At 57.3% G+C, this 57,671-nt stretch carries 53 protein-coding genes (2 of these 53 cut by a window edge); 32 read left to right on the top strand and 21 right to left on the bottom strand.

Annotated features, from left to right (window positions below; genetic code table 11):
• The 3 genes in view from SP99_RS16550 to SP99_RS16540 are tightly spaced (at most 59 nt apart) and all read left to right on the top strand, a layout consistent with a single transcriptional unit that may run on beyond the window.
• Positions 1–170, top strand: partial view of a peptide MFS transporter gene (locus SP99_RS16550; protein WP_047959226.1) — the end only. It extends 1,375 nt beyond the left edge of the window; the window shows 170 of its 1,545 coding nt (coding positions 1,376–1,545); the start codon falls outside the window, past its left edge; its stop codon occupies positions 168–170.
• Positions 171–229: 59 nt separating this feature from the next.
• Positions 230–1,264: a Gfo/Idh/MocA family oxidoreductase gene (locus SP99_RS16545; protein WP_047959225.1), complete on the top strand. Its 1,035-nt coding sequence runs from the start codon at positions 230–232 to the stop codon at positions 1,262–1,264.
• 50 nt (positions 1,265–1,314) lie between these two features.
• Positions 1,315–1,536: a zinc ribbon domain-containing protein gene (locus tag SP99_RS16540; RefSeq protein ID WP_025757697.1), complete on the top strand. Its 222-nt coding sequence runs from the start codon at positions 1,315–1,317 to the stop codon at positions 1,534–1,536.
• On the opposite strand, the gene SP99_RS16535 is transcribed toward SP99_RS16540, so the two are convergent.
• The 3 genes from SP99_RS16535 to xseA all read right to left on the bottom strand — a co-directional run bounded on the left by SP99_RS16535 (position 1,533) and on the right by xseA (position 4,349).
• Positions 1,533–1,883, bottom strand: a complete 351-nt coding sequence (locus tag SP99_RS16535; protein ID WP_025757698.1) for a protealysin inhibitor emfourin — start codon at positions 1,881–1,883, stop codon at positions 1,533–1,535. The genes SP99_RS16540 and SP99_RS16535 overlap by 4 nt on opposite strands.
• Positions 1,884–2,903 carry a M4 family metallopeptidase gene (locus SP99_RS16530; RefSeq protein ID WP_025757699.1) on the bottom strand — a complete coding sequence of 340 codons (1,020 nt, stop codon included), beginning with the start codon at positions 2,901–2,903 and terminating at the stop codon, positions 1,884–1,886. It lies immediately after the preceding gene.
• Positions 2,904–2,975: 72 nt separating this feature from the next.
• Positions 2,976–4,349, bottom strand: coding sequence for an exodeoxyribonuclease VII large subunit (xseA, locus tag SP99_RS16525; RefSeq protein WP_045284582.1), 1,374 nt, complete (start codon positions 4,347–4,349; stop codon positions 2,976–2,978).
• A gap of 159 nt (positions 4,350–4,508) precedes the next feature.
• Here xseA and guaB point away from each other — a divergent pair, with 159 nt between their 5' ends.
• From guaB to repC, 6 genes are all read left to right on the top strand, one after another.
• Positions 4,509–5,975: an IMP dehydrogenase gene (gene guaB, locus SP99_RS16520; RefSeq protein ID WP_047959224.1), complete on the top strand. Its 1,467-nt coding sequence runs from the start codon at positions 4,509–4,511 to the stop codon at positions 5,973–5,975.
• Positions 5,976–6,042: 67 nt separating this feature from the next.
• Positions 6,043–7,620, top strand: a complete 1,578-nt coding sequence (guaA, locus tag SP99_RS16515) for a glutamine-hydrolyzing GMP synthase (RefSeq protein ID WP_023294284.1) — start codon at positions 6,043–6,045, stop codon at positions 7,618–7,620.
• Between the two features lie 329 nt (positions 7,621–7,949).
• Complete coding sequence (locus tag SP99_RS16510) at positions 7,950–9,158, top strand: tyrosine-type recombinase/integrase (protein ID WP_047959223.1); 1,209 nt, start codon at positions 7,950–7,952, stop codon at positions 9,156–9,158.
• 284 nt (positions 9,159–9,442) lie between these two features.
• Entirely contained in the window at positions 9,443–9,673 is a 231-nt protein-coding gene (locus SP99_RS16505) for a helix-turn-helix transcriptional regulator (protein WP_010370213.1), read from the top strand.
• 3 nt (positions 9,674–9,676) lie between these two features.
• Positions 9,677–10,543, top strand: a complete 867-nt coding sequence (locus SP99_RS16500; protein WP_017123059.1) for a helicase RepA family protein — start codon at positions 9,677–9,679, stop codon at positions 10,541–10,543.
• Entirely contained in the window at positions 10,530–11,429 is a 900-nt protein-coding gene (gene repC / locus SP99_RS16495) for a replication protein C, IncQ-type (RefSeq protein WP_041930863.1), read from the top strand. Before SP99_RS16500 ends, repC begins: the two co-directional genes overlap by 14 nt.
• A 387-nt stretch (positions 11,430–11,816) precedes the next feature.
• Here the strand turns inward: repC and SP99_RS16490 are convergent, their stop codons facing one another.
• The 6 genes from SP99_RS16490 to SP99_RS16465 form a co-directional block, all read right to left on the bottom strand.
• A complete protein-coding gene (locus SP99_RS16490) occupies positions 11,817–12,137 on the bottom strand; it encodes a hypothetical protein (RefSeq protein ID WP_010370221.1) in 321 nt (106 codons plus the stop codon).
• A gap of 5 nt (positions 12,138–12,142) precedes the next feature.
• Positions 12,143–13,723 carry a P-type conjugative transfer protein TrbL gene (gene trbL / locus SP99_RS16485; protein WP_010370224.1) on the bottom strand — a complete coding sequence of 527 codons (1,581 nt, stop codon included), beginning with the start codon at positions 13,721–13,723 and terminating at the stop codon, positions 12,143–12,145.
• A gap of 2 nt (positions 13,724–13,725) precedes the next feature.
• Positions 13,726–13,914, bottom strand: coding sequence for a hypothetical protein (locus SP99_RS16480; RefSeq protein ID WP_047959222.1), 189 nt, complete (start codon positions 13,912–13,914; stop codon positions 13,726–13,728).
• A 2-nt stretch (positions 13,915–13,916) separates the two neighbouring features.
• Positions 13,917–14,711, bottom strand: coding sequence for a P-type conjugative transfer protein TrbJ (trbJ, locus tag SP99_RS16475; protein ID WP_047959221.1), 795 nt, complete (start codon positions 14,709–14,711; stop codon positions 13,917–13,919).
• Between the two features lie 270 nt (positions 14,712–14,981).
• Complete coding sequence (locus SP99_RS25105; RefSeq protein WP_010370232.1) at positions 14,982–15,206, bottom strand: hypothetical protein; 225 nt, start codon at positions 15,204–15,206, stop codon at positions 14,982–14,984.
• Complete coding sequence (locus tag SP99_RS16465) at positions 15,203–15,418, bottom strand: TraC family protein (RefSeq protein ID WP_010370235.1); 216 nt, start codon at positions 15,416–15,418, stop codon at positions 15,203–15,205. The genes SP99_RS25105 and SP99_RS16465 overlap by 4 nt, the downstream gene beginning before the upstream one ends.
• 556 nt (positions 15,419–15,974) lie before the next feature.
• On the opposite strand from SP99_RS16465, the gene SP99_RS16460 reads away from it, so the two are divergent.
• The 5 genes from SP99_RS16460 to SP99_RS23215 all read left to right on the top strand — a co-directional run bounded on the left by SP99_RS16460 (position 15,975) and on the right by SP99_RS23215 (position 21,951).
• On the top strand, positions 15,975–16,340 hold the full coding sequence (locus tag SP99_RS16460) for a plasmid mobilization protein (protein ID WP_025998503.1): 366 nt from the start codon (positions 15,975–15,977) through the stop codon (positions 16,338–16,340).
• A gap of 98 nt (positions 16,341–16,438) precedes the next feature.
• On the top strand, positions 16,439–17,434 hold the full coding sequence (locus SP99_RS16455; RefSeq protein WP_014594306.1) for a PIN domain-containing protein: 996 nt from the start codon (positions 16,439–16,441) through the stop codon (positions 17,432–17,434).
• 149 nt (positions 17,435–17,583) lie between these two features.
• Complete coding sequence (locus SP99_RS16450; RefSeq protein ID WP_014594305.1) at positions 17,584–20,238, top strand: TrlF family AAA-like ATPase; 2,655 nt, start codon at positions 17,584–17,586, stop codon at positions 20,236–20,238.
• Between the two features lie 36 nt (positions 20,239–20,274).
• Positions 20,275–20,457, top strand: a complete 183-nt coding sequence (locus SP99_RS16445; RefSeq protein WP_047959220.1) for a hypothetical protein — start codon at positions 20,275–20,277, stop codon at positions 20,455–20,457.
• 222 nt (positions 20,458–20,679) lie between these two features.
• Complete coding sequence (locus SP99_RS23215; protein ID WP_156167803.1) at positions 20,680–21,951, top strand: DUF5677 domain-containing protein; 1,272 nt, start codon at positions 20,680–20,682, stop codon at positions 21,949–21,951.
• Positions 21,952–22,082: 131 nt separating this feature from the next.
• On the opposite strand, the gene SP99_RS16435 is transcribed toward SP99_RS23215, so the two are convergent.
• On the bottom strand, positions 22,083–22,910 hold the full coding sequence (locus tag SP99_RS16435; protein ID WP_047959219.1) for a MurR/RpiR family transcriptional regulator: 828 nt from the start codon (positions 22,908–22,910) through the stop codon (positions 22,083–22,085).
• 291 nt (positions 22,911–23,201) lie between these two features.
• Here SP99_RS16435 and SP99_RS16430 point away from each other — a divergent pair, with 291 nt between their 5' ends.
• From SP99_RS16430 to iolB, 10 genes are all read left to right on the top strand, one after another.
• Positions 23,202–24,707, top strand: a complete 1,506-nt coding sequence (locus SP99_RS16430) for a CoA-acylating methylmalonate-semialdehyde dehydrogenase (RefSeq protein WP_047959218.1) — start codon at positions 23,202–23,204, stop codon at positions 24,705–24,707.
• 11 nt (positions 24,708–24,718) lie between these two features.
• On the top strand, positions 24,719–26,644 hold the full coding sequence (iolD, locus tag SP99_RS16425) for a 3D-(3,5/4)-trihydroxycyclohexane-1,2-dione acylhydrolase (decyclizing) (protein WP_047959217.1): 1,926 nt from the start codon (positions 24,719–24,721) through the stop codon (positions 26,642–26,644).
• A 300-nt stretch (positions 26,645–26,944) separates the two neighbouring features.
• On the top strand, positions 26,945–27,931 hold the full coding sequence (gene iolG / locus SP99_RS16420) for an inositol 2-dehydrogenase (protein ID WP_045284575.1): 987 nt from the start codon (positions 26,945–26,947) through the stop codon (positions 27,929–27,931).
• A 31-nt stretch (positions 27,932–27,962) separates the two neighbouring features.
• Positions 27,963–28,892, top strand: a complete 930-nt coding sequence (locus SP99_RS16415) for a sugar ABC transporter substrate-binding protein (RefSeq protein WP_025758918.1) — start codon at positions 27,963–27,965, stop codon at positions 28,890–28,892.
• A 48-nt stretch (positions 28,893–28,940) separates the two neighbouring features.
• Positions 28,941–30,488 carry a sugar ABC transporter ATP-binding protein gene (locus SP99_RS16410; RefSeq protein ID WP_047959216.1) on the top strand — a complete coding sequence of 516 codons (1,548 nt, stop codon included), beginning with the start codon at positions 28,941–28,943 and terminating at the stop codon, positions 30,486–30,488.
• 11 nt (positions 30,489–30,499) lie between these two features.
• Positions 30,500–31,528 carry an ABC transporter permease gene (locus tag SP99_RS16405; RefSeq protein WP_025758920.1) on the top strand — a complete coding sequence of 343 codons (1,029 nt, stop codon included), beginning with the start codon at positions 30,500–30,502 and terminating at the stop codon, positions 31,526–31,528.
• Positions 31,529–31,536: 8 nt separating this feature from the next.
• Positions 31,537–32,670 carry a Gfo/Idh/MocA family protein gene (locus SP99_RS16400; protein ID WP_047959215.1) on the top strand — a complete coding sequence of 378 codons (1,134 nt, stop codon included), beginning with the start codon at positions 31,537–31,539 and terminating at the stop codon, positions 32,668–32,670.
• A 12-nt stretch (positions 32,671–32,682) separates the two neighbouring features.
• The gene (locus SP99_RS16395; RefSeq protein ID WP_047959214.1) at positions 32,683–34,587 is read left to right on the top strand and encodes a bifunctional 5-dehydro-2-deoxygluconokinase/5-dehydro-2-deoxyphosphogluconate aldolase; all 1,905 of its coding nucleotides are present in this window, start codon (positions 32,683–32,685) and stop codon (positions 34,585–34,587) included.
• An 11-nt stretch (positions 34,588–34,598) separates the two neighbouring features.
• Positions 34,599–35,489, top strand: a complete 891-nt coding sequence (iolE, locus tag SP99_RS16390) for a myo-inosose-2 dehydratase (RefSeq protein WP_047959213.1) — start codon at positions 34,599–34,601, stop codon at positions 35,487–35,489.
• Between the two features lie 9 nt (positions 35,490–35,498).
• Positions 35,499–36,323: a 5-deoxy-glucuronate isomerase gene (gene iolB / locus SP99_RS16385; protein WP_047959212.1), complete on the top strand. Its 825-nt coding sequence runs from the start codon at positions 35,499–35,501 to the stop codon at positions 36,321–36,323.
• On the opposite strand, the gene SP99_RS16380 is transcribed toward iolB, so the two are convergent.
• The gene (locus SP99_RS16380) at positions 36,289–37,503 is read right to left on the bottom strand and encodes an MFS transporter (RefSeq protein ID WP_442855341.1); all 1,215 of its coding nucleotides are present in this window, start codon (positions 37,501–37,503) and stop codon (positions 36,289–36,291) included. The two genes, iolB and SP99_RS16380, sit on opposite strands and share 35 nt — an antisense overlap.
• A 116-nt stretch (positions 37,504–37,619) precedes the next feature.
• Here SP99_RS16380 and SP99_RS16375 point away from each other — a divergent pair, with 116 nt between their 5' ends.
• The gene (locus tag SP99_RS16375) at positions 37,620–38,063 is read left to right on the top strand and encodes a winged helix-turn-helix transcriptional regulator (RefSeq protein ID WP_047959210.1); all 444 of its coding nucleotides are present in this window, start codon (positions 37,620–37,622) and stop codon (positions 38,061–38,063) included.
• A gap of 13 nt (positions 38,064–38,076) precedes the next feature.
• Here SP99_RS16375 and SP99_RS16370 read toward each other — a convergent pair whose 3' ends face one another.
• The 3 genes from SP99_RS16370 to SP99_RS16360 are packed head-to-tail and all read right to left on the bottom strand — an operon-like array spanning position 38,077 to position 40,575.
• Positions 38,077–38,820 carry an alpha/beta fold hydrolase gene (locus SP99_RS16370; RefSeq protein WP_047959209.1) on the bottom strand — a complete coding sequence of 248 codons (744 nt, stop codon included), beginning with the start codon at positions 38,818–38,820 and terminating at the stop codon, positions 38,077–38,079.
• A gap of 11 nt (positions 38,821–38,831) precedes the next feature.
• Positions 38,832–39,296, bottom strand: a complete 465-nt coding sequence (locus SP99_RS16365) for a DUF6130 family protein (RefSeq protein WP_047959208.1) — start codon at positions 39,294–39,296, stop codon at positions 38,832–38,834.
• A 49-nt stretch (positions 39,297–39,345) separates the two neighbouring features.
• A complete protein-coding gene (locus SP99_RS16360; protein ID WP_047959207.1) occupies positions 39,346–40,575 on the bottom strand; it encodes an MFS transporter in 1,230 nt (409 codons plus the stop codon).
• Positions 40,576–40,671: 96 nt separating this feature from the next.
• On the opposite strand from SP99_RS16360, the gene SP99_RS16355 reads away from it, so the two are divergent.
• The gene (locus SP99_RS16355; protein WP_047959206.1) at positions 40,672–41,562 is read left to right on the top strand and encodes a LysR family transcriptional regulator; all 891 of its coding nucleotides are present in this window, start codon (positions 40,672–40,674) and stop codon (positions 41,560–41,562) included.
• On the opposite strand, the gene SP99_RS16350 is transcribed toward SP99_RS16355, so the two are convergent.
• A complete protein-coding gene (locus SP99_RS16350) occupies positions 41,559–41,747 on the bottom strand; it encodes a YfgG family protein (protein ID WP_053060162.1) in 189 nt (62 codons plus the stop codon). The genes SP99_RS16355 and SP99_RS16350 overlap by 4 nt on opposite strands.
• Before the next feature lie 352 nt (positions 41,748–42,099).
• Between SP99_RS16350 and SP99_RS16345 the strand changes: the two genes are divergently transcribed.
• Positions 42,100–44,340 (top strand): EAL domain-containing protein, encoded by a 2,241-nt coding sequence (locus tag SP99_RS16345; protein ID WP_047959205.1) that lies wholly within the window; start codon positions 42,100–42,102, stop codon positions 44,338–44,340.
• A 4-nt stretch (positions 44,341–44,344) separates the two neighbouring features.
• Here the strand turns inward: SP99_RS16345 and ppx are convergent, their stop codons facing one another.
• The 4 genes from ppx to purM form a co-directional block, all read right to left on the bottom strand.
• Positions 44,345–45,883: an exopolyphosphatase gene (gene ppx / locus SP99_RS16340; protein ID WP_025758933.1), complete on the bottom strand. Its 1,539-nt coding sequence runs from the start codon at positions 45,881–45,883 to the stop codon at positions 44,345–44,347.
• A gap of 3 nt (positions 45,884–45,886) precedes the next feature.
• The gene (ppk1, locus tag SP99_RS16335; RefSeq protein ID WP_025758934.1) at positions 45,887–47,947 is read right to left on the bottom strand and encodes a polyphosphate kinase 1; all 2,061 of its coding nucleotides are present in this window, start codon (positions 47,945–47,947) and stop codon (positions 45,887–45,889) included.
• A 183-nt stretch (positions 47,948–48,130) separates the two neighbouring features.
• Positions 48,131–48,772 carry a phosphoribosylglycinamide formyltransferase gene (purN, locus tag SP99_RS16330; RefSeq protein ID WP_032675307.1) on the bottom strand — a complete coding sequence of 214 codons (642 nt, stop codon included), beginning with the start codon at positions 48,770–48,772 and terminating at the stop codon, positions 48,131–48,133.
• Complete coding sequence (purM, locus tag SP99_RS16325; RefSeq protein ID WP_047959204.1) at positions 48,769–49,806, bottom strand: phosphoribosylformylglycinamidine cyclo-ligase; 1,038 nt, start codon at positions 49,804–49,806, stop codon at positions 48,769–48,771. The genes purN and purM overlap by 4 nt, the downstream gene beginning before the upstream one ends.
• A gap of 246 nt (positions 49,807–50,052) precedes the next feature.
• Here purM and bglK point away from each other — a divergent pair, with 246 nt between their 5' ends.
• The 5 genes from bglK to SP99_RS16300 all read left to right on the top strand — a co-directional run bounded on the left by bglK (position 50,053) and on the right by SP99_RS16300 (position 55,537).
• On the top strand, positions 50,053–50,946 hold the full coding sequence (gene bglK, locus SP99_RS16320) for a beta-glucoside kinase BglK (RefSeq protein WP_047959203.1): 894 nt from the start codon (positions 50,053–50,055) through the stop codon (positions 50,944–50,946).
• A 10-nt stretch (positions 50,947–50,956) separates the two neighbouring features.
• Positions 50,957–52,387: a 6-phospho-beta-glucosidase gene (locus SP99_RS16315; protein WP_047959202.1), complete on the top strand. Its 1,431-nt coding sequence runs from the start codon at positions 50,957–50,959 to the stop codon at positions 52,385–52,387.
• 226 nt (positions 52,388–52,613) lie between these two features.
• Positions 52,614–53,240 (top strand): uracil phosphoribosyltransferase, encoded by a 627-nt coding sequence (upp, locus tag SP99_RS16310; protein WP_003860560.1) that lies wholly within the window; start codon positions 52,614–52,616, stop codon positions 53,238–53,240.
• An 86-nt stretch (positions 53,241–53,326) separates the two neighbouring features.
• On the top strand, positions 53,327–54,616 hold the full coding sequence (gene uraA / locus SP99_RS16305; protein ID WP_013098238.1) for a uracil permease: 1,290 nt from the start codon (positions 53,327–53,329) through the stop codon (positions 54,614–54,616).
• A 219-nt stretch (positions 54,617–54,835) separates the two neighbouring features.
• Entirely contained in the window at positions 54,836–55,537 is a 702-nt protein-coding gene (locus tag SP99_RS16300) for a DnaA inactivator Hda (RefSeq protein ID WP_216821201.1), read from the top strand.
• 133 nt (positions 55,538–55,670) lie between these two features.
• On the opposite strand, the gene SP99_RS16295 is transcribed toward SP99_RS16300, so the two are convergent.
• Positions 55,671–57,092: a leucyl aminopeptidase family protein gene (locus SP99_RS16295; RefSeq protein WP_047959201.1), complete on the bottom strand. Its 1,422-nt coding sequence runs from the start codon at positions 57,090–57,092 to the stop codon at positions 55,671–55,673.
• Positions 57,092–57,671, bottom strand: the 3' portion of a protein-coding gene (locus tag SP99_RS16290) for a glycosylasparaginase (RefSeq protein WP_047959200.1). The gene runs 377 nt beyond the window's last position; 580 of the gene's 957 nt are visible here — the last part of the coding sequence; the start codon falls outside the window, past its right edge; the stop codon is at positions 57,092–57,094. The genes SP99_RS16295 and SP99_RS16290 overlap by 1 nt, the downstream gene beginning before the upstream one ends.

Below are 57,671 nucleotides of genomic sequence, written 5' to 3'. Positions count from 1 at the left end.
GCCTGATTGGCGGCCACGTGAAGGCCGACCAGCTGGATATGCTGCCGGACCTGTTCGCGCGCTGCTCCATCGCGCTGCTGATTTGTGCCGCGGTACTGATCGTCCTCATTGTTCCGGTGCGCCGCATGCTGGAAAATGCGCAGACTAAACCGGCTGCTAGCGCCTCATAACACCTCAGCGTGCCGGGGCAGGCGTTACGCCCCGGCACGCTATTCCCTGAGGTGAAACTATGCAGTTAGGATTTGTTGGTCTTGGCGCGGTCGTGGAAACCGCATATCTCCCCGCGTTGCGTCACCTTTTTGGTCACCCGGTTTGCTGTTTTGGGTTTGATGTTCTCCCCACAAAGCACCCTGAAGGCGTCACGCGCTGCTCCTCGCTTGCGGAGCTTCTTGCCGCACCGCTTGATATTCTGTTTATCACCACCGCGTCGCTACACCACCTTGAGGTGCTGGAGCAGGCCATTGCCTCGCCCGTTGCGCGGATTGTGGTTGAAAAACCGATTGTCGCCACGCTTTCACAAATCGAAAAGCTCAACGCGCTGCTGGCACGCCCCGGCGTGGCGCCCCGCGTGCTGGCGCTCGACCACTGGATGGCGCGCCTCGAAACGGTGAAACGGTCGCTGGTAAGCAGCGTCTCTGACATCGTCAAAATCGACGGCTTTTTAGAGGAGCCGAGCGGGTGTAACGCCGCAGGCGAACCCATCGCGCTTAACTTTGCCACCGGCGAGCCGGATACCCGCACGTTTCGCCACCCTGACGGCGTGATCCTGGATATTGGTACACATGTGCTGGCGATGCTGCGAGAAACCGTGCGCTATCTGGGCGGCAATGACGATATGAAACTGCGGGTCGTCACGGCTAAAGATCGCCTGGGTCGCGCTATCACAAAAGGAGACCTGACCACGGCGGAAGGCGAGGCGCATCTTCAGGGGCGTATCAGCGGCGTGCCGGTGGATATCTGGCTTAACAAATATGCGGGACCGGCGGGCGGGAAAAAGGGGATACGCCTCTGCCTGCGCGACGGGCGCATTATCAGTCATGACCGGCGCGGCAGTGAAGATGTGCTGGAGGTGATCGATGGCGAGACGCGTCAATGCTGGACAATTCCCGGCACGATCTACGAACACTGCCTTGCAGAACAGATCCTGGGCACCAGAAGCCTGTTTGAGCGGGATCCGCACGAGGTGAGCCGCACGACGCGCCGCAGGATAGCGGAAGTGCAACTGCTGCTGGCATTACAGCAACAGCTGCGTGGCCCGCACTGACCGCGACGTGGTAAAATCACCTCAGACCTCAACGCTTTGAAGGAGTCACCATGACGATTACCTGCCCGGATTGCCAGGCACCGCTTGAGCCGCAGAATGGGGTAGCGCACTGCGCGAGCTGTGATAAGGATATTGCGCTCGAAGCCCGCTGCCCGGAGTGCCATCAGCCACTCCAGGTCTTAAAAGCCTGCGGGGCGGTGGACTATTTCTGCCAGAACGGCCACGGTCTTATCTCTAAAAAACGCGTGGAGTTTGTTCGGGCCGAAGGTTAATCACACACGCAGCCTTCGCCTTTCTTCCACAGCTCGACCAGCGACTCGGGCGCTTCCTGCTCCGGCACCAGCACGATGATATCGGTGTAGTGCGCCTGATTTTGACCGGTCCAGATAATCTGGATGCGGAAATAGCGCTGGTCACCGCTGCCGGGTGACGAGGCCTGTCCCGGCGGCTGGCCGCGCGGAAAGGCCTGCTCAAGGATGCTCACCAGACGCTGGCGCTGGGCCTCGTTGAGGGACGAAAGCGCGATGGTACGCTGGCCGCTTAGCTTAGGAATAAAAGCGACGCCGCCTTCCCGGGCCAGCTCAACCACGGCGTCATCCGTCAGTTCCGGAACCTGCATTTACAGCACTCCCACCTGTTCCCAGGCTTGTTTTATGGCCGCCCCAACATCGCTACCGGAGCGTTTCTCTCCGTGCGCTATCGTCAGTTTTGCGAAGGCCTCAAAATCCGCATCCTGCGCCAGATTACGATCGCAAACTGTGTCGTACCAGGCATAACCCGCTTTTTCCCAGGCGTAGCCGCCGATCGCCGTCGCGGCCAGGTAAAACGCCCGGTTGGGGATGCCGGAGTTCAGGTGCACGCCGCCGTTATCCTCACGCGTTTTGATGAAATCTTTCATGTGAGCGGGCTGCGGGTCTTTGCCGAGCAGTGGATCGTCGTAGGCGGTGCCCGGTTCAGACATCGAGCGCAGCCCTTTGCCGTTGATACCTTTTGCCAGCAGTCCTTCGCCAATCAGCCAGTCTGCTTTATCGGCGGTTTGCTTCAGATGGTACTGTTTAACCAGCGAACCAAACACGTCTGACAGCGACTCGTTCAGCGCACCCGACTGTTCAAAATAGATAAGCCCGGCTTCGGTCTCGGTGACGCCGTGGCTCAGCTCGTGCGCTACCACGTCAATGGCGATGGTAAAGCGGTTAAAGATTTCCCCGTCCCCATCGCCAAAGACCATCTGCTGGCCGTTCCAGAAGGCGTTCTGATATTCCCGGCCGTAATGCACGGTGCCGGTTAAAATAAGCCCTTTATTATCGAGCGAATCACGCTGATATTCTTTCCAGAAGAAATCATGGGTGATACCCAGATAATCGTAGGCTTCATCGACAGCCACATCGCCGTTCGACGGCTGACCTTCATAACGCACCTGCGTACCCGGTAGCTCCTGGGTCTGCTTCGCATCGTAGATATCACGCTCAAGCTGTCCGGCTTTGCTCACGTGCGGTGCGGCAGGTTTGCCGGGCATGTGCGCCATCAGCGTCTGGACATGGGTCAGGGTCTGGCGGGCACAGCGCTGCTGCGGCTCGGAACCGCTTTCGATAATGCGACGAAGAATATAGGGAGGAATGACACTGTAAAGATGGGACATGCTGCTCTCCTTAGTTCTGGCAAGGCCGAATAAAAGGGAATAGCAGCAGTATAGTTTCTAACCGGCGAAGAATTATCCGGTTTTTCGCTGACGCGGCTTTTTCGCCGGTTTAATTGATTTCACTTCGCTTTCGACCCAGCCGTCCGACAGGCGGGTGGTCAGCACATCGCCGGCGCTCACCTGTTTGGTTTGCTTGAGCACTTTGCCGTCCGTCGCCGTCGTCACGCTGTAGCCGCGCGCCAGCGTGGAGAGGGGGCTGACCGCTTCAAGATGGGTCACCGCATTGCCGAAACGTTCGCGGGTGGTGCTCAGACGCGCGCGAACAGTCTCCGCCAGACGATACTCCAGCTGTTGAATCCGCGTTTGCGCGCGGTAAATTTTCGGCTGCGGGTTCTGCTGGTTAAGGCGCTGCGTCACGCGCTGCTGGCGCGAGACCGCGCGCTTAAGCTGACTATCCAGCGCGAAGTTCATGCGCTGGCGCAGGCGCTCCAGTACGGTTTGCTGACGCGCCAGACGCAGCTGCGGATGTTGCTGCTGAAGACGGTGATGAAGCTGGGTAAAGCGACGGGTGCGGTTGGCGAGGAAGTAGTCCATCGCCATCTCCAGACGCTGCTGGCCGTTCTGAAGCTGACGCAGCAGCTCCAGCTGGTTGCGGCTCACCACTTCCGCCGCCGCGGATGGCGTAGGCGCACGTAAATCCGCGACAAAATCGGCGATCGTGACGTCGGTTTCGTGGCCGACTGCGCTCACAACAGGGATCTGGCTTGCAAAGATTGCCCGCGCCACGCGCTCGTCGTTAAAGCTCCACAGGTCTTCCAGCGAGCCGCCGCCGCGTCCGACGATTAAGACGTCGCACTCCTGACGGGCGTTCGCCAGTTCAATGGCGCGCACAATCTGGCCCGGCGCATCGTCACCCTGAACGGCGGTCGGGTAAATGATGACGGGCAGGGAAGGGTCGCGACGCTTGAGCACGTGCAAAATATCGTGCAGTGCCGCACCGGTTTTTGAGGTGATAACCCCCACGCAGTGAGCCGGTGAGGGCAGGGGCTTTTTGAACTGCTGGTCGAACAGACCCTCTGCCGTCAGTTTCGCTTTTAACTGTTCATACTTCTGCTGCAGCAGACCTTCGCCCGCAGGCTGCATGCTCTCGACGATAATCTGATAATCACCGCGCGGTTCATACAGGGTGATATTGGCGCGTACCAGCACCTGCTGGCCGTGCTGAGGACGAAACGTGACGCGGCGGTTGCTGTTGCGAAACATCGCGCAGCGCACCTGGGCGGTATCGTCTTTTAGCGTAAAGTACCAGTGGCCGGAGGAGGGCTGCGTGAAGTTAGAGATTTCACCGCTGATCCAGACCTGCCCCATTTCCTGCTCAAGCAGCAAACGCACCGTCTGATTCAGGCGGCTGACAGTAAAAATTGAGGGGGATTGCGAGGATAACATGTGAGCGGGATCAAATTCTAAATCAGCAAGTTATTCAGTCGATAGTAACCTGCTGAGAGGGGAGTGCAAGGTTTTTTTATAAAAAAGTGTGGATGCAATCGGTTACGCTCTGTATAATGCCACGGCAATATTTAACCACCCAGGTCAGAGATATTGCCCATGCTACGTATCGCTAAAGAAGCACTGACGTTTGACGACGTCCTCCTCGTTCCCGCTCACTCCACCGTTCTGCCGAATACTGCCGATCTCAGCACGCAGTTGACGAAAACCATTCGCCTGAACATTCCTATGCTCTCTGCGGCAATGGACACCGTGACTGAAGCGCGCCTGGCTATTGCCCTGGCACAGGAAGGTGGCATCGGCTTTATTCACAAAAACATGTCTATCGAGCGTCAGGCGGAAGAAGTTCGCCGCGTGAAGAAACATGAATCCGGTATCGTGTCTGACCCGCAGACCGTACTGCCGACCACCACCCTGCACGAAGTGAAAGCCCTGACCGAACGTAACGGTTTCGCCGGTTACCCGGTTGTGACCGAAGCGAACGAGCTGGTGGGCATCATCACCGGTCGTGACGTGCGTTTCGTGACTGACCTGAACCAGCCTGTCAGCGTGTACATGACGCCGAAAGAGCGTCTGGTCACCGTACGCGAAGGTGAAGCCCGTGACGTGGTCTTCGCAAAAATGCATGAAAAACGCGTTGAGAAAGCGCTGGTGGTGGATGCGAACTTCCACCTGCGCGGCATGATCACCGTTAAAGACTTCCAGAAAGCAGAACGTAAACCTAACGCCTGTAAAGACGAACATGGCCGTCTGCGCGTCGGGGCTGCGGTTGGCGCCGGTGCAGGTAACGAAGAGCGCGTTGACGCGCTGGTTGCCGCAGGCGTTGACGTGCTGCTGATTGACTCCTCGCACGGCCACTCCGAAGGCGTGCTGCAGCGTATTCGTGATACCCGTGCTAAATACCCTGATCTGCAGATCATCGGCGGTAACGTGGCAACGGGCGCAGGCGCTCGCGCGCTGGCTGAAGCTGGCTGCAGCGCGGTGAAAGTAGGTATCGGCCCTGGTTCTATCTGTACCACCCGTATCGTCACCGGCGTGGGCGTTCCACAGATCACCGCCGTCTCTGACGCGGTAGAAGCGCTGGAAGGCACCGGTATTCCGGTAATCGCTGACGGCGGTATCCGCTTCTCTGGCGATATCGCGAAAGCCATCGCCGCGGGTGCTTCCGCCGTGATGGTGGGCTCCATGCTGGCCGGTACCGAAGAATCCCCGGGCGAAATCGAACTCTACCAGGGCCGTTCTTACAAATCTTACCGCGGTATGGGCTCCCTGGGCGCGATGTCCAAAGGTTCCTCTGACCGTTACTTCCAGACCGATAACGCCGCAGACAAACTGGTGCCGGAAGGTATTGAAGGTCGCGTAGCGTATAAAGGCCGTCTGAAAGAGATCATTCACCAGCAGATGGGCGGCCTGCGCTCCTGTATGGGCCTGACCGGCTGTGGTACCATTGACGAGCTGCGTACTAAAGCGGAATTCGTACGCATCAGCGGTGCGGGTATCCAGGAGAGCCACGTTCACGACGTGACGATCACCAAAGAGTCCCCGAACTACCGTCTGGGCTCCTGATAAGTTTCCGCGCCCGGCTTCTGCCGGGCGCTCTGTTTTTGTTTCACTTGCCTCGGAATTAGCGTCAATGACGGAAAACATTCATAAACATCGCATTCTCATCCTGGACTTCGGTTCTCAGTACACTCAGCTGGTGGCGCGTCGCGTACGTGAACTGGGCGTTTACTGTGAGCTGTGGGCGTGGGATGTCACGGAAGCACAGATTCGCGAATTCAATCCAAGCGGCATCATCCTGTCCGGCGGCCCGGAAAGCACGACCGAAGAGAACAGCCCGCGCGCGCCGCAGTACGTGTTCGAAGCTGGCGTGCCGGTATTCGGCGTCTGCTACGGCATGCAGACCATGGCAATGCAGCTGGGCGGCCACGTAGAAGGTTCTAACGAGCGTGAGTTCGGCTATGCGCAGGTAGAAGTGGTAACCGACAGCGCGCTGGTGCGCGGTATCGAAGACTCCCTGACCGCAGACGGTAAACCGCTGCTGGACGTGTGGATGAGCCACGGCGACAAAGTCACCGCCATCCCGTCTGACTTCGTGACCGTTGCCAGCACCGAAAGCTGCCCGTTCGCCATCATGGCAAACGAAGAAAAACGCTTCTACGGCGTGCAGTTCCACCCGGAAGTGACCCACACTCGCCAGGGTATGCGCATGCTGGAGCGCTTCGTGCGTGACATCTGCCAGTGTGAAGCCCTGTGGACCCCGGCTAAAATCATCGACGACGCCGTTGAGCGTATCCGCCAGCAGGTTGGCGATGACAAAGTGATCCTCGGCCTCTCCGGCGGCGTGGACTCCTCCGTGACCGCGATGCTGCTGCACCGCGCCATCGGCAAAAACCTGACCTGCGTTTTCGTGGACAACGGCCTGCTGCGTCTGAACGAAGCTAAGCAGGTGATGGACATGTTCGGCGACCACTTTGGTCTGAACATCGTTCACGTGGAAGGCGAGCAGCGCTTCCTGGACGCGCTGAAAGGCGAGAACGATCCGGAAGCCAAGCGCAAGATCATCGGCCGCGTCTTCGTGGAAGTGTTCGACGAAGAAGCGCTGAAGCTGGACGACGTGAAGTGGCTGGCGCAGGGTACCATCTACCCTGACGTGATTGAATCTGCCGCCTCCGCTACCGGTAAAGCACACGTCATCAAATCTCACCACAACGTGGGCGGCCTGCCGAAAGAGATGAAAATGGGTCTGGTTGAGCCGCTGCGCGAGCTGTTCAAAGACGAAGTGCGTAAGATCGGTCTGGAACTGGGTCTGCCGTACGACATGCTCTACCGTCACCCGTTCCCGGGCCCGGGTCTTGGCGTGCGCGTGCTGGGCGAAGTGAAGAAAGAGTACTGCGACCTGCTGCGTCGCGCAGACGCAATCTTCATCGAAGAGCTGCACAAAGCTGACCTGTACAACAAAGTGAGCCAGGCGTTCACCGTGTTCCTGCCGGTTCGCTCCGTCGGCGTAATGGGCGACGGCCGCAAGTACGACTGGGTTGTTTCCCTGCGTGCGGTGGAAACCATCGACTTCATGACCGCGCACTGGGCGCACCTGCCGTATGACTTCTTAGGCCGCGTGTCTAACCGCATCATCAACGAAGTGAACGGTATTTCCCGCGTGGTGTATGACATCAGCGGTAAGCCACCGGCTACGATTGAGTGGGAATGATGTGGGAGTGATCCTGTATCCGGCATAGACCGGCACTAAAGAGCATTAACTCCCCTCTAAGCCCGCGTAATTGCGGGCTTTTTCATTTCGAGGCTCATTCCGAGCTTGCACTATCTGGCAAATTTTCGCATCGCCAAGCACCCCGTTCCTATGGCACGATGGATGGTACGATTTGAAACTGATGCCATGTTCGGTACTCGATACCATGCCGCCTTTGATTGAGTGTTCATGGTATTGAATAGATTTAACTCATTGTCCTTAAAGGGTTTTTTGCGAGGATTTGTGGGATTTTTGAGCATGGTATTTTTAAGAGGAAACCCAACCCGACCATGCTGACTGATACCAAGCTGCGCAACCTCAAGCCAAAGGACAAGCTCTATAAAGTGAATGACCGTGACGGCCTCTACGTGGCCATCACGCCTGCGGGTTCCATTTCATTCCGGTACAACTACTCAATCCACGGCAGGCAGGAGACCATCACTTTCGGCCGTTACGGCGTCGGAGGGATCACGCTGGCGGAAGCTCGCGAACGGCTGGGCGAAGCCAAGAAGATGATCGCCGCAGGGAAATCTCCAGCCAAGGAGAAGGCGCGGGACAAAGCCCGCGTCAAGGATGCTGAGACATTCGGCGCTTGGGCCGAAAAGTGGTTGCGCGGCTACCAGATGGCCGAGTCCACCCGGGATATGCGCCGCTCGGTCTACGAGCGCGAGCTAAAGCCCAAATTTGGTAACCACAAGTTAGCCGAGATTACCCACGAAGACCTGCGAGCGCTGACCGATGCCATCGTGGAGAGAGGCGCACCGGCAACGGCAGTGCATACAAGAGAGATTGTCTTGCAGGTCTACCGCTGGGCTATCGAACGCGGCCAGAAGGTCGAGAACCCGGCCGATTTGGTGCGTCCCACGACCATCGCAAAGTTCGAGCCGCGAGATCGAGCGCTGACACCCGATGAAATCGGCTTGATGTACCAGTACATGGAACGCATTGGCACTACGCCTTCCATCCGAGCAGCCGCCAAGCTGCTGTTGCTGACGATGGTGCGCAAGAGCGAGCTGACCAACGCAACGTGGAGCGAAATAAATTTCACTGAGGCACTCTGGACGATCCCCAAGGAGCGGATGAAGCGTCGCAATTCCCATTTGGTGTTCCTATCTAAGCAGGCACTGGACATTTTCATTGCCCTGAAAACCTTCGCGGGCGGCTCGGAGTACGTACTGCCATCTCGCTATGACTCGGACTTGCCGATGAGTAGCGCCACGCTCAATCAGGTGCTAACGCTGACCTATCGTCTGGCTCAAAAGGAAGGGGTGTCTCTTGGCAAGTTCGGCCCGCACGACTTGCGGCGCACAGCCAGCACACTGCTGCATGAGGCGGGCTATAACACTGACTGGATCGAGAAGTGTCTTGCGCACGAACAGAAGGGTGTTCGAGCCGTCTACAACAAGGCCGAGTACCGCGATCAGCGCCGGGCAATGCTCCAGGACTGGGCGGACATGATTGATGAGTGGACGATCAGGAAGCCCCGCCTCAAGGACTGATTCGGAGCCTTGAGACCTGAATTTTTGTCGCGAAATGCCCACTCCGGTGGGCTTTTTTTTGTCCCGAAATAGACTTTTTTGGGACGCTTTTTCTCTCCTAAATCTCCTTAAAAAACTTTCGGAAAAACAAGCGATTGGGTGATTATCGCTGTCCCGAAACTACACGTTTGCGAGACGACTAACTCATTGATTTTCAAGGAAAAATTAGGATAATAGTGCTGGAACTTACCGGCATTGTGTAGCAATAATTAAACCTCGGACGATGAGAAAACGAGGTATTCGGTATGGAAAGACAATTAAGGAAATCGAGTAAAGTTCTCATAAGCAAAAAGCAACTACTGGAGATGATTCCACTGTGCGAGCGCACGATCTACAACTTTGAAAAGCAGGGAAAATTCCCTCTGCGCATCGCACTTAGCAGTCGAAAGGTCGTGTGGGATTTAGCTGAGGTCGAGGCATGGATTGATGCATGCAAACATTCCGGCTCGGCCCCTCGTCCCGGAATGGGGGCCTGAATTGTGGCGATTGACTTACGGGCAGCGTTCGAGAACGAACCGCCCGCACTAGACTTTATTTGGCCGGGCTTTCTTGCTGGGACGGTAGGCGCGTTGGTGGCTCCCGGAGCCACGGGTAAGAGCTTCTGGGCGCTGGAAGCGGCAATGGCCATCGCGTGCAGCGCTGCCGGTGGCGATCTTGTAGGCCTTGCCCCCGCGTGCACTGGCCGCGTGGTCTATTTCGCTGGAGAAGACCCGGAAGTCGCACTGGTGCGCCGTATTCATGCCATCGGTCAGCACCTGAATCAGCAGGCCCGTGAAAACATCGCCGAGAACCTGACAATCAAGCCCGTCATGGGTACGCTCATGAACGTCTTAGATGACGCTCAACGCGCTGCCCTAATCAAATTCTGTTCCGGCGCTCGACTGATCGTACTAGATACACTGAGCCGGATTCATGACCGCGACGAGAACAGCAATGGCGACATGGCCAAGCTTGTCGCCACGCTGGAGCACATTGCAGCGCGTACCGGGGCCTCTGTTCTTTACCTGCATCACGTTAGCAAAGGTAGCGCTCGTGAGGGGCAAACGGATCAACAACAGGCCGCAAGAGGCGCATCCGCCCTAATCGACAATGCCCGCTGGTGCGGCTTCGTCGCAAAGATGACCGAGGACGAGGCCAAGAGCCTAAGCGACCGCGCCTATGACCGTCAGCCCATCGGCAAAGACCGGCGCGGCTTCTTTGTTCGTTTTGGTGTTAGCAAGCAGAATTACGACGCTACTCCGCATGACCAATGGTATCAACGCCGCGACGGCGGCGTTTTGCTGCCGGTGGAGCTATTGGACGCCAAGCAGGACAGCGGAAAGGGGCGTCAGCGTGAGCAAGCATGACTTGACTCACGCCCGGCACGACCCGGTGCATTGTCTAGCACCCGGCCTGTTCCGTAGCCTCAAACGTGGCGAACGAAAGCATAGCAAGCTTGACGTTGCATATGACTACGGCAATGGCAAGCGTATCGAGTTTAGTGGGCCGGAACCGCTTGGGGCTGACGATCTCCGCATCCTGCAAGGATTGGTAGCAATGGCTGGGCCTTCTGGCCTTATGCTTTCTCCCGATCCTCAGACAGAAGCCGGTAGGCAGCTCCGGCTATTTCTCGAACCCAAATGGGAAGCCGTCCAGCAGAATGCGATGGTGGTCAAGGGTAGCTATCGGTCGCTAGCCCGTGAGGTTGGCTATGCGGATATCGACAATACTAGGCCAGTACGCGATTGCATTGAGAGACTCTGGAAAGTCTCTATCATTGCGCAAAACGATAGGAAGCGGCAGGGCTTCCGTTTGCTGTCCGAGTACGCAAGTGATGAGCAGGACGGCAAGCTGTACGTGGCATTGAACCCCCTTATTGCTCGCGCAATCATGGGCGGGCAGCACATCCGCATAGATATGGCCGAAGTTAGGAAACTACGGACCGACCCCGCCCGCTTGATTCACCAACGACTGTGCGGCTGGATTGACCTCGGTAAGTCGGGGCGGATACAGCTAGACACGCTATGCGGCTATGTTTGGCCGGATGAACCGACGAACCCGAATACCGTCAAAAAACGCCGACAGACGGCACGCAAGGCGCTGGCCGAGCTTGCTGCCGTGGGTTGGAGGGTAGGCGAGTATGCTAAGGGCAAATGGGAAATCGGGCGACCCAAGGCATCCGACTGTAACGCTGCTGCCCCCTGTTTAACGGCACCCCACCCCCTGTTTAACAGTACCCAATCCCCTGTTTAACAGTACCCGGCCGGTTTCTGAAATCCCCGCAACGGCGGGCCTTTGCGGGCCCTTCGCAAATTCCATCCAAGATTCTCTAAGAATCTCCAGCATGCGCGCTAAGCGCCGCGCCTTGTTGGCGCAGCTCATCGCTTGCTGGTCTTGGTCGGCCTACGGCCGTTGGGCACCAAAAAGGGAAGTGGGTAGTGCGGCGGGGCTGGTTGAAATTGTTCGAAGGCCGAAGAGGCTCCAGTAGCGCGTGTAGGGGCATGTACCCCTAGAATCGCTCAGAACGCAGCGTCGGGCTTTACAGAGGGTGATGGACGGAGTGAGACAAGTCCGTGCGTATTACTAATGGCAAAGCCCCACGCCAGCACTGAGGCGGGGTTGCGTGGGGCTGGTCAGCGATCACCGCTTGCCGGGACTATCTTGTTTCTGTGCTTCCTGCGCTGCCTGGATGGCCATCAATGCTTGCTGATTCAGCGATGCGTTATTCTTGCTGCCCAGCAAAGGCAGGCGATTCATAGCCTGTGCCCCGGCAAACATGTGATAGGAGGCCGACAAGGCGAGCGGGCTTACTCGAAGCTGCAAGGCCGTGTACTGGCGATCCAACCTATCGAGTTGCGGCCCGTAGCCCTTGCTACGTAGCCATCGACCGAGCGCCCACATACCAATTGCGAACGTCGATGCAAATACTACGAATCCAGCGAACATAAGTACGGCCATCATGGTTATTACTCCAAGTTATCGTTGTTTGAGGCAGTGCCGGGCACATTGAGCGAGGCTAGGCGACTTGTAGCGGGGCTTGCGTCCGAGACTGGACGGATGATGTTAGATTCCGTTTGTGCAGTTTCCCCGCTATCGGCTGGAACGGTCGAGTTGGCGTCAGGCGCAGATGGCGGAGCTCCTGCACCAAGAGACAGAGAGTGTGCATTCTCCATTCCCGGCACTGCCATCGAGGTCATCACGCCGAGCGCCTTTGCGCTAGCGTTGGCCGCTTGGGAAAGGGCGTTACCAGAGCCAACAAGTCCAGCTTTCGGTGTCCCTTGCTGGTTTTTGTCGTCGTTGCCCTGTGCGTCCCTCCCAGCCTGCCTGGTCGCCTGCTGCACGCCACTGCTAGGCTGCTGCGGAGCCGCGCCCGACGATTGAGGGGCGGCACTGCCACCCACGCGGGCACCGGCCGACGAAGCGCTCTGGGCGGCCGCTTGGCCGCCCGTACTCGCAGCGCCGCTAGTTGCCGCTGCTGCTGGCGTACCACCACCGGCAAAACTGGAATTGATCGCAGAAGCCAGACCGCCGCCGCTAATCCCACCTGCACCAGCTACCCCTGCACCAGTGGCGCCGCTAGTACCCGCAGCGCCAAGAGCACCGGCAGCAGCTGGAGTGGCCGCCCCTGCCGTGGCGATGGTGGCAACCGCCGCCGCCGCCCCGGCTGCCCCGGCCACAGCCATCCCACCAATGGCCGAGCCACCGCCCATGGAAGTGCCGCTAATCATGCCGCCGATCAGGTCAGGAATAGTTTTGGTCAGATAGCAGCACACTAAGGCTAAGCCGACCATCGTCATCAATGACGCTTCATCATTTGTATAGGCTGCTAACCATTGCTTAGCAGACTGTACAACTAGGCCGACAATCAAGGTCAATACAAATAGCTTGGCACCAATCGCAACGGTGAAACGCATTGGCGCAATTGCAAAGTCCCGCGTCCATTGCGAGCCACCAAAGCCTAAGAACAGCACGGACGCGTTGATGATTACGTAGGACTCTACGAGCGTTACAAACATAAATGCAGCGATGAAGGCGAAACACGCCAACACAAGGATTGCGCATACAGCGATCAGAAGTCCCTTAGCTGGAGAAAATACCGAAATGCCCTTTACCATTGTGCGGCCAAAATCCAGCGCAACGGCAAGCATATCGCCGGGTTCTAATGCGCGCCCGAGGCCGCTCGCCGATGCTGCTGCATCGCGGAAGCTATCGACAATGGCCGTCGACCACTCTACTGAGTACTTCATAACTGCAAGAAAGAAGCCGATTACCAGCACGAAGCGCAGAAGTTCGCCGACAATCTCACCGAAGTCGGCTTGCTTCATGACCAGAGGCATGAACGTCCAAATAAACTGAATCGAGGCCAGCAGCCAGAACAGTCGGATCGCATACTCATAGAGCTTCGCTGACCACTGGTGCGACTGTTGTAGAACTAGGTCGAGTAGGCCTTGAACCGATGTATCGGCATGTGAAAGGTCGGTTGCGGCCATAGCATCTCCGGCCACGAACAGACTTGCGAAGGCGAGAAAGAACAATAGGCGATCCATAGCTAGTACCCCTTCACGCCGCCACGAGTGTTCGGGCGCGCCTCAAATGACGCATCAGCGTCACGCTTTTGCATTTGTTGCTCTGCCACCGCAGTACATTCACCGTTGCTTTTAAACATGACGGTAACCATGTAACCGGCCAGGGCGGAGCCGGCGCACATCAACGCAATGATCCATTTTGAAATAGTCACTCTCAGTACTCCTTAACGCCGCCGCGTGTGTTTTTGCGGGCTTCAAACTGCTGTTCGGTGGCTTCGCTCGCAGCCTTCCGGTCGCCTTGCTGAGCCATGTAATTGGCCTGCATGTTGATTTGCGTGGCCAGCAGGTCGCGCAGCTTTTGCAATTGCTGCACGTTTTGCCCGGCAATTTCATTGCCCGCCTGAATCGCCTGCATACGACCAACGGCCGACTGCGAACGAGCAACCATGCGGTCTAGCTGGGCATCCTCGGACTCGAAGGTGCTGGTATTGAAGTTCGCCGCTTCCATCGCCGTTTTTACGTTGTCGCGGCCCTGTTGCGACCACTTTTGATAGCGATCCTGCGCCGGGGCCTCTGCCGAATTAGCTGCTTGATTTAGGTAGTATTCGAAGCCCGGAAAAACTGTGTTGAACTGCGAATCCATGTTCTGGATTTGGCGGCCCAACGCCTGCGAGCGGTTGTAGATGTTGACGACGCTTTTCAAGTCAGACGCGATGCTGCTGAACATTGAATCGGGCAACCCTGTGCCTTGCGTGACCATATTTTGGTATTGCTGAATCTGCGTTTGCAATTGCTCGGCGGTGTTCAGCGCTGTGTTGACCTGCTCGGCGTACTCGAACATCTGTTGATAGAACGTCGAGCAGTTAGAGCAGTAGATGGCGTAAGCCGGTACAGGTGTCATGTAGAGACCTACGCCGAAGCCTGTAGTTGCCATTGCCACAGCTAGTGCCGCACCTCGGCGAAATATCCGGGCGGTAAAAGCTGACGTACTTTGCGATTCTTTTTCCATATCGAATACCTCGTTTCGTCGTCGTCCGAGGTTCGATTATTGCCGCATTTCCCGATGACCTCTAGGGTTTGTGGCTTCTTTTTTCAATAGAAACATAGGCTTACTGTTCCCGCAAACGTCGTATTTCGGGACGAAAGTAGACGCTTAAGTACCTGTTTTAAAGTATGTTCTTAGAAGAGTTTTGAGGGGGAGGATAGTGTCCCGAAAACGTCTGTTTCGGGACAAAAAAATGCCCACCGAAGTGGGCTTTTGACAGGGCTGCGTGCGGTGTCAGTGAGCCGCGTAGTAAGGATTCTGAACGCGATAGAGGCAACGTTCCGTTTCAGGGATGTGCAGCGTCTCCAAGTGCCACTCTTCAAGTGAAGAAGCGAGCCGGGCGGCAATGCGCTGAGCCTCCACAACGTACCTATTAGATTGGCTGCTAGCTTGACCTAGGCAGGCTTGCAGTTCATTGAGTTGATCAGCCAGAGCACTTATGCGGTGAGTTGTCTTCATGGTCTATTCCCCTTGCTTATCCTTTCAACGATTCTGTCGAATTCTTCCCGGATCTGATCGTCCGTAAGCTCCAGATTAACTAATCCCGATTTTATTGCAATTCTCCCGATTCTTTCTGCTGCTTCATTGTCGAGTTTTGCAAGCCTCGCCTTAGCCATCTCTAGCTCAGAAAAAGCATCAGATCGGCGCTCAGAAAGAGTTTTCCTAGCCATTTTTCGTGCTCCTTTTTGGTGCCAATTAGGCCCTGCTCAGTTGTTGGAACACGGGCATTCTAGCGACCACAGGAATTCTTGACTATGTGAGGATCGGAGACGCTATAACCGAATCGTCGGAGCGGTATGTTGGCTTCAGGTCATGGCGTTCTCTTCCCTGCTTGCTCCGTCCATTTAAATTTTTCCGGCCAAGTGAATTCAAGGCAATTTTAGGCAACTTTAGGCAATTCACTCCTGAATTAAGGCAGCGCTAGGCAACTTAAGTAAACCGAACGAAATTCAAGGAAATTAAAAGCAACATGCCTTATCGAAGCGGCTATCAGAGTTAAATTTCTTTGAGTTGCGCTCAGACAGACGGCAAGATGTGTGTTGTGGGTCCACAGGCTACGCCTGTTCCCCCCAACACCGCCCCTTACTCACCTGCGGTTCGACGGCATCTTGCTCTGCGAGGCCCACCGTCGCTGCCGCGACCGAACATCAAAAGCCCGATGCGGCACCAAAGGAAAGGCGCGCTGCTGCGCCACCTGGCTGTCGCTCTGGCATGAGCGAGAGACGAATGGCAGAGAAGAAAAAGACGACGTACGGTACCCGGCCTCGGAACGAATACATCAAGGTCTTCGTGACCGAGGACGAGCGCGCCGAGCTGGTAGAGCGTGCCGCGCAAGCGGGCATGTCTCAGTCGGCGTTCCTGCGCGCCGTTGGTTTGAATGAGCCGATCCGCTCGGTTGTTGACCTGCAAGCCGTGGCCGACTTGGGCAAGGTCAATGGCGACCTTGGCCGAGTCGCTGGCTTGCTGAAACTTTGGCTTGCAGAGAAGCGCGGCCAAGGTGCGCGGCCGGTGGATGTTGAAGCGATGATGAACGACTTTCGCAGGCTGCAGGGTGATGTCCTCGCCATTATGGCGCGAGTCATCAAGTTATGACGTGAGTGATAATTAGAAATCGTCAAGGTTATTTAACAAAATCGGCTTGGTCGTTTTGCGCGCCGGTGAATCTTTGGAGAAATATATTGCACCTCATCATGCTCGATACCTGCGTTTGGCTTGATATTTCATCTCAGAAAGCGGAATTGCCTATGCTTGCTGCTCTAGAGCAATTGGTACAGGATGGTAGTATCAGAATTCTTCTTCCAGATTTAATACGTGTAGAGTACGAGCGAAATAAAGATAGGGTCATTGAGGCTACACGCAAGCGACTTGCAAATGAGTTTCGGGTAGTTAAATCTGCTGTTGAGTCTTTTGGTGGCCAAGGAAAAGATGCTGCGCTAAAAGCCTTGGATGATGTTAATCATCGGCTTCCAATAATTTCGGAGGCGACTCAGGGCACGGTAAATCGCGTTCTAAAACTTTTCGAAACTGCCCACAAAATTGCGGTCTCCGATAGCGCTAAAATCAAGGCAGCAGAGAGGGCGATCGCGAAGAAAGCGCCGTTTCATAAGCAGAAAAACAGTGTTGCCGACGCGGTATTGGCCGAGTTGTTTCTGGAGTTTAAAGTAGCACGCGCGAATGAGTACGAAACGTTCAGGTTCGTTACCCATAACGTCACAGATTTTTCCGGAAAAGATCATAGGCAGCCACACGAAGACTTTGCAGATATTTTCGACGGAAGCGCATCAATATTCTTTAACTCTACGAACTCTGCGATTGAAGATCTCCTCGATCTGGAAGAGTTTCATTATGAGAATAGCTTTGCCTGGGAGGATGAAACTCGCGGGCTTCAGGAAATAATTTCAGCGATGGACGAGTTGTTCGATAAGGTTTGGTACAACCGTCACATGAACATGATTTATCATTTAGATAATGGTGATATAGAGGTTGTTCCTTCTGGAACCGAGCGCTACGGCAATGATGTGATCCACGAAGACATCCTGAGCCAAGCAAAAATAGCAGCTCAACGGGTCAGAGAGAAGTACGAAGATACTGGGCCTTGGAGCGACTTTGAATGGGGGATGCTCAATGGGAAGCTTTCTGCCCTGCGATGGGTATTAGGTGACGAGTGGGATATGCTCGACACGTAAGGAGGGCTAGTGTCGCTTCTTATCCATAAAAATATCTGCCGATGTCTGAAGGATATAGGGCCTTCGTATCTGCTCTGGCGGCGCACATCGCGGCGGAGGCAGCGCGTTGGGGTTGATAGCTATCGAATTTAGGTAAAACAAGGAAGAGTATGAGCGATCAGTACACATCTGCGAAATTCTGGCGCTGCGCGCTCCAGGTCAATCCCGTCGGTTACAACGGCACCTATAGAGGAGCAGATCACGGGCTTGATGAGGCGGGGTATAACCAAGCACTCCTCCAGAAATGCCTTGAACTAGACATTAAAGTAGTTGGCGTGGCTGACCATGGCAGTGTGGCCAGCGTTAACGCATTGCGTGATGTTCTTCAACCCCACGGGATTGTGGTATTTCCCGGCTTTGAAATCGCCTCGAACGATAAGACTCATTACGTCTGCCTATTTTCCGAGGAGACGACGGGGCAGCAGCTAGAACGCTATCTTGGCAGGCTCGACCTGCTTGACCCTACAGATGGCGTTTGCCCGTCTCAATTGAGTTCCGAACAGCTGATCGATAAGGTCGATCAGCTCGGGGGCTTCATCTACGCTGCGCATTGCACGCAGGATAGTGGCGTATTGAAGAACCGTCTCAATCACGTATGGAAGCTACCTAAGCTGCGTTCGGCCCAGATTCCAGGGCCGGTAGATGACTTAATGGGGGTTGAAAGCGATTTTTACCGCAAGGTGCTGCTAAACAGGGACGATGCCTACCGCCGCGAGCGACTTATAGCTGTCATCAATGCCAAAGATGTCGCCAAGCCAGAAGACTTGGAGCAGCCTGGAGCCACTTGCCTCATCAAGATGACGCGGCCCAATTTTGCGGCGTTCAAGGTAGCTTTCCTTGACCCGGAGTCGCGAATCCGCTTGAACTCGCAGCAGGTCGAAAGTCCGATTGGCAAGGTGCTCCGCATGACTATCACGGGTGGGTACTTGGATGGTGTCCGCGTGGACTTCTCCGATCATCTCAACACCGTCATCGGAGGTCGAGGGACAGGTAAATCTACCTTGCTCGAATGTTTGCGTTACGCCTTGGACTTTCCACCCAAGGGCAGGCAGGCCCTGAAGCACCATCAAGAGATCATCAAGGAGAACCTTGGCCGGGCTGCTGGCCGATTAGAACTGATGGTGTTGTCGTCAGCTCAGAACGGCAGGCAGTACACAGTCTCACGGCGCTATGGTGAACCGCCGATTGTTCGTGACTTGGACGGCAACGTCTCGACACTTCTCCCGAGAGACTTGCTGCCTGGTATTGATATTTATGGACAGAACGAGATTTACGAGCTGGCTCAGGACGAAACCAGCCGCTTGCAGTTATTGGATCGCTTTCTTCCTCAGGACGGGGACTATGAGAGTAAGAGCACTGATGTTCATAGGCGCTTGACAGAAAACCAACGGAAGCTAGTGAAGTCCTTTTCCGACCTTGATGATGTGAAGGCGCAGGTGGATCGCCTACCGAAGTTGGAGGAGCAGCTACGTGGGTTTGAAGAACTTGGCATCAAGGAAAAGCTGGCAAAGACCTCGCTAATAGCGAGAGAGCGAGAGATTGCCAAGGGGGCTGCTGAAAGCGTGCGGTCTCTGCAAGACGCCCTTGCGGACTTTAGAAGCAGCATGCCCGACCTCGCCTTTATCAGTGATGAAGCTCTCGAAGGGCTACCTGACGTAGCTCAGCTGACAGCGGTGCGCACGACGCTGGAGGGGATCAGTCAAGTCTTCACCGGCCATCTGACATCCATGACGACGTTGTTGGATGAGGCGTCAGGCAAGCTTAACGTTCAGCAAGATGCTTGGCAGCAGGCCATCCAAGGACATGAGGTCGAACTGGAGAAGGCGCTTCGGACGCTTCCTTCGGCGGCGGGTAAAAGTGGGCAGGAAGTCGGTGCAGCCTATCAGCGGCTCATGGGTGATATCGAGCGCATAAAGCCTATGAAAGCAAAGCTGTCAACACACGAAGGCCAAGGCAATACTTTGAAGCAAGAGCGGCGCAACCTGTTGGCCGAACTGTCCGACCTACGGGGGCAGCGCATTCAGGCCCTACAAAAGGCTGCAAAACGCTTGAACAGGCGACTTCAAGGAAAACTCAAGGTCGAAATCGTGCCGGAGGCCGATCGCTCTCCGCTGCTGAATTTCCTGCTGGGTTGCAAGCTGGAAGGCGTTGGGGAAAAGCGATTGGCGTGGATCGAAGAGGCTGAGACGATCAGTCCGTTGTCGTTGGCTCAGTCGATCCAGAATCGTTCGGCCGATGTTCAACAGGAATGGGGTGTCACTCAGATGGTGGCCGAGGCCCTTACTAAACTCCAGCCATCGCAGCTCATGGAGCTAGAGGCACTGGAGCTAGATCATCGGGTAGACATTTCCCTAAACGTTGCACACGGTCAGGCTGACCCGGTATTCCGCCCATTGAGCAAACTATCTACTGGGCAGCAATGCACGGCGATATTGCACATGCTACTTCTGGAGAACGTCGACCCGTTAATCATGGATCAGCCGGAGGATAACTTAGACAATGCCTTCATCGCGGAACGAATCGTCACCGAGCTGAGGAGTGCCAAGACCAGTCGACAGTTCCTTTTTTCGACACACAACGCGAACATCCCTGTATTTGGTGACGCTGAGTGGATCGGTGTCTTTACCGCGGCTGAGAATTTGGGTTGCCTTGGCCTAGAGGCACAGGGATCAATTGATGTACCGATGATTCGTGATCAAGTTGCAAGCATCCTTGAAGGAGGGCGCGATGCATTCATTCAGCGTAAAGAAAAGTATGAATTTTGAGATGATGAGTTAGCGGACTGCAAGAGGGGGAACCATATGAAAGATGCATCGCATGATGCGGCCATGGTCAAGCTCTTCCGCGCAGACCCGACGTATGCGGCAGAATTGCTTGCTGAAGTTCGTCGCAATGGTGATCTAGCAGAGCTGGCCATTCTGTTACGTCAGATGACCATGGCTTTGGCAGGGGACGCTCGGTCAGATGATGTCGATACTCGATAACGGCCGAGCTCTACCTTTCCGATTTTATCATGGTATTTTTCATGGTCAATCACGTTGGATTTTTAGTAAGTTGCTGATTTTTATGGTTATTTTCTCGTTGTTTATGATAGAGTGGGAGTGAAATCATTTAAAACCCTCTATTTATAGAGGGTTTTTTTATGAACTAAAATTAAATCGTCTAATCTACTCAGCCTAAAAAATTTACTAGGTAGTCAGGTTGCTATGGGAAATAAAAAGTCGAAAAAACTTTGTCCTTGTGGTTCTGGTATAAATTTTAAGAATTGTTGTAAAAGTAAAAATTTTGAATTTGTAGAAGATAATGATGATTCTTATACAATAAAAATGCCTTTGAATCATGAAATGGTTTATATATTTGATGAATGTAAAAATCACTTTATTAGGGTTTTCGAAAGAGAGCCAGGAGAAGAAGATCCACTTTTTCTAGGACGCTATCTTTTTTCTGAAAGAGATGTGACAAGAGATGGTGTGGAGGCGATGCATAAAGCAGGGATTAATCCAGCAATTATTTATGCATATAAAAAGACAGGGTATCTTCTTGCCGAGGAAAATCTTGATAAATATACAGGGAAAGTGTTGCAGGAATGGGATAATGCTATTGATGAGTACAATCAATATGGCGGAGATCCTGCTGATTCTGAAGATTCTCGAAAGTTTGATGAAATTCTAAATTCTCTTTCAGAAGATATTGAATGTACGATTTATGCTATGGGCCTAGCAAATGATAAATTTCTAAACTCACTTCTTTATTCGAAAAACGATGAATTAAGCATGTTGTCAGTTGAACAATATCAAGCTCTATGTGTTTGTCGTGCCCATAAAACATTGCGAACTATATATACTTTAAAGGAGAAGCAATTCTCTGAAGATATAATTAAATTAACAAGGACGATTTATGAAAGTTACTTACACATACTCGTTGTTCAGCATGAGCCAAAAGCTATTTTTACGTTAGTCGATGCTGTTGTTGGGATGAAAAATGGCACATATGAATATAAAAAAAACGATAATGGTAAAGAAAATAGACGTATAAAAGTGAATGTCATAACTGGTGAGGAATATCCAGACCAAATTTCAAACTATAGAATGGCTGCTAGCTCAAAATGTAATGAAGATATTGAATTTTTTGATTATTTTTATACTCTTTCCTCTCAATTTATCCATCCTTCTATACTTTCGGTTGACGCTTATATTTCTGAGGTCGGATTTGATCCTGTAAAACCTCATATGGATGAAGAGGCAGTGATCTTTACAGCTCTGGTGGCTGCAATGGTACTCGATTGCATACCAAAGATGAATGGTTGTCCAACCCAAGTTGCTTTAGATTGTAAAACGATAGTTAGCAGAATAAGAAATAATATTTTGACACTAATTAATATTTTTGATGTTTGGATTAATAGGACAGGTGCTTCCAAATCTGAATTGGAAATTATAAAGCAAAGGTGCAATATTCTTTCAAATTTTTCTGAAAGATGAATTATGTGGATGTAAAATACGATAATAATTAATGCATTCTTTTTTCGCTTAAATCAGACGTTAAGTTTGCGATTAAAATTTAGGCCCCTTTAAAATGAGGGGCTTTTTTTATATCATTTTGTCAACGGAATTTACTTTTCACCCAACCTATACGCCAGCGCCACCACCAGCGACTGCACCAGACACAGCGTCGCCGACTGAGATCGAAACGCATCCACCTGCGCCTCTTTCACCACAAAGCAGAGATCGCTGAATGTCGCCAGGGGGCTTATCTGGCTGTCCGTAATCACAATCTGCTGCGCGCCGACGCTGGCGGCAGTTTCGCTGACCATCACCGTCTCTTCCGCGTATGGCGAGAAGCTGATCGACACCACAATGTCGCGCGCCTTAATGCGGCTGATCTGCTCGCGCAGCATCCCGCCCATGCCGTCGAGCAGAATCGGGCGACATTCGAGGTGACTCAGGGCGTAGGTCAGATACGCGGCGACGCTAAAAGAGCGGCGCAGACCGGCGATGTAGATGGTGTCGGCCTCGGCCAGCAGCTGTACCGCGCGCTCCAGCATCTCCGGCTCGGCGCGGGCGGCCAGCTGCTGCAGCGCCTGCGCGTTTGAACGGGCGAACTCCTGCAGGATATCGAGCGGCGTTTCCGGCACAGCCTCGCTCTCCATCTCTCGGAACAGCCGGGCGCGGTCACTGTAGCTGGCGGTCTCCTCCACCAGGTTCATGCGAAACAGCTGTTTCATTTCGTTGAAGCCGGTGAAGTCAAAGGCGTTGGCAAAGCGGATCAGCGTCGACGGCGGCACGTCGGCGCGCTCGGCAATGACGGCAACCGTATCAAACGCCACACTGTTCGTATTATCCAGCACATAGCGGGAGACCTGCTGCAGCCTCTTGCTCAGGCTATCGTAGCGATCGCGGATTTGCTGCTGCAGTTCGTTCAGGCTGGTTGCTGTCGTCATGTTATCCCCCAAATACAGTCTTATGATTCTAAACGCAAAACCGCGTCTTTTAAATGTCGGCCATCCATCTGGCAGCAAAAATGAAACAGAAGCTTCAGTCATTTCCTCGCCCGAAATCCCTTAATAGCGCACGCGGCGTCAGTGATGCTGGCTGTTAACATAAAAATCCATCCTTGATCACAATAATCATCATTTATTTTATTTCAACTTAAAATGGAATATTTGTTTCATATATAGTGTTCAGTACACAGTGTTCAGGTCAAGTCACGTATCAACAGCGAGAGGTTAAGGATGGAGACGGTAGCGAATTTTATTCACGGCGAATGTGTCACCGGTTCAGGCCAGCGCGTTCAGGCGATCTTCAACCCGGCCACCGGCGAGCAGATCCGCCAGGTGGTGATGAGTACGGCACAGGAAACGGAGCAAGCGATTGCCGCCGCGCAGCAGGCGTTTCCGGCGTGGGCGCGCCATGCTCCGCTTAAGCGCGCACGCGTGATGTTCCGCTTCAAGGCGCTGCTGGAAGAGAATATGGAGCGCCTGGCCCGCCTCATCAGCGAAGAGCATGGCAAGGTCTTCTCCGATGCGGTGGGCGAACTGACCCGCGGCCTGGAAGTGGTGGAATTTTCCTGCGGCATTCCGCATCTGCAAAAGGGTGAACACTCGGCGAACGTCGGTACCGGCGTTGACAGCCACTCGCTGATGCAGCCGCTCGGGGTCTGCGCCGGGATCACGCCGTTTAACTTCCCGGCGATGGTGCCGATGTGGATGTTCCCGATTGCGCTGGCGACCGGCAACACCTTCGTGCTGAAGCCGTCGGAAAAAGACCCTTCGCTGGCGCTGGCACTGGCGCAGCTGCTGAAAGAGGCTGGCCTGCCGGACGGCGTGTTCAACGTGGTGCAGGGTGACAAGGAGTCCGTCGACGTGCTCCTGACTGACCCGCGGGTGCAGGCGGTTAGCTTTGTCGGCTCCACGCCGATTGCCGAATACATTTACCAGACCGCGTCTGCCCACGGGAAGCGCTGTCAGGCGCTGGGCGGGGCGAAAAACCACTGCATTTTAATGCCGGATGCCGACATGGAGATGGCGACCAACGCCATTATGGGCGCGGCCTACGGTGCGGCAGGCGAGCGCTGCATGGCGCTCTCGGTGGTGCTGGCGGTGGGGGATAAAGCCGCCGATGAGCTCTGCGCCCGGCTGGAAAAACAGATTGCCGCGCTGCGCGTTGGGCCGGGTCTGGACCAGAAGCCGGAGAACGAAATGGGGCCGCTCATCTCCTCCGCGCACCGCAGCAAGGTGCTGGGCTATATCGACAGCGGGGAAGCGCAGGGGGCGACGCTTCGCGTGGACGGTCGCGGCTTCAGCGTGAAGGGCCACGAGCAGGGCTATTTTGTCGGGCCGACGCTGTTCGATAACGTCACCCCGGAGATGACCATCTATAAAGAAGAGATTTTTGGTCCGGTGCTTTCTGTGGTGCGCGTAGCAGATTATGCCAGCGCGGTGGATCTGATTAACCGCCATGAATATGGTAATGGCTCGGCCATTTTCACCCGTGACGGCGGCTGCGCACGCCGCTTCTGCGAAGAGGTGCAGGCGGGTATGGTGGGCGTCAACGTGCCGATCCCGGTGCCGATGGCATTCCACAGCTTCGGCGGCTGGAAGCGCTCGATTTTTGGCGCGCTCAACGTTCATGGCAACGACGGCGTGCGTTTCTACACCCGAATGAAAACCATCACCGCGCGCTGGCCGGAAATGCAGCAGGAGACCGGCGCGGCGTTCTCCATGCCGACGCTGGGCTGACAGGAGGTGTTATGCAAACCGAACGAATGACCATGGCCCAGGCGCTGGTCAGATTTCTTAACCAACAGTACGTCAGCGTTGACGGCAACGAAACGCCCTTCGTGGAGGGCGTCGCCACTATCTTTGGACACGGCAACGTGCTCGGTATCGGCCAGGCGCTGGAGCAGGATCCCGGCCATCTGCAGGTGATGCAGGGCTGCAACGAGCAGGGCATCGCCCACATGGCGACGGGATTCGCCAGACAGCACCGTCGTCAGCGCATTTTCGCCGTCACCTCCTCCGTCGGGCCGGGGGCCGCCAATATGATCACCGCCGCGGCGACCGCTACGGCAAACCGCATTCCGCTGTTGCTGCTGCCAGGAGACATCTACGCCAGCCGCCAGCCGGACCCGGTGCTGCAGCAGATTGAGCAGTATCACGATCTCAGCATCAGCACTAACGACTGCTTCCGTCCGGTCTCTCGCTATTGGGACCGTATCAACCGCCCGGAGCAATTAATGAGCGCGATGCTAAACGCGATGCGAACGCTTACTGACCCGGCAGATACCGGTGCGGTGACAATTTGCCTGCCGCAGGACGTGCAAGGGGAAGCCTGGGATTACCCGCTGAGCTTCTTTGCGCGTCGCGTGCATCACATCGAGCGTCGTCCGCCGGACCCGCAGCGTCTGGCGCAGGCGCGGGCGCTGATCGCCCGTAAACGTCGGCCGCTGGTGGTGTGCGGCGGCGGTGTGCGCTATTCCGGCGCGCATGAGGCGTTTCGCGAATTTGTCGAGACGCTGCAGCTGCCGTTTGCTGAAACCCAGGCCGGAAAGGGGGCGTTGGTAAGTGACCACCCACTTAATCTGGGTGGGGTGGGCGTGACGGGCGGAATGGCGGCCAACCAGCTCGCGCCGCAGGCCGACCTGGTGATCGGCATCGGCACGCGCCTGACCGACTTTACCACCGGCTCCAAGGCGCTCTTTTGCCATCCGGACGTGGAATTTTTGCTGCTGAACGTGGCCGAGTTTGATGCCCTGAAGCTGGACGCCACCGCGCTGATTGCCGATGCCCAAACCGGGCTGCAGGCCTTAACCCACGCGCTCGGGGAGTACCGCAGCGGCTGGGGAGAGGCGATCGTTCAGGCGAAATCCACCTGGCGCGACGAGTGCCGCCGCCTGTGGGATCGCCAGTGGCGTCCTGACGACGCGCCTGAAGTGGCAGGGCATCTCGATGCGCAACTGGCGGAGTACGGCGAGACGCTCAACACCCGCCTGACCCAGACGCGGGTGCTGGGGCTCATCAACCAGCATGTGGAAGATAACGCCATCGTGGTGGGGGCGGCTGGATCGCTGCCGGGAGATTTACAGCGCCTCTGGCAGGTCAAAACGCCTGACACCTACCATCTGGAGTACGGCTACTCCTGCATGGGCTACGAGATTGCGGCAGCCATTGGCGCGAAGCTCGCCCGACCCGGGCAGCCGGTGTACGCCATGGTTGGGGATGGCTCCTACATGATGCTGCACTCCGAGTTGCAAACCGCGGTGCAGGAGGGCATTAAGATCACCGTTCTGCTGTTTGATAACGCTAGCTTCGGCTGCATCAACAACCTGCAGATGGGGCACGGCATGGGCAGCTTTGGCACGGAAAACCGCCATCGCAATCCGGAAACCGGGCAGCTTGACGGGCCGCTGGTGAAGGTCGATTTTGCGCAAAACGCGGAAAGCTACGGCTGTCACGCGTGGCGGGTGAACGATGAGCAAAGCCTGCTGGCGGCGCTGGAGGCGTCCCGCGCGCATCCTGGCCCCACGCTGCTCGACATCAAGGTGCTGCCAAAGACCATGACCCACGATTACGCCTCCTGGTGGCGCACCGGTGATGCGCAGGTGGCGGCGTCACCTGCCGTGCGCGAAGCCGCGGAGCAAACGCAGGTGCAGGTGAAAAAAGCCCGTCAGTATTAAGTTTTTCCATCGTAACGAAATTTTCATTTCATTTTCCCCTCACCCTAACCCTCTCCCCAAAGGGGAGAGGGGAGGGTTTGGTGCAGTTTTTTCTCCCTCGCTCCTTTGGGGAGAGGGCCGGGGTGAGGGGTGAGCTGCTCCGTCTTCCATGTTGTGAGATTGATAACAGAATTTATCTCATTCATCTCAAAAGTGTTAACCCACGCTCAAAAACATAATTTTCACTATTTATAAAAATGAAATAAATGTTTTATTTATAGGGTCGTTAGTTCACAGCATTCACCAACACCGGGAGCCGTTATGTTTAACATTGCTTTACTGGGCGCTGGCCGAATTGGCCAGGTACATGCAGCTAACATCGCCAGCCACAGCGCGACCACGCTCTGGTCCGTGGTTGACCCGAATCAGGAATTTGCCACCCGTCTCGCCACGCAGTATCAGGCCCGCCAGCAGAGCCTGACTGAAGCGATGACCGACCCTAACGTTCATGCCGTGCTGATTGCCTCTGCCACCGACACCCACGCGGACCTGATTGAAATGGCCGCCCGCCACGGCAAGGCCATCTTCTGTGAAAAGCCGGTACACCTCGACCTTGCCCGCGTGCGCGACTGCCTGAAGGTGGTCAAAGAGTACGACGTGCCGCTGTTCATTGGCTTTAACCGCCGCTTTGACCCGCAGTTCCGCCGCGTGAAAACCGAGGCTCAGGCCGGGCGCATCGGCAAGCCGGAATCACTGCTCATTATCTCCCGCGATCCGTCTCCGCCGCCTGCGGAGTACGTGCGCGTCTCCGGCGGCATGTTCCGCGATATGACCATCCACGACTTTGACATGGCGCGCTTCATTATGGGGGAAGAGCCGGTGTCGGTGTATGCCCAGGGCAGCAACCTGGTGGATCCGGCGATTGGCGAGGCGGGAGATATCGATACCGCGTTTATCGTTCTGAAATACGCCTCCGGCGCGATGGCGACCATCGTCAACAGCCGCCGCTCCTCGTATGGCTATGACCAGCGCCTGGAGCTGCACGGCTCCGAAGGGCTGCTGTGCGCGGGCAACATTCTGGAAAACCAGGTGCAGCACTACGGCAAACAGGGCTGCACCAGCGCGCTGCCGGAACACTTCTTCCTGCAGCGCTACAAATCCGCTTACGCCGCGGAATGGGAACACTTTGTCGCGGTCCTGCGCGGCGAAGCGGTACCTGACTGCAGCGGCGATGATGGTGAACGTGCGCTGTACCTCGCGGATAAAGCGCTGGAATCGCTGCGAAGCCAGCGCGAGATCGTCCTCTAAACACAACCACCCTACACAGAGAGACATAATAATGAAAAAACTGATCGTAGCCGCCCTCATCGCCATGACATCCGGGGCCGCCTTCGCCGAAAACGAGCAAATTGTTTTCAGTACCCCAAACCTGGCCATGCCGTTTGAAGTTCACATGCAGCGCACGGCGGTGAAAGCCGCAAAAGAGATGGGCGTTAAGCTTCAGGTGCTGGACGGCCAGGGCAGCTCGCCAAAACAGGTGGCTGACCTGGAAAATGCCATTACCCGCGGGGCTCAGGGCTTTATCGTCTCCCCGAATGACGTCAACGCGGTCTCAAGCGCAGTGGATGAAATTCAGGATGCGAAGCTGCCGGTCGTCACCCTTGACCGCTCCGTCGACAGCCAGAAAAAAGTGCCGCACTTCGGCGCCAACAACTACAAGGGCGGCCAGGCGATTGGCGATTTTGTAAAAACCAAATTCCCCGACGGCGCGGAGATCATTCTGCTGACCGGCCAGCCGGGCTCTTCCTCCAACATTGAACGCACCAAAGGGATCCGCGACAGCCTGAAGGCGGGCGGGGATAAGTACAAGATCGTCGCCGATCAGACCGGTAACTGGATGCGTTCAGAAGGGATGCGCATCGTGGAAAGCGTTCTGCCTTCGCTGCCGAAACGCCCGCAGGTGATCCTCTCCGCCAATGATGATATGGCGCTGGGGGCGATTGAAGCCCTGCAGAGCCAGGGCGTGAAGCCGGGTGAAATTCTGGTCACCGGCTTTGACGCGGTGCCGGAAGCGCTGGCCCGCGTGCGCGACGGCTGGCTGGCGGTAACGGCGGATCAGCGTCCGGGCTTCGCGGTGCAGACGGCGATGAGCCAGCTGGTGGCGAACGTGCGTGAGAAGAAAGCCATCACCGGGGCCGACTACCCGCCGACGCTGATCACCAAAGAGAACCTGCAGCAGGCTGAGCGGATCGGTGAGGCCGGTAACTAATATGTCCCGAGCCGCCTCTGGCGGCTCATCATGAGGAGGAGCAGACCGATGTCGCAACCCTTACTGAAAGTGACCGACCTGGCAAAAAGCTTTTCCGGCGTCTGGGCGCTGAGCAGCGCCCAGCTGACCGTCGGCAGCGGAGAAATTCACGCCCTGCTGGGGGAAAACGGGGCGGGAAAATCGACGCTGCTGAAAGCGCTTGCGGGTGCGCAGCCGCAAACCCGCGGGGAAATCTGGTTTAACGGCGAAACGTTGCCGGTGGATGACTCCCCGGTGGAGCGCCAGAACAAGGGCATTATCACTATCTATCAGGAATTCAACCTGCTGCCCAATATGACCGTAGCGGAAAACATGTTTCTCGGGCGCGAACCGCGCAAGCGTAACCTGATCGTCGACGAAAAGGCGGTGAACCAGGAGGCGCAGGTCATTCTCGATTACCTGCAGCTGAACGTCGCCCCGACCACGCCCGTCGCCCGTCTGAGCGTGGCGCAGCAGCAGATGGTGGAGATCGCCCGGGCGCTGACCCTCAACGCCCGCTTAATCATTATGGACGAACCGTCCGCCGCGCTGAGCGACAGTGAGGTGGAAAGCCTGCACCGCGTGGTGCGGGAGCTTAAAACCCGCGGCGTGAGCATTATCTATGTCACCCACCGTCTGCACGAAGTGTTCCAGCTTTGCGATCGCTTCACCGTTTTCCAGGACGGCCGCTTCACCGGCACCGGCGCGGTGGCGGAGACCAACGTCGAACAGCTGATCCGCCTGATGGTCGGACGCGATGTGGCCTTTAACCGTCGTCCCGCCAGTGAAACCCACCATGAGGACAAACCCGTTCGCCTGGCGGTGAAGGGGCTGAGCCGTGAAAAGCCGCCGCTGGATCCGCACGGTATCGCCCTGCACGACATCAGCTTCCATGTCCACGCCGGGGAGGTGTTAGGCATTGCCGGGCTGGTGGGGGCCGGGCGTACCGAAGTGGCGCGCTGCCTGTTTGGCGCAGACGCGTTTACCTCGGGCAGCTTTGAGCTGGACGGCGTGCCGTACCAGCCGCGCGACCCGCTGTATGCCCTCGAACAGGGCGTGGCGCTGGTACCGGAAGACCGTAAAAAAGAGGGGGCGGTGCTGGGGCTGTCGATTCGCGACAACCTGTCGCTCTCCTGCCTCTCCTCGCTGCTGCACTGGCGCTGGTTCGTGAACACCCGCAAAGAGGACGATCTGATTGAGTCCTACCGCCAGGCGCTGCAGATCAAAATGGTCAACAGCGCGCAGGAGGTGCGCAAGCTCTCCGGCGGTAACCAGCAAAAAGTGATCCTCGCGCGCTGCATGGCGCTCAACCCGCGGGTGCTGATCGTTGATGAGCCGACGCGCGGCATTGACGTGGGAACCAAATCAGAAGTGCACCAGGTGCTGTTTGACATGGCGAAAAAGGGCGTGGCGGTGATTGTGATCTCCTCCGATCTGCCTGAAGTGATGGCGGTTTCCGACAGGATCATCACCCTGAGTGAAGGCCGGGTCACCGGTGAGATCCATGGCGATGAGGCCAATGAAGAGCGGCTGATGACGATGATGGCCATCAACCACAACGCCCTGAACGCGGCATAACGGAGTAACTCATGACGCAGATGATTTCTAAAACGCAGGTCCCGGTTAAACGTGCCGGACGCATCGATCCCATCGCCTTCTTCGAGCGCTTTGGGGTGCTGATTTTCATGATCCTGCTGCTGATCTTCTTCCAGTCGCAGAACAGCAATTTTTTCTCTGAACGCAATATTTTCAACATTCTGACCGAAGTATCCATCTACGGGATCATGGCCGTGGGGATGACCTTCGTCATCCTTACCGCCGGGATCGACCTCTCCGTCGGCTCCATTCTGGCAGTGTGCGCCATGACCGCGGCGTACGTGATTAAGGGCGACAACTTCACCACCGTCGACCCGAACGCCTGGGGCGGCATGAGCTGGCTGATTGGCCTTGGGATCTGCCTGGCGATGGGCACGGCGATTGGCTTCCTGCACGGTCTGGGCGTCACCCGCCTGCGCCTGCCGCCGTTCATTGTCACCCTCGGCGGGATGACCATCTGGCGCGGCCTGACGCTGGTAATTAATGACGGCGCGCCGATTGCCGGTTTCGATCAGGGCTACCGCTGGTGGGGACGCGGGGAGCTGCTCGGCATCTCCATTCCAATCTGGATTTTTGCCATCGTCGCCGTCGGCGGCTATCTGGCGCTGCATAAAACCCGCTGGGGCCGCTTCGTCTACGCCATTGGCGGCAACCCGGAGGCGGCGCGCCTGGCGGGGGTGAACGTCAGGCGCGTGCTGGTCAGCGTCTACGTGCTGATTGGCTGTCTGGCGGGGCTGGCGGGCTTCATCCTCAGCGCACGTCTGGGGAGCGCCGAGGCGGTGGCCGGGATCTCCTTCGAGCTGCGCGTCATCGCCTCGGTGGTGATTGGCGGCACCTCGCTGATGGGCGGCTACGGGCGCATCGGCGGCACCATTATCGGCTCCATCATAATGGGTATTCTGATTAACGGCCTGGTGCTGATGAACGTCTCGGCCTACTACCAGCAGATTATCACCGGATTAATTATCGTTCTGGCGGTGGCGTTTGACACCTACGCCAAGAGCCGTCGCGGCGCACTGTGAGGATCACGATGAAAGAGGTTCGTATTGGATTGATTGGCACCGGGTATATCGGCAAGGCGCATGCCATCGCCTATGCCCAGGCCCCGACGGTGTTCAACCTGCGCGGCAGGCTGGTGCGCGAGATGGTGGCGGAAGTCACGCCGGAGCTGGCGGCAGCGCGCGCCCAGGCGTTTGGCTTCAACCGCTCAACCGGAGACTGGCGGGTGCTGGTGGCCGACCCGGCCATTGACGTGGTGGATATTTGTTCCCCCAACCACCTGCATAAAGAGATGGCGCTGGAAGCGATCCGCCACGGCAAGCACGTCTACTCCGAGAAGCCGCTGGCGCTCAATGCCCACGACGCGCGCGAGATGGTCGACGCCGCGAAGCGGGCAGGGGTGAAAACGCTGGTGGGGTTCAACTACATGAAAAACCCGACGGCGCAGCTGGCGAAAGAGATTATCGCCCGCGGCGAGATTGGCGAAGTGATCCACTTCTACGGTACCCACAACGAAGACTATATGGCCGACCCGCTTTCGCCGATCCACTGGCACTGCTTCAAAGAGACCGCCGGGCTGGGGGCGCTGGGCGACCTCGCGGCGCATATCGTCAACATGGCCCAGTACCTGGTGGGGGAGATTGAGCAGGTTTGCGGTGATTTAAAAATCGTGGTTCCGGAACGCCCGGCGAAAGCCGGTTCGTCGGAGATGATCGCCGTGGAAAATGAGGATCAGGCCCACGCGATGGTGCGCTTCGCGGGCGGGGCACAGGGCGTTATTGAGACCTCCCGCGTCGCCTGCGGGCGCAAGATGGGGCTCTCATATGTGATCACCGGGACGAAAGGTGCCATCAGTTTCACCCAGGAGCGCATGGCGGAGCTGAAGCTCTATCTGCATGACGATCCGGTGAACCGTCAGGGGTTCCGCACCCTGCTCGTCGGCCCCGCACACCCGGACTATGGCGCGTTCTGCATGGGGGCGGGCCACGGGATTGGCTTTAACGATCAAAAAACGGTGGAGGTGCGCGACCTGGTGGACGGGATAGCCGCCGACGCGCCGATGTGGCCGGACTTCGAAGAGGGCTGGAAGGTGTCGCGCGTGCTGGACGCGATTGCGCTCTCGCACCTGCAGGGCCGCTGGCTGAACGTGAACGACATTGTCTGATGAGGTATCAACGTGGAAAAGCAGTTTGATGTGATATGCATGGGCCGCGTGGCGGTAGACCTCTACAGCCAGCAGATTGGTGCCCGTCTGGAGGATGTCTCGAGCTTCGCCAAATACCTCGGCGGCTCGTCCGGCAACGTGGCGTACGGCACCGCACGTCAGGGCCTTCGCTCGTCGATGCTGGCGCGCGTCGGCGATGAGCATATGGGCCGCTTCCTGCGGGAAGAGTTAAACCAGGTGGGCTGCGATACCAGCCATCTGATTACCGACAAAGAACGCCTTACGGCGCTGGTGCTACTCGGCATTAAAGACCGGGACACCTTTCCTCTGATTTTTTATCGCGATAACTGCGCGGATATGGCCATTACGGGCAGCGATGTGGACGAAAGCTACATCGCCTCCGCACGGTGTCTTGCCATCACCGGGACTCATCTTTCTCACCCGCAGACCCGCGAGGCGGTGCTGACGGCGCTGGGCTATGCCCGCCGTCACGGCGTACGCACGGTGCTGGACATCGACTACCGTCCGGTGCTGTGGGGGCTGACCTCCTTAGGAGACGGCGAAACGCGCTTTATCGCCGCCGATAAGGTCACCCGCGAGCTGCAGGAGGTACTGCACCTCTTCGACGTCATTGTCGGCACCGAAGAGGAGTTTCACATTGCCGGCGGCAGTACGGATACCCTGCAGGCGCTGGGGCAGGTGCGTGCCGTGAGTCAGGCAACGCTGGTCTGCAAGCGCGGCGCGCTGGGGTGTTCGGTCTATACCGGCGCCATTCCGCCCCGTCTGGACGACGGCCTGACGGTGACCGGCGTGCGCGTGGAGGTGCTGAACGTCCTCGGCGCGGGAGACGCGTTTATGTCTGGTCTGCTGCGCGGCTACCTCAACGACGAGGGCTGGGAGCAGGCGTGCCGTTACGCCAACGCCTGCGGCGCGCTGGTGGTGTCGCGCCACGGCTGTGCCCCGGCGATGCCGAGCAAAATCGAGCTGGATGATTATCTCTCGCGCGCCGCAAGGGTGCCGCGCCCGGATCTTGACCCGCGTCTTAACCATCTCCACCGGGTCACCACCCGCCGCCGGGAATGGCCGGAGCTGTGTGTAATGGCCTTCGACCACCGCAGCCAGCTGGAGGACATGGCGCTGCAGTGCGGCGCGTCGATCGGGCGCATTCCGGCGCTGAAGCAGTTGATCCTGCAGGCCAGCCGCGAGGCGGCAAGTCGTGCCGGGCTGGAGGGCAAAGCCGGTCTGCTGTGCGACGGCACCTTTGGTCAGGACGCGCTGAACGCCATTACCGGTGAAGGGTGGTGGATTGGCCGCCCCATTGAGCTGCCCGGCTCGCGTCCGCTGGAGATGGAACACGGCAACATCGGCACCCAGCTTATCAGCTGGCCCCAGGAGCACGTGGTGAAGTGCCTGGTCTTCTTCCATCCGGAAGACGCTCACGGCCTGCGCCTGGAGCAGGAGCAGAAAATCGCCGAGGTGTACCACGCCTGCTGCCAGTCCGGGCATGAGCTGCTGCTGGAGGTGATTCTTCCGGCCAGCATGCCGCGTAGCGATGAACTCTACCTGCGCGCCATCTCCCGCTTCTATAACCTCGGCATTTACCCGGACTGGTGGAAGCTGCCGCCGCTCTCCGCCGACGGCTGGACGGCGCTGAGCGAGATTGTCGCGCGCCGGGACCCGCACTGCCGCGGGGTGGTGATCCTCGGGCTGGATGCCCCGGCAGAACAGCTGCGCGCTGACTTCAAAGCCGCAGCGGGACAGGCGCTGGTTAAAGGGTTTGCCGTGGGACGCACGCTGTTTGGCGATGCCTCCCGCGCGTGGCTGAAACACGATATTGACGATGCGCAGCTGGTGGCGCGCATCCGGGACAACTACCTGCAGCTTATCGCCTGGTGGCGCGAGCGCGGACACGCATAATGGAGACGACAATGAGTGTACAACTGGGCATTAACCCGCTGACGTGGACGAATGACGATCTGCCTTCCCTCGGCGCGGAGACGCCGCTGGAAACCTGTCTGAGCGAGGGAAAAGAGGCCGGTTTTGCCGGGTTCGAGCTGGGCAATAAATTCCCGCGCGAAGCGCGCCTGCTCGGCCCCATCCTGCAGCGCCATAACCTGCAGCTGGTCTCCGGCTGGTACTCTGGCCGCCTGCTGGAGCGCAGTGTGGAGGAGGAGATCGCCGCCGTGCAGTCTCACCTGACTCTGCTGCGCGAGCTGGGGGCGAAGGTGCTGGTCTTTGCCGAAGTCAGCGGCTGTATTCACGGTGAGCAGCAGACCCCGGTTCACCTGCGTCCGCGCTTCCCGCAGGCGCGCTGGAAAGAGTACGGCGAGAAGCTCACCGAGTTTGCCCGCTATACGCAGCAGCAGGGCGTGCAGATTGCCTACCATCACCATATGGGCACGGTGATTGAGTCTGCCGACGACGTGGACAATCTGATGACCCACACCGGGGCGGAGGTCGGATTGCTGCTGGATACCGGTCATCTGACCTTTGCCGGGGCCGATCCGCTGGCAGTGGCGCAGCGCTGGGCGTCGCGCATCAACCACGTCCACTGCAAAGACGTGCGCGCCGACGTGCTGGCGGACGTGAAAAACCGTAAAACCAGTTTCCTCGACGCGGTGCTGAGCGGCGTGTTTACCGTGCCGGGCGACGGCTGCGTGGATTACCCGCCGATTATGCAACTGCTGAAGGCGCAGGATTATCACGGCTGGCTGGTGGTGGAGGCCGAGCAGGATCCGGCAATTGCCCACCCGCTGACCTACGCCCGTCTGGGGTATAACAACCTGAGCCGCCTGGCGCGCGACGCCGGGCTTATCTGAGGAGGAGACATGTCACGTTTGCTATCACGCTGGCAACAGCCGGACGCGGTGGGGCGCACCCAGTGCGTTACGCCGGAACGCGCCGGCTGGGGATATGTCGGCTTTGAGGCGTATGAGTTGCAGGAGGGGCAGACGCTGACGCTGCCCGCCGTCAGCGAAGAGCGCTGTCTGGTGCTGGTCGCCGGGCGCGCCTCCATAAGCACGCCTTCCGCGCAGTTTAACGACATTGGCGAGCGGATGAGCCCGTTCGAGCGCATCAGGCCGTGGGCGGTTTACGTTACCCCGCAGGAGACGGTGCAGGTGAAGGCGCTGACGAGGCTGGAGCTGGCAGTCTGCGCCGCTCCCGGCAAAGGCACATACCCGACACGGTTGATTGCGCCGCAGGATATCGACGCTGAAGCGCGGGGCAAAGGCCATAACCAGCGCTATGTGCACAATATTCTGCCAGAAGATAAGCCCGCCGACAGCCTGCTGGTGGTGGAGGTGTGGACCAATGAAGGCTGCACCAGCTCGTACCCGAGCCACAAGCACGACACGGATAACCCGCCGCAGGAGACGTATCTGGAGGAGACCTACTACCATCGCCTCAACCCCGGGCAGGGGTTCTGCATGCAGCGGGTTTACACCGACGACAGAACGCTGGATGAGTGCATGGCGGTCTACAACCGTGATGTGGTCATGGTGCCGAAGGGCTATCATCCGGTGGCGACGATGGCCGGGTATGACAGCTATTACCTCAACGTGATGGCCGGGCCGGTGCGCAAATGGATGTTCACCTGGGAAGAGGACCACGCGTGGATTAATCGCGATTATCCCGCAGAGCAGGGGGGCTAGCGCGGGTTAGCCACCAGAACACCAGTGCCAGCAGGCTGACCGAAGCGCCAAGCAGGCAGACGCCCGGCCAGCCGGCAAGGGCGTACGTCATCGTCGTGCCGATCGCGCCGAGCCCGCTGCCGACGGCATAAAACAGCATATAAAGCCCGACCAGCCGGCTGTGCGCCTCGGGACGGGTGCGAAAAATCAGGCTCTGGTTGGTGACGTGTAGCGCCTGTCCGCCCGAATCGAGCAGTATGATGCCGATAAGCAGGATCCCGAGTGAACGGTACATCAACGATAAGGGCCACCATGCCAACAGCAGAATCATCAGCGCCGCCGCACTGGTGCGTTGGGCATAGCCCCGATCGGCCCAGCGTCCTGCCCGGCCAGCCGCCAGCGCGCCTACCGCGCCTGCCAGTCCAAACGCGCCAATCGCGGTATGCGAGAAGCTAAAGGGCGGGACGCTCAGTGGCAGCACCAGCGCGCTCCAGAAAATGTTGAACGACGCAAACATCAGCAGCGCCAGCACGCCGCGTATCTGCAGCACTTTTTCCTGTCTCAACAGCGTCAGCATCGAGCCAATCAGTCGCGGGTAGCTCATCGTGGCAGTGACAACTGGCAGGATGGGGAGCCTCCACCACAGCGGTAATGCAATGATGAGCATCAGCGCGGCGGCACACAGATAAACCCCGCGCCAGCCCGCGATGTCGCTGATGCCGCCAGCAAAGACGCGCGCGAGCAGCAGACCCATGAACACGCCGCCCTGTGCCGCGCCGACAACGCGGCCTTGTTCATGCGGCGACGCGGCGCTGGCGGCATAGGCGATCAGCCCTTGCGTCATTGCCGTACCCAGCATGCCGGTCGCCAGCATACCGGCAAGAAGCGCGAAGGGGGTTTGCGCCAGGCCGACCGAGGCCAGGGTGACCACCAGAGCAACAAGCTGGAGTGCCATCAGGCGTCGGCGATCCACTTTATCCCCCAGGGGAACCACAAACAGCAGGGCCAGCGCGCAGCCAATCTGCGTGGCGGTGACCACGCCGCCGACTGCCGCAGGGCTGATGCCAAAGTCTCCGGCCAGCGCGTCAAGCAGGGGCTGTGCGTAATAGACGTTTGCCACGCTTAAACCGCTGGCGGTGGCAAAGAGCCAGACCATGCTGCGCGGCATGTCGGCTGAAAGAGGGGCTGATGACAGTGACATGTTTAACATTCCTCGACTGAATCAATCTGGTTTTAAAATGAAACTGGTTGAATGCTAAGTTATGCAGTTTTAAAATGCAACTGGTTATGGCGTGGCCTTTGCAAGGAAAAGACGAGATGTCTCAAAAGACGGTTAAAGAGGAATATTGTCCCGTTGCCCGCAGCGTCGAGGCGATCGGGGATCGCTGGTCGCTGCTTATCGTGCGTAATGCGTTTGACGGCATGACGCGCTTCGGGGATTTTCAGCGTAGCCTCGGGGTGGCGCGCAACATCCTTTCTGACCGGCTTCGCAAGCTGGTTGATGCGGACATCCTGACGTTACAGGGGGCATCAGACGGCACGGCGTATCAGGAATATGTGCTGACCGATAAAGGTGAGAGCCTTTTCCCCGTCGTTGTGGCGCTGCGGCAGTGGGGAGAACAGCATTTGTTTGCGCAGGGCGAGCGCCACTCGCTGCTGGTCGACAGGAGGACGGGCAAGCCGGTTCCCTTTATGACGCCAGCAGCGCAGGACGGCACTGCGCTGCTGCCTTGGGATACGGAAGTGCAGAAAGTGGAATAAACCGCCGTGGTCGTTAATTGTCCCTGACCGCCTGCTCAATCGTCCGGGCGATGGCCTCCGGCTGGCTTACCATCGACACGTGGCTCGCCGCCACCTCCGTGGTTTTCGCATGGATCGTCTTCGCCATCGCACGCTCAAGCGCCGGGTTAATCATCCGGTCATTCTGACTCACCACATACCAGCTCGGTTTGTTGTGCCACGCGGCGTGAGTCACTTTTTCTGCGAAAGCGTCGCCCTTAATTGGCCCCTGCGTGGCCGCAATGGTCTGTTGTTCAGCCGGTTTCACATCCGGCGCGAAGTCCTTCCTGACGGCCTCCGTTGGCAGATATAAATAGCCGTCCGCCGTTTTGGCGATGCCCGCGCTGCCCGGCGGCGCAGGGACGCTTCCCGCGAGATCCGCCGTCGACTGGCCGGAGTCCGGCGCGAACGCCGCCACATACACCAGCGATTTCACCCGCGCATCGTTGCCCGCTTCACTAATCACGGTGCCGCCCCACGAGTGGCCCACCAGCACCACGTCGCCGTGCGCCCGGGCGATGGCTCTCTGCGTGGCGGCCACGTCATCTTTTAGCGAGGTGAGCGGCAGCTGGACGGCAATCACCTCTGCGTGCTGTTTCTGCAACAGGGTAATCACCTTATTCCAGCTGCTGCCGTCGGCAAACGCGCCATGAACCAGTACGACGCTGGTTTTACTCTCCGCGAAGGCGCTGGCGGAAAGGGCCAGCAGGCCTGCCGTCAGTACAGACAGTGCTTTCATCTTCAGATTCCTTAAAAATGGTGGATCGCCGCATGGGGCGGCACGGTGAATTCAAGGGTTTTGTGGTCGACAGGCTTATGGGTCGGATCGGCCAGAATAATCGTGACCTTGTGTTTACCGGCGGGGAGTCCCACCAGAATCACCGGCTCTCCGCTGGTATCTGCCCAGTGCCACGGCGCGTCATCCACCACCACGTGAATGTGTCCGATGCGCGGGGTCACCCGGAGCGCATCAGGGCCGAACACCGGCTCGATACGCAGATTTTCGACACGATACTGAATAAAGACCGCCCCTTTGCTCAGCGGACCGGCGAGCGGTGGATCGACAATCAGCCTGGCGGGGGGCTGCGGGTGTTCCAGCGGGGCAACGGCAGCAGGGCCGTTGACGTCTGCGGCGCTGAGGTTGTCCAGGGGCGCGGCCCTGGCGCTGGCCGACGCCAGGGCAAGTATCGGCAGCAGTAAAAATCGACGATTCATCTTTATCTCCTTATCCGTTGAGAGTGATAACGGAGACAGAAGACCATTTTTATGTATCGGCGATATTTGCCGGAGGGGGCGTTTTGTACCCGTTTGTCAGCGTGTCGCGCTGGATACAGTGCGTTACACTCTGCCTGCGCGAACGGCGCACAATCGTTATCGCCAGACCGGCAATCACCAGCGTTAACCCGGTGGAAACCCACATTGCCCCTGCGGTCCCCAGCGTTTTGTTGAGCCATGCGTAAGCAAACGGCGCCGCTGCCGCCATCAGCTGCGCGGGGATCAGCAGCAGACCTGTGCGGCGGGCATAGTTTTCCGCGCTAAACAGCGCCAGCGGCAGGGTGGCTTTAACGATAGTCACCAGCCCGTTGATGGCCCCATAGCCCAGCACAAACCCGGCGGCGCACCAGACAAACAGGGCGCTGCTTATCCCCACAAGAAAACAGAGCGGCATGGCGAGAGCGGTAAAAAGCGTTAAAGAGAAGGGCGTTAAGCGGGCACCGGCCACGACCTCCAGCGCGCGGGCGCCCGTCTGGCCAAATCCCCACAGCATGCCGATGGCGACCGGCAGGCCGCAGCTTGCAATAAATTCCGGCAGATGGGTGGACGTACCGTTAGAGACAAAGGTGATGAGGGCAATGAAGGCGGCATAAAGCCAGCCGTTACGCCGTTCGTTTTTCAGCGGCGGCGCGCTGTAATTTGTCGTCACCGCCAGGCGCTGCCGGGGAAGGGTGCGTATCAGCGCTGCGCTCAGCAGACCTGCGAGGGCATAGACGCGTAACGCCTCCTGCCAGCTCATGATGTGGAGCAGGCCATCGCCCAGCGGCCAGAAGACGGCGGAGGCCAGCCCGCCTGCCAGCGTGACGCGTGAGATCGTTCTTCGCGCCTGCTGCCCGTAGAGGTTGACCAGCGCGGCGAACAGCGCATCGTACAGCGACAGGCGCATCCCGACGCCGGTGACCAGCCAGGCGCAGTACCAGCCAGACAGCGTCTGGGTAGACGCCATCCCTGCGCAACTGATGGCGATCAGCAATGTGCCGCTCATCACCACCGTCTGGCCGCCAAAGCGCGCCAGCAGACGGGCGACAAACGGCGAGACCGCCGCCATCACCAACATCGCCAGCGTCAGGCCGAGGTAAATCTGCGGGGATGACCATCCCCGGTCGGCTGAAATGGCCAGCGCGAAGGTGCCGGGCATATAAAACGAGATCCCCCAGTTGATGAGCTGATTACAGCCCGCCGCGAGGGCGAGGCGGCGAGGCAGGGCCGGTGTTTCCATTGTTTTCACTCCGTTATGCAGTTGTCCTGAGCATAACGGCCGCGGTATTGTGCTGGCAGGGCAGCAACCTTATGCGCGGTATAAGAGAAACTTTGAATGACGACGCTTAATCTGGGCTATCTCGCGACCTTCCGTCTGGTTCACCAGCGCGGCAGCTTTTCCGCCGCGGCGGATCTGCTGGGCATTTCCCAGCCCGCTGTCAGCCTGCAAATTCGCCAGCTGGAGCAATTTCTGCAAACGCGACTGGTGGAGCGTACCGGGCGGGGCATCAGGGTGACGGCAGCCGGAGAGGCTCTGCTGGCGCATGGGGAGCGCATTCAGCAGGCGGTGGATGAAGCCATTCGCGCCGTGAGCGCCTTCAGCCATGATGTGAGCGGCACCATTACGCTCGGCACGGGCGCAACCGCCTGCATTCATCTGCTGCCGCCGCTGCTGGAACAGCTACGCCGCGACTATCCGCTTCTGAACGTGGGGGTAACCACGGGCAACACCCTGGATATCGTCAGGGCCATCGAGGAGAACCGTCTCGATATGGGGCTGGTGACGCTGCCAGTGAGTAGCAGAGCGCTGGACGTTCTGCCGGTGATGGAGGAAGAGTTTGTTTTTATCGCCTCGCGGGAGCAGCAGGAGGCTTTCAGGGCGTTTACCCCGGAGGCGTTATATGCTCACTCGCTGATTGCCTTTGAATCCGGCAGCGGTACCCGGGCGCTGATCGAGGGCTGGTTTGCTGCCAGTGGCTCAGGGGTCACGCCGGTGATGCAGCTTGGCAGTATCGAGGCGATCAAGCGCATGGTGCGCGCAGGGCTGGGCTACAGCATTGTGCCGCGCATGGCGGTGGAACAGGAAGCCGATCGTGAAGGGCTATGCGTGAGGTCGCTGACGCCGGTGCTGCATCGGCAGCTGGCCGTGGTGATGCGACAGGATAAAATCCTCAGCAAAGGGATAGCAGGCATTATTCGGTTAGTGCAAAACTCTCCGGCGAGCTAGCGGTCAGCCGTGTCGGCGGTCAGGCTGGTTTGCTGAGACTGGAGTTTGTCCTGATGGTGATACCAGGCGCCAATCGAAGAGTAAACGAAGCGGCCAAAGAAAAAGAGGAAGCTGATTAACAGTATGATGCGGGTCATCCGGGTGTTAAATCGATGTCGTTTGCGCATACGCGTGACCTGACTCACTCTGTTTTTCCTGGGTAAGCCCTTTTGGGCGATAAGGATATTAAGGCACAGCGGGAAGATGGGGTCAATTCTGCAATGTGTAAATAACCGTCAACGTTTACATTATCTGATGTTATTGAAATTTATTAATGCATTTACCATCTTGATAACGCGAGGAAAATTATTTCAAAAAAGCGCCGCAAAACGTTATTTGCGTAAATTAGTTTGATTTAGGTCAACGGATTCTCAAGCCTGGTATTTAAAATCCTTCCTCCACACTGTTCGCCCTGCACGTTGCCGGGCGGCGCGTACGTCAGGTCGGATGCCTGTCTTTATGTTCCCCAGGGACTGAAAGGGGTTAAACCGGGCATCTATGAACATTCTCGCTTTCCTGAAACGCAATAAAGACCGCTGGTGGGCGCTGCCGCTTATTTTGCCAGTGGTTTTGCTGCCCGTGCTGAGTGCAGCCAATACCCTGACGCAGCTGGGCGACGGTATTGTGGCGCTCTATTATTTGCCGCTCTCTTTTCTGCTCGCATTAATGCTCTTCTTTGGCTTTGCCGCCGTGCCTGGAATTGTGTTATCGCTGTTTATCCGCTATTACGACGCGGTCGGGCTGTTTGAAACCGTCGCCGGTGTGCTGCATTTTATTGTCCCTCTCGTGCTGAGCTGGGGCGGTTATCGCGTTTTTGCCCCCAGACGCAATATGACGGGGTACGGCGATATCCGGCTGATGCCGCAGCGCCTGTTCTGGCAGGTCTTCTGTCCTGCAACGCTGTTTCTGGTGTTGTTTCAGTTTGCGGTCTATCTGGGCGTGTATGAGAGTCGTCAGAGCCTGGCGGGGCTCAACCCTCTCAATATTCGCACGCTCATTAACTATCAGGCGCTGCTGGTCAGCGGGCTGACAGGCGTGCCGTTGAGCTATCTGTTGATCCGCCTGATTCGTCATCCGCGCTATCTCACCCGTTTTATCTCGCAGATCCGTCTTCAGATAGACAAAAAGGTGACGCTCGTTGAGTTTTTGCTGTGGGCGATTACGCTTGGCGGGTTGCTTTCGCTGCTGTTGCTCCCGATGAATGAAAACAGCTCCATTTTCACCACCAACTACACCCTGTCGTTGCTGATGCCGGTGATGCTCTGGGGGGCGATGCGTTTTGGCTATAAGCTGATATCGCTAATCTGGACACCAGTGCTGCTGGTGTCTATTCACTATTTTTACCACTATATCCCGGTGAACGCGGGGTATGACATCCAGCTGGCGATCACCTCTTCCAGTTACCTGGTCTTCTCGTTTGTGGTGATTTATATGTCGATGCTGGCGACTCGTCAGCGTGCGGTGAATAAACGCACCCGCAGGCTGGCGCTGCTCGACCCGGTCGTACATATGCCTAACCTGCGGGCGCTGTCGCGCGATCTGGCAAAGAACCCATGGTCGGCGCTCTGCCTGCTGCGCATTCCGGAGCTGGAAATTCTGGGCCGAAATTACGGCGTGCTGCTGCGTATTTTGTACAAACAGCAGCTGGCGCAGTGGATTAACGGCACGCTTCAGCCGAATGAGCAGGTATATCATCTGACTGGCTGCGACCTGGCGGTACGGCTTAACGCAGAATCACACCAGCAGCGCATTGATACCCTCGACGAGCATATCAAACAGTTCCGCTTTGTCTGGGATGGCATGCCGCTGCAGCCGCAGGTTGGCGTGAGCTACTGCTATGTCCGCTCCCCGGTTACTCATCTTTATCTGGTACTGGGCGAGCTGGGGGTGGTTGCCGATCTGTCGCTCTCCTCCAACCATCCGGAAAATCTTCAGCAGCGTGGCGCTGTCCATCTTCAGCGCAGCCTGAAGGATAAAGTCGCGATGATGAGTCGCCTGCAAAAGGCGCTCGATAACAACGCTTTTACCCTGCTGGCGCAGCCCGTTCGCGGCCTGCGGGGTGACCGCTATCATGAAATCCTGCTGCGGATGCCGGACGTAGACGGGCTATTGCTCTCCCCCGATCAATTCCTGCCCGTCGCGCAGGAGTTTGGTCTCTCCTCGCGGGTGGATTTGTGGGTGCTGGACCACACCCTGCGCTTCCTGGCAGAACACCGCGAGCAACTACCCGGTCATCGTTTTGCCATTAATCTGGCCCCTTCAACCGTTTGTCGGGTGCAGTTCCCGCTTGAGGTGAGCCGCCTGCTGGCGAAATACGCCATTGAGCCATGGCAGCTGATTTTTGAGGTGACGGAGTGCAGTACCTTCGGCAACGGGGAGCAGGCGCAACACATCCTCCAGCAGCTGCAGAAAATGGGGGTACGCATTGCGATTGATGATTTTGGCACCGGCTATGCCAGCTACGCGCGGCTGAAAAGCGTGGATGCCGATATTCTCAAGATTGACGGCAGCTTTATTCGCAACATCGTCAATAACAGCCTGGATTACCAGATAGTGGCCTCAATCTGCCATCTGGCGCGCATGAAGAAAATGCTGGTGGTGGCAGAGTACGTCGAGACCGAAGAGATACGCAGCGCGGTTCACGCGCTGGGCATCGATTATGTGCAGGGATATCTGATTGGCAGGCCGGTGGCGCTTGCCTCGCTGCTGGAGGCAGAGGCGCCCGTAGCGGACGCCTGAGCCGTTACGCCGCGACGTCGGCGCTCTCTTCTTCGATCTTGAGCAGCCAGCCGGTGACCGCTTCCCAGTACTGCTGCTCTTTTTCCAGGTCCAGCAGGACCAGCGCGTTCTGGCTAAACCAGTCGTGCGGGAAGCATAGCGTCCAGTGATGGTCGTCAGTTTTCAGCTTCAGCGTGGGCGGGGTGGTGGTGGCCTGACGTTGGTTATTGAGCAACACGCCCAGGCGCAGCAGCTGAATCAGCGGCAGGAACTGCTTCTTCTTGAACAGCGTGAAGCGCGGCAGATCGTCGAGCTTGATGGCTTTACGGTGATAGCGTACCAGGGTCGCCATCATGGTCTGCTGCTCCTGGTTGAAGCCCGGCAGATCGCTGTTTTGCAGAATGTAGGCCGAATGACGGTGCATGCCGCTGTGGTTAATGTTCAGTCCCACTTCGTGCAGCATCGCGGCCCATTTCAGCAGAGCGGCGAGCTGCGGATGCGCAAGTTTAGGATTCTGCTCCTGCCATTGTTCGTACATCTGTACGGTGGTTTCCAGCACGCGCTTCGCCTGGTCGCGGTCGATGTTGTACTGGTTTGCCAGGCTTTGCGCGGTGCGGCTGCGAATATCCTGGTGGCGGAAGCGGCCTTCCATCTCGTAGAGCACGCCTTCACGCAGCGCGCCGTCGGAGAGACGCAGCTCTTTGATGGCCAGCGCATCGAACACGCCGCAGAGAATAGCCAGCCCCGGCACGAACACCGCTTTACGCTCGTCGGAAAGCCCCGGCAGGCTTAAGGCGTCAAAACTTTTATGTTTCAGCACTTCTTCGGTCAGCAGCGTCAGGCGCTCGGGGGTGATAAACCCGTCTTTTTCACCCATCGCCAGCAGCACTTCATGCGCCGCTTTGATGGTGCCTGATGCGCCCAGCGCCACGTTCCAGCCCTGGATCCGGTACTGCCAGGCCAGGTTTTCCAGTTTCTGGACGGCTGCCATCCGCGCCCGCTGGAAGTTCTCACGGGTGATGGTGCCGCCCGGGAAGTACATCTGCGCGAAGCTGACGCAGCCCATCCGGCGGCTTTCCACCAGACGTGGCTCAAAGTCTTCGCCGATCACAAGCTCTGTAGAGCCGCCGCCGATATCGATAACCAGCTTGCGCCCTTTTTCCGGCTGGGTGTGCTCAACGCCCATAAAAATCAGGCGCGCCTCTTCGTTACCGGAGATGATCTCAATCGGGTAGGGGATCACTTTCTCCGCCCGCTTGAGGAACTCTGGCGCGTTCAGGGCCTGGCGCAGGGTATGGGTGCCCACGATGCACACGCTGGAGGGCGAAAAGCCCTGCAGACGTTCAGCGAACAGCGACAGGCAGTTTAAGCCGCGCTCCATCGCCTCTTCGCTAAGCATGCTGCGTTCATCAAGGCCATCCGCCAGGTGTACGCGCTGCTTCAGACGACCGATGATCTGCAGCGCGCCATCCACCTCACGGGCGATGACCATGTGGAAACTGTTAGAGCCTAGATCGACCGCGGCGAATTCCTGCGGGCGTGGGGTCTTATCATTTATCGGCATAGGTTAATCGGGTTGCTCGAGTGATTTGATATAGTCGTAAATCGCCAGTTGTGACCGCACTTTACGGCGGTTGCCGCGCGGTACATAGCGGTTACTCAGTTCTTTGTCGATATAGCGTGCTTTCACGGTATCGCTGAACAGAATCTCGATAATGTCGAGGATCTGCTGCTTCAGACGCGGATCCAGCAGCGGTGCCGCGACTTCAATTCGGTAGTCAATATTGCGCGTCATCCAGTCTGCAGAAGAGAGATAGACCTGCTTATCACCCGCATTATCAAAAATATAGACCCGATCGTGTTCCAGGTAGCGGTCAACAATGCTGATCACCCGAATATTGTCGCTGATACCTTCCAGTTCCGGGATCAGCGAGCACATGCCGCGGATCAGCAGGTTAACCGGCACGCCGGAGCTGGATGCCGCATACAGGCGGTCTACCAGGCCTTTGTCGACCAGGTTGTTGAGCTTCAGGGTGATACCGGACGACAGCCCTTTCTGGGCATTGGCGATCTCTTTATCGATCATATCGTACAGCAGACGACGCGAGTTCTGCGGTGAGACCAGCAGATAGTCGAAGCTCACCGGGCGGTACGGGTTCTCAATAAAGTTGAACACCCGACGCACCTCGTTGGTGATGCGCGCATCAGCGGTCAGCAGCGAGTAGTCGGTATAAATTCGCGCGGTTTTCTCGTTAAAGTTCCCGGTACCGATGTGGGCATAGCGCACCACGTCGTCACCCTCTTTGCGGGAGATGAGGAACAGCTTGGCGTGAATTTTCAGCCCCGGCGCGGAGAAGATGACGTGTACGCCCGCTTCCGTCAACCGGCGCGCCCAGTGAATGTTCGCCTCTTCATCGAAGCGCGCCTGCAGCTCCACCACCACGGTAACTTTTTTACCGTTGTGCGCGGCGTGGATCATCGCATCGATAATGCGAGAATCTTTGGCCACGCGGTAGATGTTGATTTTGATCGCCAGCACGCTCGGGTCGAAGGAGGCCTGACGCAGTAGCTCCAGCACGTGTTCAAACGTGTGATACGGATAGTAGAGCAGGACGTCGCGTTCGCGGATGGCGTCGAAACCGTTGCGGAATTTATCAAACCACAGATGGCGCAGGCGCGGCAGCGGTTTGTTTACCAGATTGGCCTTGCCGACGTTCGGGAAGCCAATAAAGTCTTTAAAGTTGTGGTAACGGCCACCCGGCACGATGGAGTCATAGCGCGAAATGGTCAGTTTCTCGCGCAGCATTTCCACCATCGCGTCCGGCATATCGCGCTGATAAACAAAGCGCACCGGCTCCGCCGTCAGGCGCTGCTTGAGGCTGGAGGACATCAGCTCCATCAGGCTGGCTTCCATCTCGTGCACTAGGTCATATTCGGCGTCACGGGTCATCTTCATCGAGTAGGCGTTTAACGCGTCGTAATCGAAGAAGCCTTTAAAGATGTCATCCAGACAGTAGCGCAGGATGTTATCCAGCAGGATCATCGGCTTGCGTCTGCGCGGGGTTTCCGGCGGCAGGTTCACAAAGCGCGGCACCTTATCGGACGGGATCTCCAGCAGCGCGTATCGGATGGATTCACCGCGAATAATTTCCACCGCCAGGTAGGTGTAGTCATCTTTCAGGAACTGCACCAGATCGGTTTCGCGGTTGATCAGAATCGGGGTAATGTGCTGGCGCAGATACTGCTTGAAGTAGTGGCGCAGCCAGTTTTGTTGGTTAACGGAAAGCTGACGTTCGTTAATCAGGAAGATTTGATTGCGTGCCATCTCCAGCAGCAGTTCGTTATACAGGCCGTCAAATTCCTGATCGGCTTTCAACACGCGGGACTGGATTTTGCCCAACAGATGACGCGAGTGAGAGTTTAAGCCCTGTTCTTCGCTGATGATGATGCGTCTTTTCAGCTCGGCAAAGCGAACCTTGTAGAACTCATCCAGGTTGTTGGAATAAATGCCCAAAAAACGCATGCGCTCGATCAGCGGGTTACTTTTGTCAGCCGCTTCCTGGAGGACACGTTCGTTAAATGCTAACCAGCTTAGCTCTTTCTCGATATATAACTTTTCCTGACCCATTACAGCTCACACTCCAGTTCAATCACAGGACGTGGTAAATCCGTCTCGTCCTTATTATGGCGAGCATTTCCACGATATGTCCAACAGTGCCAGAAAAGTATGACAGTTATTTTTTTTGTTGAGGATTTTAGAGGGTTGGAGAGGGGGATATCGGGTAAGCGCAGCGCCACCCGACATAACAAACTACTCTTCGGCCGCATAGCCCTGCGGAGGTAACTTCACGCCATCCAGCCATGCCGCGCCGTCGCGCATTTCGAGACGCCCGTCGACAAACCAGCTCACCACCAGCGGGTAAATGGCATGCTCCTGGGTCTGTACCCGTTCGGTCACGTCTTCTTCACTGTCGCCGTCAAAGACCGGGACTTTGGCCTGCAGGATCACCGGGCCGCCGTCCAGTTCGTCGGTCACGAAATGCACCGAGGTACCGTGCTCTTCATCGCCGTTTTCCAGAACCTGGCGATGGGTGTGCAGGCCGGGATATTTCGGCAGAAGCGAAGGGTGAATATTCAGCAAACGTCCGGCGTAGTGCGCGACAAAGGCCGGGCTCAGAATACGCATGTATCCTGCCAGCACCACGACGTCAGGGGCGTAGGCATCAATCTCCTGCACCAGTTCGCGGTCAAACGCTTCACGACCGGCAAACTGGCTGGCTTCCAGCGCGTGCGCGGGAATGTTTGCTTCCCGGGCGCGCTCAAGGCCGAATGCATCGGCCTTGTTGCTGAAGACTGCCCGAATGGTGCCGTTGATTTTCTTCTGTTTGCAGGCGTCAATTATCGCCTGCAAATTGCTTCCGTTGCCGGAAATGAGCACCACGATGTTTTTCATTCAATGACCACACGCTGTTCGGAATCGGAAGCTTTAATCGTACCGATTTCCCACGCGTTTTCACCTTTCTCTGTCAGCAGCTTAACCGCTTTATCCGCTTCACTGGCTGGCAGGGCGATCACCATACCGACGCCGCAGTTAAAGGTGCGATACATTTCGTGAGAGCTCACGTTACCTGCGGTCTGCAGCCAGTTAAAGACGGCCGGCCACTGCCATGAGGATTCGTCGATCACCGCCTGCGTGTTGTCCGGCAGTACGCGAGGAATGTTTTCCCAGAAGCCGCCGCCCGTCAGGTGGGCAATGGCGTGCACGTCAACGTTCTCGATAAGCTCCAGCACGTTTTTCACGTAGATGCGGGTCGGGGCCAGCAGATGATCGGCCAGTGGTTTACCTTCAAGCTCGGTGGTCTGTGGGTCGCAACCGCTCACCTCAAGAATTTTGCGCACCAGGGAGTAGCCGTTAGAGTGCGGGCCGCTGGAGGCCAGCGCGATCAGCACATCGCCATCGGCTACTTTGCTGCCGTCGATAATTTCTGATTTTTCTACCACGCCGACGCAGAAGCCTGCGACGTCATAATCTTCGCCGTGATACATGCCCGGCATTTCAGCGGTCTCACCGCCGACCAGCGCACACCCAGACTGCAGACACCCTTCGGCGATACCGTTAATGACGCTGGCTGCGGTATCCACGTCCAGTTTGCCGGTCGCGTAATAATCGAGGAAGAACAGCGGCTCAGCACCCTGAACCACCAGGTCGTTTACACACATCGCGACCAGATCGATACCGATTGTGTCGTGACGTTTTAAATCCATCGCCAGGCGCAGTTTTGTGCCTACACCGTCAGTACCCGAGACCAGAACAGGTTCACGATATTTTTGCGGCAGCGCGCACAGTGCGCCGAATCCACCCAGACCCCCCATCACTTCCGGGCGGCGGGTTTTTTTCACCACACCTTTGATTCGGTCAACCAGCGCATTACCTGCGTCAATATCAACACCGGCATCTTTGTAGCTGAGAGAAGTTTTGTTGGTCACGGCTCAAGTCCCCACGCGATTGCATAGCTAGTAAGAAAAATCGGCGCAATTCTAACAGTCCAGGCAAACGTTTGCGAGCCTATTCTCGGCGAGAGGATTTTTTTTTCTGTTCCCCCTCTGGCAGCGCGCAAACTTGACTCCGTTCACGAAAATGAAACCGGTTTCGGCGATCTGCTTGCCAGCGGTTTGCGGATTGAACATCATGAACTGAAACCGGTTTCAGTTTCATTCAGGAGGGATGAAGTCATGAGCATCGCCGCATTCGATATTGGTGGCACCGCATTAAAAATGGGCATCGCGACAGCGCAGGGAGAGCTTCTGCAAACGGATAAGGCCGCCATCAAGAACAGCGACGGCGAGGCCATCCTTTCGCATATGCTGAGCTGGGTGACGGCGCATCGCGGACTTGACGGGATCGCCATCAGCGCGCCGGGGTACGTTAACCCGCATACCGGGTTTATCGAGATGGGAGGGGCAATCCGCCGCTTCGACCAGTTCGCGTTGCAGGCCTGGCTTGAGGCGCAGACGGGGTTACCGGTGACCGTAGAGAATGACGCCAACTGCGTGCTGCTGGCGGAACGCTGGCAGGGGAAGGCGACGGGGATCGACAATTTCCTGGTGCTGACCATCGGTACCGGGATTGGCGGGGCCATTTTCTGCAACGGCAGGCTGGTTCACGGGGCGCGTTTTCGCGCCGGGGAGTTCGGCTACATGCTTACGGAAAGGGCAGATTCAAGACGTGTTGCCCGCCACTCCATGAATGAAAACTGCACGTTACGCACCCTGCGCAAGCGCTACGCCGACTTTCACGGGCTGGCGCTTGATGAGGTGACCGGCGAAGCCATCTTTGATGGTTATGACGCAGGCGACGTGGTATGCCGCCGCCTGGTGGATGATTTTCTTAACGGCATTGCGACAGGGCTCTACAACCTGGCGAATGTGTTCGATCCGCAGACCATTTTCATTGGCGGCGGTATCGCGGAACGACCCGGTTTTATGGGCCTGCTTCGCACCCATCTCACGTGGTTTGGCATCGCGGATATCGCCGATGTTGTCAGCCACGGCAACCGCGCCGGGTTAATTGGCGCGGTTTACCATTTCAGACAGCAGTATCCGTCAGCAATCCGCAACATCGAATGAGGGAAAGAGTATGTCAGGATTTAAAGCAGGTTTTCTGTGGGGCGGCGCGGTGGCCGCGCACCAGCTGGAAGGCGGCTGGCAAGAGGGCGGTAAAGGAGTGAGCGTCGCCGACGTCATGACCGCCGGCGCCCACGGCGTACCGCGTGAAATCACCAACGGCGTGCTGCCAGGGAAAAACTACCCGAACCACGAAGCCATCGATTTTTACCATCGTTATAAGGAAGACATCAAACTCTTTGCCGAGATGGGGTTCAAATGCTTCCGTACCTCTATCGCCTGGACGCGCATCTTCCCGAAAGGGGACGAGCGGGAGCCTAACGAGGCGGGCCTGAAGTTCTATGACGATCTGTTCGATGAATGTCTGAAATACGGTATTGAACCGGTTATCACGCTGTCTCACTTTGAGATGCCTTTCCATCTGGTCACGGAATACGGCGGATGGCGCAACCGTAAGCTGATCGACTTCTTCGTTCGCTTCGCAACCGTCGTATTCCAGCGCTATCAGCATAAAGTGAAGTACTGGATGACTTTTAACGAGATCAACAACCAGGCTAACTTCCACGAAGATTTTGCGCCGTTCACCAACTCCGGGCTGAAGTATGCGCCGGGGGAGGACCGGGAGCCGGTGATGTTCCAGGCGGCCCACTATGAGCTGGTGGCCAGCGCCCTGGCGGTGAAGGCGGGACGCGAGATTAACCCGTCGCTGCAGATCGGCTGCATGATTGCCATGTGTCCTATCTATCCGCTGACCTGCGCGCCCGACGATATGATGATGGCGATGAACGCCATGCACCGTCGTTACTGGTTCACCGACGTCCATGTGCGCGGTAAGTATCCGCAGCATCTGCTCAACTACTTCGAGCGTCGCGGTTTCGCGCTGGATATTACCGAGGAAGATAAAGCGGCGCTGACCCAGGGCTGCGTGGATTACATCGGCTTCAGCTATTACATGTCTTTCGCCACCAAAGCGACGGCGGACAACCCGGAACTGGATTACGACGAGAGCAAGAGCCTGGTCTCCAACCCGTACGTGCAGAAATCGGACTGGGGCTGGCAGATTGACCCGGTGGGTCTGCGCTACTCCCTGAACTGGTTCTGGGATCACTACCAGCTGCCGCTGTTCATCGTTGAAAATGGCTTTGGCGCCATCGACGTGCAGGAGAGCGACGGCACGGTGAATGATCAGTACCGCATTGACTATCTCGCCGCCCACATCCGTGAGATGAAAAAAGCGGTGGTGGAAGATGGCGTAGACCTGATGGGCTATACCCCGTGGGGCTGTATCGACCTCGTTTCTGCCGGTACGGGCGAAATGAAAAAACGCTACGGCTTTATCTTTGTCGATAAAGACAATGAAGGTAACGGCACGCTGAACCGCAGTAAGAAGAAGTCGTTCGACTGGTATAAGCAGGTGATTGCGAGTAACGGCGAGCAGCTATAATTGCCCGGTGGCGCTGCGCTTACCGGGCCTACGGGATGTGTAGGCCGGGTAAGCGTTAGCGCCACCCGGCAGAACCCCGCACTCAAGCCGGAGTCTCGCCTCCGGTTTTTTTGTCCCTAAATCACTTCGCTTGATCCCTGTCAAGCAAGATGGGTATGGCCTAATCTGAAAAAAGCGGTATAATCCCGCGATTTTTTTGCGGATGCCACCTCAGAGGAGAAAGAGAATGAAGATTGTGGAAGTGAAACACCCACTCGTTAAACACAAGTTGGGCCTGATGCGTGAGCATGACATCAGCACGAAGCGTTTTCGCGAACTGGCATCTGAAGTGGGTAGCCTGCTGACCTACGAAGCGACCTCTGACCTGGAAACCGAAAAAGTGACCATCGAAGGCTGGAACGGCCCGGTGCAGGTTGAGCAGATCAAAGGTAAGAAAATTACCGTAGTGCCAATCCTGCGTGCCGGTCTCGGCATGATGGAGGGCGTGCTGGAGCACGTACCGAGCGCGCGTATCAGCGTGGTGGGTATCTACCGTAATGAAGAGACGCTGGAGCCGGTACCTTACTTCCAGAAGCTGGTATCTAACATCGACGAGCGTATGGCGCTGGTGGTTGACCCAATGCTGGCGACCGGCGGTTCAATGATCGCCACTATCGATCTGCTGAAAAAAGCAGGCTGCAGCAGCATTAAAGTGCTGGTACTGGTTGCGGCACCGGAAGGGATCGCGGCGCTGGAAAAAGCGCACCCGGATGTGGAGCTGTATACCGCGTCTGTCGACCAGGGGCTGAACGAGCACGGGTACATCATCCCGGGGCTGGGCGATGCCGGCGATAAGATCTTTGGTACGAAATAATCGAATAACGATAACGAAGCCGACTTTGATAGTCGGCTTTTTTTTGAATAAAACACACATAACTAACCATCTCAGAGGAAAACACTATGACGCGCCGTGCTATCGGGGTGAGTGAAAGACCGCCGCTTTTACAGACAATCCCGCTTAGTTTGCAGCACCTGTTCGCCATGTTTGGCGCAACCGTGCTGGTGCCAATCCTGTTTCACATTAACCCGGCTACCGTGCTGCTGTTCAACGGTATTGGTACGCTGCTGTACCTCTTTATCTGTAAAGGCAAAATCCCTGCGTATCTGGGATCGAGCTTTGCCTTTATCTCGCCGGTGTTGCTGCTGCTGCCGCTGGGTTATGAAGTGGCGCTGGGCGGGTTTATCATGTGTGGCGTGCTGTTCTGCCTGGTCTCTTTCATTGTGAAGAAAGCCGGTACCGGCTGGCTGGACGTGATGTTCCCGCCTGCGGCAATGGGCGCCATCGTTGCCGTTATCGGTCTCGAGCTTGCGGGCGTGGCGGCCAATATGGCCGGTCTGCTGCCTGCTGACGGCCAGTCACCGGATTCCAAAACCATCATCATCTCGCTGGTGACCCTGGGCGTGACGGTGTTTGGCTCCGTGCTGTTCCGCGGTTTTATGGCGATTATCCCGATCCTGATCGGCGTTCTGGCGGGCTATGCACTCTCCTTCGTGATGGGCGTTGTCGATACCACGCCAATCGCTCAGGCGCACTGGTTCGCCCTGCCAACCTTCTACACGCCACGCTTCGAATGGTTTGCTATCTTCACCATTCTGCCTGCCGCGCTGGTGGTTATTGCTGAACACGTTGGTCACCTGGTGGTGACGGCGAACATCGTCAAGCGCGATTTGATCCGCGACCCGGGTCTGCACCGTTCTATGTTTGCCAACGGCTTCTCGACCATTATCTCAGGGTTCTTTGGCTCCACACCAAACACCACCTACGGTGAGAATATTGGCGTCATGGCGATCACCCGCGTTTACAGTACCTGGGTTATCGGCGGCGCGGCGATCATTGCCATTCTGCTTTCCTGCGTCGGTAAACTGGCGGCGGCGATCCAGATCATCCCGGTGCCGGTGATGGGCGGTGTCTCTCTGCTGCTGTACGGCGTGATCGGCGCATCCGGTATTCGCGTGCTGATCGAGTCCAAAGTGGATTACAGCAAAGCGCAGAACCTGATCCTGACCTCCGTTATCCTGATCATCGGCGTGAGCGGCGCCAAGGTGCACATCGGTGCGGCCGAGCTGAAGGGGATGGCGCTGGCGACCATCGTTGGCGTGGGCCTGAGCCTGATTTTCAAGCTGATCTCCGTGATCCGCCCGGAAGAGGTGGTGCTGGACGCCGACGAAAGCGAAAAAGCGTCACATTGATCTTATATACACTAAATCATTCAAGCTGCATCAAGGCGGCAAATCTGAGAATCCCCAGGAGCTTACTCAAGTAAGTGACTGGGGTGAGCAGATGCAGCCAACGCAGAGGCAGCTTGAAGGATGACGTGTATAATCGGGCGAAGGATCGCCCGGTTCTCTCCTTGCAGGTTCCGTGTTAAACTCCATGCCGATTTTATGTAAGATCTGGTTGAGGTACTTCTGAACGGACCGGCACAGCTCTCTCTGCCACTCTATCTCCCTGACGACGAAACTTTCGCGAGTTTCTGGCCGGGTGATAACCCCTCTTTACTGGCTGCACTGCAAAACGTGCTGCGCCAGGATCACAGCGGATACATCTATATCTGGTCACGCGAAGGCGCAGGGCGCAGCCACCTGTTGCATGCCGCCTGTGCGGAACTCTCCGCCCGGGGTGATGCGGTAGGCTATGTGCCGCTGGATAAGCGTACCTGGTTTGTGCCTGACGTGCTGGAGGGAATGGAACACCTCTCCCTGGTCTGCATCGATAATATCGAATGCGTGGCGGGGGATGAGCCGTGGGAAATGGCGATCTTTAACCTCTATAACCGCATTCTGGAATCGGGCAAAACCCGGCTCTTGATCACCGGCGATCGTCCGCCGCGCCAGCTTAATCTGGGGCTGCCGGATTTGGCATCGCGTCTGGACTGGGGGCAAATCTATAAGCTGCAGCCACTGTCCGATGAAGACAAACTGCAGGCGTTACAACTGCGCGCAAAGCAGCGTGGCTTTGAGCTGCCGGAGGACGTGGGTCGTTTCCTGCTTAAGCGTCTGGACCGCGAAATGCGCACGCTGTTCGACACGCTCGATCAGCTCGATCGCGCGTCCATCACCGCCCAGCGCAAGCTGACCATTCCGTTTGTGAAAGATATTCTGAAGCTTTGAGTTTTGTTGCCCGGTGGCGCTGCGCTTACCGGGCCTACGGGAATCGCGGCGGGTTGATGCCCTCACCCCAACCCTCTCCCACGGGGAGAGGGAGAAATATTTGTAGGCCGGGTAAGGCGCAGCCGCCACCCGGCTAAAGATCCCCCAGCAAGTGCTCCACCAAAAGCGGAATCGGCCTCCCTGACGCCACGCTCCTGCCGTTTTCACGCCACAGCGCCGTACCGCTAATATCCAGATGCGCCCACGGGATCGTCGGCGGGCAGAAGTGATGCAGCAGCCACGCCGCCGAGGCGCTGATTGCCGCATTGTTGGTTGGGGTGTTGCACAGATCGGCGATGGCGCTGTCGGTCTGCTTTTTCAGCCGCGCGTCCAGCGGCAGGGACCACACTTCGTCGCCGCTCTGTTTCCCCGCCTGCGTCAGCGCCTTGCGCAGCGGTTCATCCTGGGTCATTAACCCGCTCAGCTCATACCCCAGCGCTTTGACCACCGCACCCGTTAGCGTCGCCATATCAATAATATAGCGCGCCCGGGGATGGCGCAGGCTGGCCCAGGCAATCGCGTCTGCCAGCACCAGTCGACCTTCGGCATCGGTGTTGTTGATTTCAACCGTTGTGCCGTTGCAGGCCCGCGCGACCGTGCCGGGCTGCATGGCGTCCGGACCTATCGCGTTTTCCGCCAGCGCCAGCACGCCCATGATGCGAACGGGAAGACCAAGTTCTGCGACGGCAAGCATCAGGCCCAGTACGTTGGCCGCCCCGCACATGTCGTACTTCATGGTGTACATGCCGGCGCCTTCCTTCAGCCACAGACCACCGGTATCGAAGGTGATGCCTTTACCTACGTAGCAACGCACCGGACCGTCAGAAACACCCTCATAGTGAATGGCCAGCAGCCGCGGCGGACAGGAAGCGCCTTTACCGACGGCATGAAGTAGCCCCAGATCCTGCGCAACGATCTGCTTTTCATCCAGCACCTCACACCGCAGGGCAGGGACGTCGGCGGCCAATTTTTTCGCCTCTTCGACCACAAACTGTGGCGTACAGCGATCGGAAGGGATATCCGCCAGACGACGCGCAAAGATCATGCCCCGGCTAATGGCCTGCTGCTGGCGGAAGATAGCTTCCAGCTTGTCCTGCTGTTCCGGCAGGCAAAGAGCGGTAACGTGGTGCAGACGCGCTGGCGTATCGTCGGGGCGCTTCAACTGCAGGTCGCTAAGACGGTGCGCCTGGTTGAAGAGAAAGCGCAGCACCTGCGCCAGCACAACGTCGTCGATATGGGTGACGTCGATGATCATATCAGGGCTGACAGGGGAGGCCAGCAGGGGGCGCAGTGCCGTCAGTAATCCTTCAGTGAGGCTGTCCTGCCAGAGCGCATCCGGCACCAGTGTGATCCGTGCAAAAGGGGCGCAGCCAAAACGGGTATCGGCAACCCCGTGCTGTCCGCGCATCTCCGCGATAAGCGGGGTGTCCGGCAGTAATGGACAGGCGGTCCGGGCGATGAGGTGACCGTGTGGTCTGGTGTTGGAAAGGGTGGTTGTCAGTTGCCAGGTAATCATTATTGCTCCTCAATCGGCGCGCGGATCCGCGCAGCGTAGGCCTGCATCCATGCTTCATCCACGGCCTGATAATGCGTCTTTTCCTGCCGGCGCTCGGCGCGAAACACGGTCAGCGGCTGGCGGGCGGTGGCGACCACAAACGAGAAGGTTTTGATATTGGTCGCCGCGCCGAACTCGCCTTTATTATTCATGCACACCACGGAGAGATCTCCCGCGCGGCCAAAGCGCGACATCAGCTTGTCTTCCAGCTCAAACACCACCGAATCCGCTGCCTGCTGGGGCGTCATGCCCTGGGCCATGCGGCGAACAATTTCGTAGCTGGTACAGCCTTTCATCAGATCTTCCCCCACGCCCGTGGCGGTGGCGGCGCCGGTTTCGCTGTCACAGTAAAAGCCGGAGCCGATAATCGGCGAATCGCCGAGTCGACCGCGTTTTTTCATAAACAGGCCGCTGGTGGAGGTGGCGACGCTCATGGAGCCCTGTTTGTCGAGGCCGATAATCCCGACGGTGTCGTGGCCGTCGTACGGGCTTAGGCCTTTATCCAGCGTCTCCCGGCAGCGCTTGCGGTAATGCTGCATG

The sequence above is a fragment of the Enterobacter sp. BIDMC92 genome, assembly GCF_001030225.1.
Classification (GTDB): domain Bacteria; phylum Pseudomonadota; class Gammaproteobacteria; order Enterobacterales; family Enterobacteriaceae; genus Enterobacter; species Enterobacter sichuanensis.
This window is presented reverse-complemented; position numbering and strand designations above follow the sequence as displayed.

Bases quoted from the DNA above. Each gene is read 5' to 3' on its own strand.
- SP99_RS16375 (WP_047959210.1), top strand. From the start codon at position 37,620: ATGTCTCAAAAGACGGTTAAAGAGGAATATTGTCCCGTTGCCCGCAGC.
- ppx (WP_025758933.1), bottom strand. From the start codon at position 45,883: ATGCCGATAAATGATAAGACCCCACGCCCGCAGGAATTCGCCGCGGTC.
- SP99_RS16455 (WP_014594306.1), top strand. From the start codon at position 16,439: ATGCTCGATACCTGCGTTTGGCTTGATATTTCATCTCAGAAAGCGGAA.
- uraA (WP_013098238.1), top strand. From the start codon at position 53,327: ATGACGCGCCGTGCTATCGGGGTGAGTGAAAGACCGCCGCTTTTACAG.
- SP99_RS16365 (WP_047959208.1), bottom strand. From the start codon at position 39,296: ATGAATCGTCGATTTTTACTGCTGCCGATACTTGCCCTGGCGTCGGCC.
- SP99_RS16430 (WP_047959218.1), top strand. From the start codon at position 23,202: ATGGAGACGGTAGCGAATTTTATTCACGGCGAATGTGTCACCGGTTCA.
- SP99_RS16530 (WP_025757699.1), bottom strand. From the start codon at position 2,903: ATGTCCCATCTTTACAGTGTCATTCCTCCCTATATTCTTCGTCGCATT.
- iolG (WP_045284575.1), top strand. From the start codon at position 26,945: ATGTTTAACATTGCTTTACTGGGCGCTGGCCGAATTGGCCAGGTACAT.
- SP99_RS16535 (WP_025757698.1), bottom strand. From the start codon at position 1,883: ATGCAGGTTCCGGAACTGACGGATGACGCCGTGGTTGAGCTGGCCCGG.
- SP99_RS23215 (WP_156167803.1), top strand. From the start codon at position 20,680: ATGGGAAATAAAAAGTCGAAAAAACTTTGTCCTTGTGGTTCTGGTATA.
- purN (WP_032675307.1), bottom strand. From the start codon at position 48,772: ATGAAAAACATCGTGGTGCTCATTTCCGGCAACGGAAGCAATTTGCAG.
- iolD (WP_047959217.1), top strand. From the start codon at position 24,719: ATGCAAACCGAACGAATGACCATGGCCCAGGCGCTGGTCAGATTTCTT.
- SP99_RS25105 (WP_010370232.1), bottom strand. From the start codon at position 15,206: ATGAAGACAACTCACCGCATAAGTGCTCTGGCTGATCAACTCAATGAA.
- SP99_RS16370 (WP_047959209.1), bottom strand. From the start codon at position 38,820: ATGAAAGCACTGTCTGTACTGACGGCAGGCCTGCTGGCCCTTTCCGCC.
- SP99_RS16540 (WP_025757697.1), top strand. From the start codon at position 1,315: ATGACGATTACCTGCCCGGATTGCCAGGCACCGCTTGAGCCGCAGAAT.
- SP99_RS16435 (WP_047959219.1), bottom strand. From the start codon at position 22,910: ATGACGACAGCAACCAGCCTGAACGAACTGCAGCAGCAAATCCGCGAT.
- SP99_RS16490 (WP_010370221.1), bottom strand. From the start codon at position 12,137: ATGATGGCCGTACTTATGTTCGCTGGATTCGTAGTATTTGCATCGACG.
- SP99_RS16400 (WP_047959215.1), top strand. From the start codon at position 31,537: ATGAAAGAGGTTCGTATTGGATTGATTGGCACCGGGTATATCGGCAAG.
- iolB (WP_047959212.1), top strand. From the start codon at position 35,499: ATGTCACGTTTGCTATCACGCTGGCAACAGCCGGACGCGGTGGGGCGC.
- xseA (WP_045284582.1), bottom strand. From the start codon at position 4,349: ATGTTATCCTCGCAATCCCCCTCAATTTTTACTGTCAGCCGCCTGAAT.
- SP99_RS16355 (WP_047959206.1), top strand. From the start codon at position 40,672: ATGACGACGCTTAATCTGGGCTATCTCGCGACCTTCCGTCTGGTTCAC.
- SP99_RS16360 (WP_047959207.1), bottom strand. From the start codon at position 40,575: ATGGAAACACCGGCCCTGCCTCGCCGCCTCGCCCTCGCGGCGGGCTGT.
- SP99_RS16460 (WP_025998503.1), top strand. From the start codon at position 15,975: ATGGCAGAGAAGAAAAAGACGACGTACGGTACCCGGCCTCGGAACGAA.
- SP99_RS16510 (WP_047959223.1), top strand. From the start codon at position 7,950: ATGCTGACTGATACCAAGCTGCGCAACCTCAAGCCAAAGGACAAGCTC.
- SP99_RS16465 (WP_010370235.1), bottom strand. From the start codon at position 15,418: ATGGCTAGGAAAACTCTTTCTGAGCGCCGATCTGATGCTTTTTCTGAG.
- SP99_RS16445 (WP_047959220.1), top strand. From the start codon at position 20,275: ATGAAAGATGCATCGCATGATGCGGCCATGGTCAAGCTCTTCCGCGCA.
- SP99_RS16505 (WP_010370213.1), top strand. From the start codon at position 9,443: ATGGAAAGACAATTAAGGAAATCGAGTAAAGTTCTCATAAGCAAAAAG.
- SP99_RS16315 (WP_047959202.1), top strand. From the start codon at position 50,957: ATGTCAGGATTTAAAGCAGGTTTTCTGTGGGGCGGCGCGGTGGCCGCG.
- iolE (WP_047959213.1), top strand. From the start codon at position 34,599: ATGAGTGTACAACTGGGCATTAACCCGCTGACGTGGACGAATGACGAT.
- SP99_RS16450 (WP_014594305.1), top strand. From the start codon at position 17,584: ATGAGCGATCAGTACACATCTGCGAAATTCTGGCGCTGCGCGCTCCAG.
- guaA (WP_023294284.1), top strand. From the start codon at position 6,043: ATGACGGAAAACATTCATAAACATCGCATTCTCATCCTGGACTTCGGT.
- SP99_RS16380 (WP_442855341.1), bottom strand. From the start codon at position 37,503: ATGTCACTGTCATCAGCCCCTCTTTCAGCCGACATGCCGCGCAGCATG.
- SP99_RS16405 (WP_025758920.1), top strand. From the start codon at position 30,500: ATGACGCAGATGATTTCTAAAACGCAGGTCCCGGTTAAACGTGCCGGA.
- SP99_RS16545 (WP_047959225.1), top strand. From the start codon at position 230: ATGCAGTTAGGATTTGTTGGTCTTGGCGCGGTCGTGGAAACCGCATAT.
- ppk1 (WP_025758934.1), bottom strand. From the start codon at position 47,947: ATGGGTCAGGAAAAGTTATATATCGAGAAAGAGCTAAGCTGGTTAGCA.
- trbJ (WP_047959221.1), bottom strand. From the start codon at position 14,711: ATGGAAAAAGAATCGCAAAGTACGTCAGCTTTTACCGCCCGGATATTT.
- upp (WP_003860560.1), top strand. From the start codon at position 52,614: ATGAAGATTGTGGAAGTGAAACACCCACTCGTTAAACACAAGTTGGGC.
- SP99_RS16415 (WP_025758918.1), top strand. From the start codon at position 27,963: ATGAAAAAACTGATCGTAGCCGCCCTCATCGCCATGACATCCGGGGCC.
- SP99_RS16295 (WP_047959201.1), bottom strand. From the start codon at position 57,092: ATGATTACCTGGCAACTGACAACCACCCTTTCCAACACCAGACCACAC.
- bglK (WP_047959203.1), top strand. From the start codon at position 50,053: ATGAGCATCGCCGCATTCGATATTGGTGGCACCGCATTAAAAATGGGC.
- guaB (WP_047959224.1), top strand. From the start codon at position 4,509: ATGCTACGTATCGCTAAAGAAGCACTGACGTTTGACGACGTCCTCCTC.
- SP99_RS16410 (WP_047959216.1), top strand. From the start codon at position 28,941: ATGTCGCAACCCTTACTGAAAGTGACCGACCTGGCAAAAAGCTTTTCC.
- SP99_RS16345 (WP_047959205.1), top strand. From the start codon at position 42,100: ATGAACATTCTCGCTTTCCTGAAACGCAATAAAGACCGCTGGTGGGCG.
- trbL (WP_010370224.1), bottom strand. From the start codon at position 13,723: ATGGATCGCCTATTGTTCTTTCTCGCCTTCGCAAGTCTGTTCGTGGCC.